Source organism: Exobacillus caeni (assembly GCF_005747095.1).
Classification (GTDB): Bacteria; Bacillota; Bacilli; order Bacillales; family Guptibacillaceae; genus Exobacillus; species Exobacillus caeni.
The window spans coordinates 1-46,409 of sequence record NZ_SWLG01000026.1; the positions used below are offsets into that span (position 1 = coordinate 1).

Below are 46,409 nucleotides of genomic sequence, written 5' to 3' on the forward strand. Positions count from 1 at the left end.
ATGATGGCGAAGAGGCCACACCCGTTCCCATGCCGAACACGGAAGTTAAGCTCTTCAGCGCCGATGGTAATTGGGGGATCTCCCCCTGTAAGAGTAGGACATCGCCGGGCTTAGATAGTGGAGGATTAGCTCAGCTGGGAGAGCATCTGCCTTACAAGCAGAGGGTCGGCGGTTCGAGCCCGTCATCCTCCACCATTTTTATGAAATGCCCGTTATTGATTTAACTTCATAATACTTCGCCGGCTTAGCTCAATTGGTAGAGCAAGGAGCATAACCGCACCGATTAATCTGCGACTTGTCTTGACGCAGATAGCTACAAAGTTAAGCTTGTAGAGGAAGAGACAACAAAAATGATTTAACTTCATAATACTTCGCCGGCCTAGCTCAATTGGTAGAGCAAGGAGCATAACCGCACCGATTAATCTGCGACTTGTCTTGACGCAGATAGCTACAAACTTAAGCTTGTAGAGGAAGAGACAACAAAAATGATTTAACTTCATAATACTTCGCCGGCCTAGCTCAATTGGTAGAGCAACTGACTTGTAATCAGTAGGTTGGGGGTTCAAGTCCTCTGGCCGGCACCAACTTTACACATCTTGCGGGTGTGGCGGAATTGGCAGACGCGCTAGACTTAGGATCTAGTGTCTTTACGACGTGGGGGTTCAAGTCCCTTCACCCGCACCATAAAAAATAAACAAAAAAAGTGCGCCCGTAGCTCAATTGGATAGAGCGTCTGACTACGGATCAGAAGGTTAGGGGTTCGACTCCTCTCGGGCGCGCCATTTCAATAAAATTTGGGGCCTTAGCTCAGCTGGGAGAGCGCCTGCTTTGCACGCAGGAGGTCAGCGGTTCGATCCCGCTAGGCTCCACCAATCAAACGGAGGAATACCCAAGTCCGGCTGAAGGGATCGGTCTTGAAAACCGACAGGGGCTTAACGGCCCGCGGGGGTTCGAATCCCTCTTCCTCCGCCATATCTGGTCCCGTGGTGTAGGGGTCAACATGCCTGCCTGTCACGCAGGAGATCGCCGGTTCAAATCCGGTCGGGACCGCCATTAGTCCACAGTAGCTCAGTGGTAGAGCAATCGGCTGTTAACCGATCGGTCGTAGGTTCGAGTCCTACCTGTGGAGCCATATAAATCTGGCCCGTTGGTCAAGTGGTTAAGACACCGCCCTTTCACGGCGGTAACACGGGTTCGAATCCCGTACGGGTCATACTTAAGAAGAACTCATAAAAAGAGTTCTTTTTTTATTTAAGCTCTTTTAAGATAGTTGTTTTGCATATCTTCTCAAAACTGTGAGGTTGTAGTAACATTGATTTCCTTTCCAGATATTCACTTTCCGGGGTTAATGCCTTTTTCCAGGTTCCTCTGAATAAAAAACGCCACAGTGTGAAAATGAAGGCGCCTGCGGCCCACAATGAGCATTCTTTGCGGCCAAAAGAGGCACAGCGCGAGCATTCGAAACCGAAGCGGCTAGCCTCGATCCCCTCCCCTCATTTTTAAGCGTTAAAAAGCAAAAGAGTTTGCAATCCTCAATTGGTTTCTTTTTTTCTTCCTGAGTAGATTAATTGAACATTCCTGTCTAGAACGGTAATCTTAGACTAGAGAATTAATTTGCTATTGAAGTCCAAGATTGAAAAACTGTGAGGTGTATTGGTTTATGATACAATTTGGCCAGGAAATCGATCGATTTAATACCCATTCCGTAAAGTGGGACCATACCGAAGCGATATTTGAAAAAGAAGGGTTGCTGCCAATGTGGGTAGCAGACATGGATTTTAAGGCTCCTGAACCGGTTATTAATGCACTGAAGAAACGTGTGGAACATGGAATTTTTGGTTATTCGATGCCGACACAGGAAACAAAAGAATCAATTCAGAATTGGCTTCGAAAACGACATGATTGGAATATCGACACCGACTGGATTGTTTTTACACCAGGTGTGGTTCCTGCTTTATCAGCAGCTATTAATACATATACGTCTCCTGAAGATGGAGTACTTATCCAAAGCCCTGTATACTATCCGTTTGGAGATATGATAAAGAAAAATAATAGACAGCTTGTAGACAGTCCGTTAGTTTTTAATGGTATCAGCTATGAAATGGACTTTGACGATCTAAATGAGAAGCTTAGCGATCCGGGTTTAAAAATGATGTTGTTATGCAATCCCCATAATCCTGTAGGAAGGGTTTGGACAAAAAAGGAACTCGAGAGGCTTGCAAATCTTTGTTTAACCCATGATGTACTTCTTATCTCAGATGACATTCATTTTGATCTTATTTATAAAGGAGTCACACATACTGTTATTTCCACTCTATCAAAGGAAGTCGAGCAAAAGGCAATTACGTGTATTGCTCCGAGCAAAACATTTAATCTTGCTGGTATGCAGCTGTCTACAATTATAATTCCAGATGAAGAGAAACGGGAAAAGTTTAATGAATACCTTGGCAAGATCGGTTTTTTTGCCCCAAATCCATTTGGGCTTGTAGCAGTTGAGGCTGCTTATAACGAAGGGGAAGAATGGCTTGATAACCTTATGGATTACCTTCAGGGGAATTTAGATTTTCTAAAATCTTTTATAGAGGAAAAGCTTCCTGATATAAAGGTAATTGAACCCGAGGGTACGTACCTGGTATGGCTGGATTTCCGGAAACTTGGTTTCTCTCACAAAGAATTAGAAACATTTATGCAGGACGAAGCTAAGTTGGCACTTGATGAAGGATACATTTTTGGTAAAGAAGGAGAAGGATTTGAAAGAATCAATATTGCCTGTCCGCGTTCATTATTAAAAGAAGGACTGGAAAGGCTAGAAACAGCATTGAATAACAAGCTTTGATGAACGAATGCAGAAGCGTCCAGTCAATATGTAGATTGGGCGCTTTTTTATTCATTGTTGTTAAACACTCCAAACACAAAAAAAAGGATGGATGTAATAAGAATTCTATCGCCAGTATAGTTAATTTTCATCCCCTGGCTTATAATTGTACATTCCTTGACGGTGATCCGAGGGATTGTTAGTGTCGATTTCCAGGAAACCCTTTTGGTTAAAAGTTCCCAGCGTAACCTGATGTAGCTGATCCCGATCCAAACTATATGATTTCATCTGGTCATATAACCATACTTCGTCTTTTTCAAGGTATTTTAAATTATGGTGAACAATATGGCCATCCATTATTAAAGGGATAGGAATAAAGGCTGGGGAAGGAGACATATACAAATCACTCGGCTGAAGTGGCCGCTTGTCTGATTTTGGTATAGCACTGATGCTTCCGTTTTCCTCCATCACAACGATTTCAAGGTCTGATACATTCGTATATCCTTTATGCCTCAAGATTCCCAGAAGCTGTTCAAGTGATAGATGCACTTTGCGCAATCCTTCTTCGTCTATGTCTCCTCCTCTAACTAAAACCGTAGGACTATCTGTAATAAGAGGCTTTAAACCTTTCACAAGAGTCAGCTTTGAAAGGATCAAGTAAACAACAACTATTACAACCGAGTAATAAGAAGCCACACCTAATCTTTTGGTTAATATATTGTTGAATCAAGACTTTATGAAAAAACTGAGATTAAAAAGGGGTTGAAGTAAAAAAACGAGGAAATAAATCTTGTTGTTTTGTCGTTTTATAGCATTATTAACTCATTTTCAGCAGCAATGCTTAAGAAAAAGCTAATAAATGAAAATTTAAAAGAGATATTTCTCATAACATACCGCTTTTTAACATTTTCTGACTAGTTTTTGGAACCTTTGTCACAAGGCAGGAAAAGGAATAGGTACAGATGGAATATTTTAAAAAAACCATCTGGGAGGAATTTTTTATGAGTAGGGATAAGATCACCATCTCAAGAGCATCTTCAATAACCAGGGTGTCCCCCCACCTTTTAAAGACATGGGAAAAGCAATTCTCAGCTTTTTTTGAAATCCCAAGAGATCGAAATAACTCAAGAAATTATACAAAGGCAGATATTGAAACGGTTAAAAAGATTAAAGAAATGAAAGAAAATAAAGTGGAAGATGAAATGATTATAAAATTATTGGAACTCCAGATGAATCCGCCTGCATCAAATCCGGTTGAGATTAAACCTGAGTTGATAGAAAGTTTGATAACAGATGAAGATATAGAAATCCCGGAAGATACTGGGGAAAGAACATCAGTCGATTCGAGTGAAGAAATCGTTTCATCTCTTTCAAAAATGGTGTCTTTTATCGAGTCTAAGGAGGTTAAAGAACTTTTAAAGGTCGATACTAAACTAAAGGATTTAGAAAAAAATATCGTTCATCAATTGCACGAAATAGTCCATGAAGAAATAGCTACTGCATCAGATGCCCATACAAGCATGAACCATATGGAACTATCATCAATATCTGAAAAAGTAGAAAGACTTGCAAATGTTTCTACAGAAGAAAGAATTTCGTACAGGACAGAAGCAGAACAACAAAGGAAACTAATAGAAGAGAAAATTGCTTTAAGGGAAGAAAGGTTCATCGCGTTAGTTCAGGAACGGTTTAGAAAAGAAGTTGAGGAACCTAAACATAAACCGGGGATGGGGTTTTTAAAAAATATCCTCGGATTTGCTAAATAACTATTCAAAGCATGAAAAATCAAGCTGCTATTTTTAACATATAACTTTAGGAAACATTGCTTATGACAGACAGCGAACCGATAAGTGATAATCACTTATCGGTTCGCTGTTGCTTTTAAACTTATACCTTTTCTTTTCTACTTTTCAAGAAGATATTTTCTAAGTGAGTTGATTAACGTTTCCTTTATTTCTGCTTCATCCATATGCTGAGAGACTTCTTTTCCAGGATCATTCTTTTCAATTTGGAGAATATCGAACTGAAAAGTACAATTTCCACATCTTAATTTATTTTGATGATCGATATAACGATATCTGAATGCGGCGTATCTGTCATTTAACAATGTACCGAGCAATTTTCCCTGGTAAACTGGCCCCCCGGTAAATCCTGCATAAAAGACACAATCCGTTCTGTTAAATTCAAAAGAGAATCGAAGAAAATCTTGCTCATGGAAGAAATCTTTGTTTATATCATCCCGTAGTATTTCTATCATGTCAGGTATTGCCCCTCACCGTAAACTCAATATTTAGCATAACTTTAGGAACTCAGGAGATTTGCCTAAAATGAGCTGGCTTAAATTATCGTATCCATATGGTTTATATTTAATAAACAGTCGTAGTATTTCTGAGGCATCATCTCGATTTTTAAGCTTATTTACCTCCCTAATGTACAGTTCGATCACTGACTGCTTTATATTTTTTGGGGAGTGTTTTCCCGGGTCTTCATCACATAACAGGCAGCCAAGGTAATGATAGCGGAACTGCAATTGTCGAGTCAAGTTAACCACATGCAATAGCGCTTCATACGCTTCTGGATACTTTTCCTGGATTTGTTCACTTGCTTTTTTTGTTTCATAAAGACTGTCCAAACTAGTTAATGCGATCATCGTTGATCTCCTTCCTTTCATTGGTATTTATGATATCTATCGGTCCCATGGCTTTTGAAGCGTAATAGAGTCGGCGAGATCTTTACTCTTTGTTCTTCTGTTCCTGCGAACTTCAGCTCTTTCGGCACCAGTATCAAACAGCTTTTTTTCTTCATCCGTTTCCGGTATAACACCAGGCACCTCAATAGGCTTTTTGTCCGGCCCAAGTGCTACAAAGGTTAAAAAAGCAGTGGCCGCAATTCGACGGTCGCCATAAACCATATCTTCTGCGATAACTTTACAAAAGATTTCCATTGAGCTCTTCCCTGTATAAGAAACAAACGATTCGATGCAAACAGAATCGGATTGATGAATCGGACAAAGGAAATCGATCGAATCAAGAGAGGCCGTCACGCATTCTTTTGCTCTTGAGTGTCTTCTTGCGGATAAAGTAGCACAACCATCGATTTTTTTCATCAAAACTCCGCCGAACAATGTATTATAGTTATTCAAATCACAAGCCAAAACTTGATCAGTGTTTACAATTCTGCTTTCGCGAGCTTTTTTATTTTCCATATTTATACACCTTCCATAAAAGAGTGGACAGTTCATTTTAATAAAACAGGTTAAACGTGTTAAAAGAATGAATGTAAATACGTATTTAGGCGTCCCTTTTGGTGTGATTGTAAACCCGCTAATGATAAGAAGTAAAATAGTTATTTCGATATCTTGTATAGCTTTTATCTATGAAAATGCTTACAGCCATAACTATAAACAATGAAAAACAAAATAAACCAGCCTTGATTAGACTGGTTTTATCGCCTGTATTTTTTATTAAGTTGCTCCTGGGTAAAAGTAAGCCATTCTTTTGCAGCATAAGAAAGATACTTGTTTTTTCGCCAGATGATTGCGAGTTCCCAATAGATTGACGGACTGGTTACATTAAGAACCGAAACATCGCTTGTTAGGTCCTTGCAGATGCTCTCAGGCATCAGTGCAACCCCTAATCTGGAGGAAACCATCTTCCCGATAAAATCCCATTGGGAACTTTCAGAGATAATATTGGGTTGAAAGCCAGCCATCGCACAAGAAGAAATGATACGGTTATGGAGTGCAAAATCTTCATTGAATAAAATAAAATTTTCATCTTTCAGGCTTTCTAAATCTATTGAGCTTAAAGATGCAAACCTGTGGGAAGATGGGATAACGAGTTGAATGTTCTCTTTTTCAAAGGAAAAAGAATGAAAAACACTGTTGTTGACAGGGAGGACAACTACCCCCAGATCCAAGTCCCCTTTATCAATTTCGTCCTCGATTCTCTTGGAGCCATACTCAACAAGCTGGATTGAGATATCAGGATAATGCTCATGGAACCTTCCGATAATGTCAGGGAAATATAATGAACCGATCATGGGGGGTAAACCGATTCTAATGCTCCCTTTCTTTAATTCAAGCAGATTATCGAGTTGAAACCTTAAATCCTTGAAAGCTTTGTCGATTACAGTTGCCTGATCAAAGATTATTCGGCCGGCATCTGTTAATTCTACTGTTTTCTTTGTTCGGTCGAAGAGAGGGACCCCAAGTTCGTCTTCAAGATTTCTAATCATTTTACTAATGGTAGGTTGTGTAATAAATAAATGTTCGGCTGCCTTACTAAAGCTTTTTAACTTCGTAACTTCTATAAAATATTGCAAATGTTTAATATCCATTCTCTCCACCTGCTTATCTTATGTAAAGTTTTAATTATGCTGACGGAATTATAGAACAATTATCCAGTCATGATTCCAAACTAAAAACTGTTATACAAGTTTAGCATAACCTTAAAGAAATTTCTGTTTATGAAATAATTAAATGTCGCACTAAACCCGGCTATCAGTCTTTATCCATACGGCTCAGTCCAATCCATACGTCCCTTGGCGTTCGCCTTCACCTTTCTACACTGCGGGGTTCCAGTTGTCTTAGCTGGCCCTCAGGGTAAAGAAGGCACTGAAAACCTTCAATTGATTGAAGCGAAGGGCAGTCGACTCCTCGAAAATATATTCACATTTTCTTCGTGCGATGTAACGCTGCCGAAGCCTTCCTTGTCCTGCGGGAAAAACAAGAGCTGAAGATCCCGCAGGAAGCGGTTTTTGCTGACGAGAAAGAACCTCTGTTAAAGTAGGAAATAGTTCAATAACGAGGCTGAAACCATTTCCCTTCCAATTCGTATTATTGAAGAGGAGGGATACCGTGTATGCGATTATAGGTTGGGTAGTTTTAGGGATCGTTGGGTTCTTTTTGTTTTCTTATTATAAATTTCCAAATTCAGCAGTGATGAGCGGTTTTAAAACGAAACGTAGCTTTTATTTTTCTGTTTCAATGATTTTGATTGTTTCAATAGGGGCATTCAGTGCTCATTTCTATGCCCGATCACAGGAACCGTGGCGTGCGAGCCAGATTTTTCAGTTGAAAGGTCCGGAAGGGGACATTCACCTTTATACCGGCCAGAAAGAGAAAGCAGCGATCAATTATGATAAGCAAATTCATACAAAGCGCCCTTACAAGACGAACCTATTATTATGGGATGGTTACGATGAAATAACGCTTCACGTTACACAGAGAGGGGATAAAGATAGCAGCTATAAGAAGGTTTATGTTAATAATGCTATTCCTGATTCGGGGGTTTACCGAATACCTGTTACATTAACATTTCCGGAGAAAGGAAAATGGAGAATAGATATCTATAACGAAGGTGAACCAATAAATGCAATTGTAGTGGATGTTCAACATTAATAATTTTTAAAGATGGAAGAATACCTTTTCACTTTTGAAATAAACGTCCAGGTTAGAGTCAAGAAGGTTTTGCAGAACGATGGGAACACAGAATCGGGTTGTTTGATTTTATAAACCGCTCTTACCTTCTCGATTGACTCAGCGGAGATTCCATAATTGCTTTCTAATAGTTTCCGAACAACATTAGTACTTAGATCCACATCTGCCCGCAAAAGTTTCACTTCCTTTTGTTACCGGAGAATAAATAGCGTTCGTAATCGTTTAAGAGCTTGATATACCAGGGCTTTGGTGCTAAGTCAGGTTTGAGTTTCTTAACAAATTGTAATGCTTCTTTTTGTGGCCAACATTGAAGTTTCATAAAATAAGCTGTTAGAATAAATCCTAAACGATTAATACCTGCAACATCATGGACGTATACGACATATCCGTTTGTCAATAACAATTGCAGCGTATTTATAACAGTAATGAGCCAATGAAGATCAGGACTCCGTTGATCTAGAATAGGTGCGTATAATAAGATTCTGTTAATAAAGTTTATCGGTATTTTATACTGTCGATCACTTACGTTTAAAATTGCGTTAATTCTGTGATTAACAAATATCCAGTCACCATCTTCTAATATACTTCCTGCATAAAGCCTATTCGGTATGATTTCTGTAATAGGCATTATAATTCCCCCTACAAACTAACTGTGAATCCTTATTAAGTTATGTGAGTGGAGTATGTCCTGTGATATGTCCACCTCAAGTTGCTAATTGCAAGGGAAAATTTTTTTAATGAAGATATCCCTGATTCTTTAAAAAATGGATGATTTTCTGTGCTGCATCTGTAGTTGATACCTGGTGGGTGTTTATCACTATTTCAGGTTTGTCTGGTTCTTCATAGTAATAAATAGTTGAAGGATAACGCTTATATTTTTCTAAAATGTCTCTTTGAAGCCTTGTTTCCAGGGAATATTTTAAATATACTTCCACAAAATTATTTATTGATTTGCGAGCTATGTCTCGCATTTCTTTCAGGCGTCCAACTGAAGAAATTAAAACGATGACATTATGCTTACATAGAAGCTGTGCAACATATATCAAGTTTGTAGATTTTTTCTGTTGTCTTTTTTTCCAATCAGAGCTTAATTCTTTTGTTAAAGATTTTGGAACTTCATCGCTATCTATCCGTTCAACCAGGGACCCCATTTTTTCTAATTCATTTTCAACGTGCTTACTAATTGTCGTTTTCCCAGCGTTTGGCAGGCCGGTTATCCAAATTACTATTCCTTCTTGCAAATTTTCACCCCCCAATTTTCAGTTATTACAAGATATTCAAGACCAGTTTGTTTTGAATGGACTAGAATCCACTTTTACCTTTCCTATTTACTTGAAAACAAAGTACTACATTCACATGTAAGTTCAATATCTACATGAAAGAAAATGGTAAATAATTTATCGAAAGTTTCCTTTGTGCAAAAAGTGTTGACAATTCCATGAATTATTCATATGATGAAACAAAAGTTGCCTTAAGGAAAAATATTAGACAAAGCCTAAAATTCGTGGGAGTGACAAAAAATGACTTTGTATGAAGGGAAAAAAGGAGATTTTATTAAAATCAATCAAGTCTTGTTAGAAGGGGTTATGAGAAGAAGGCTGTTGGATCTTGGATTTGTACCAGGAGCGGTGGTAGAAGTCTTAAAGAAAAGTCCTTTAGGAGATCCGATCGCTTTTCGGGTTAGCCAAACAACGATCGCGCTAAGGAAGGAAGAAAGTTCAAGAATATTAGGGGAGCGGATAGAAAATGGCTACTAAACAAGCTTATCGGATTGCACTTGCAGGAAATCCTAACACGGGGAAAAGCACCCTGTTTAATGCACTGACAGGATTAAAGCAGCATACAGGAAACTGGGCAGGAAAAACAGTAAGCATGGCAGAAGGAATAGTCCGCCACAAAGATAAAGAGTATCGATTAATTGATTTACCGGGTACTTATTCGTTGTTCTCAAATTCTACAGATGAAGAGGTTGCACGGAATTATATTATTTTTGAGAAACCTGATGTAACGCTAGTAATCCTTGATGCAACTTCCCTGGAACGGAATTTAAATCTGGCTCTTCAGGTATTGGAGATGACACCCAATGTTATTGTGTGCATCAACTTAATCGATGAAGCCAAAAAAAGAGGGATAGTAGTAAATGAAGGGCTGTTAATGAGAGAACTTGGCGTTCCGGTAATTAAGATGTCAGCAAGAAACAAAATCGGGTTTTCGATTCTTCTGGATACAATAGACCGTATGGTTAAAGGAGAAATTTCTGTCAGACCTGTTCCGTTTATTTACAATGAGGAAACAGAAAGAAAGCTAGAACAAATAGAGCCAGAAGTACGTAAATTGGTTGGGGACGAATTTCCTGCACGCTGGATCGCTCTTCGTTTACTTGATGGAGACACTTCCTTGTTGAGAGAAATTGAAAAACGCATGCTGCAAAAGGAGGATAAGGAATGGAACTCAATCGAGGCATCACAAACCAATCGTTTAGAGAACTTTTAACCAGGGCAGAGGGTCTTTCAACTTCTGAATTAAGAGATGAAGTCGTCCACAGCCTTTACCAGAAAAGCCAGCAGCTATGCGAAAGAGCTGTAACATTTTCAAAGAGCAAGGAAGATAAGCGCACGGAAAAACTAGATGCTATATTTACGTCACCGATATGGGGATTTCCGATTATGCTCACAATGCTCGGCATCATTTTCTACTTGACGATCGCAGGGGCAAACGTTCCTTCTTCTATGCTCGCAAGCTTTTTTGGATGGCTTGAAAACTATTTGACGATGGGCTTCCAGGCGATAAATGCACCGGATTGGCTCCATGGTGTCATTGTCCTCGGTTTATACAGGGGAACGACCTGGGTGATCAGCGTTATGCTTCCGCCGATGGCTATTTTCTTCCCGACATTCGCCCTTCTGGAGAATTATGGATATCTCCCGCGTGTAGCATTTAACATGGACCGATTGTTCAAAAAAGTAGGTGCACACGGCAAACAATCCCTTACGATGGCGATGGGCTTTGGCTGTAACGCTGCGGCAGTTCTTTCAACCAGAATTATCGAATCACCTCGTGAACGAATGCTTGCGATCCTAACTAATAATTTTGTGCCATGTAACGGAAGGTGGGGCACATTGATTGTTCTAGCCTCTCTGTTCATGGCAGCAGGGTTAACTGGTGGAATGAAAACATTAGTGTCTTCGGCAGTAATAGTCGGCATAGTGGTCTTTGGTATCTTTGTAACATTTGCTGTTTCCTGGGTGCTTTCCAAAACAGCGTTAAAAGGAGTGCCTACCCACTATACGCTGGAACTGCCACCTTACCGGCGTCCTAAAATTTTTGATACGGTAATAAGGGCATCGTTAAACAAATCATGGGCTGTGCTGGTTAGGGCGGTTAAAATAGCTGCACCTGCCGGAATCTTAACATGGGTATTCGCTAACATTATGGTAGGTGATACCAGCATTCTGATGCATGCCGTAAACTTTCTTGATCCGTTCGCACAAACCCTGGGATTAGATGGATATATTTTATTGGCATTCATCCTGGGACTGCCGGCAAACGAAGTAGTGCTTCCTATCCTCTTAATGGGATACTTGTCGACCGGATCTTTGATAGAAGTGGATAACTTAACTGATTTAAAGCAAATTTTCCTTGACCAGGGTTGGACCTGGCTAACTGCATTAAATGTAATGCTGTTTTCTCTTCTGCACTACCCATGTGGAACAACGCTGGTTAACATATACAAGGAAACCAAAAGCAAAAAATGGACGCTCATGGCATTTCTTATTCCAACACTTATCGCTTTATTGGTGACATTTTCCATCAATCAAATTGTTACTGCTTTTGGGTGGGTATAAAATACTGGTGATCCGGGTTAATTCCGGATCACTTTTTTAATTTAAATCCTAAACGCATCAGATTTTTTGTGTTTTGAATAATAATCTGAATCACGTAAGAAGATATGAATAACAAGTGAATGGAGAAAGGATTCCCGTATATGAAACTTTATCAAGGTGAGTTATATTGGCCATCGATAAGTCCTGAAAAAAGAGTATATAAGCCACTGAAAAAAGATGCGGAATGTGAGGTTTTAATTATAGGTGGCGGTGAATCAGGAGCACTATGTTCTTTTTTATTAGGTGAATATGATATTGATACGATTGTAGTAGAGAAAAACAAAATCGGTAATGGTGTATCGGCCGGGAACTCTGGTTCTTTACAGTTTATGTCCGATAAAATGCTATCAGATATGATTAAGGAAATAGGTCCGGAAAATGCCATTTACTTTTATAAACTCTGTCAAAAAGCACTCGATGAGATTGCTCGGATTACTTCACAGGTCGAATGGAGTACAGGGTTCGAGCGGAAGCATAGCCTTTATTTTGCAAGCAATGTCAAGGACCTGCATAATCTGAAAACAGAATATGAGCTTTTGTCAAAACTGGGTTTTCCGGTAACCTATATGGACAAGGCTGAAATTCAAAGTAAGTTTCCCTTCAGCAAGCCGGGAGCAATCTATTCATTAAGTGCAGCAAGATTTAATCCAGTGAAGTTTTGCCAGGCCATCATTCATGAAGCAGCTAAAAAAAACGTAAGAGTATACGAAGACACAGAAGTACTTAAATACGACCTTACTGGAAAGAAATTATTGTTTGAAACTAGCGGCGGAACAATAAAGGCGAATAAAGTGATCTTTGCCTCCGGATTTGAAACATTGAATTATCTAAATACTAAAAAGATTTCACTGACACGTACCCAGATCGTGGTGACGAACCCGATCGGAGAAGGAGAAAAGTGGTATGAGAATGCTTTGATCTGGGAAACGAAAAGACCTTATCAGTATATCCGCATTAGTGACGATCACAGATTGATACTGGGAGGACTGGATGAAAATGAAACAGAACCAGTAAATGACAATTCGGAATTAAGGAAGAGATCTAAAAAACTTGTTGATTCAGCAAGTGAATTGTTTCCTAACCTGGAATTGAAAATTGATTATGAATATAATGCCGTTTTTGCTACGACGTTTGATGGGCGGCCGTTTATAGGCGAGCACCCTGCTTATAAAAATGCCTATTTTTTATTGGGGTTCGGCGGGAACGGGACCATTTACAGCATGATGGGTGCAACTATTCTTCGCGATCTAATATTATATGGCTACCATCCAGCTGCCGAAATTGTTAAGTTGGGCCGGTCCATGAAGAATAAGTAAACATGGAAATGAGTCTCATGCTGATGAGGCTCTACTTTTGTTTTGGCCCTATTCTAAAAACATAGTTGTTTTTGCATAAAAGCGATTTACTGCGATAGTTACTGCTGACCGCTGCGGAAATACACTACGCTTTCCGCGGACTCGCACTGAACATCCTCGCTCGCAAAGAACGCCTGTCTGGTTACGGCTAACAGTGACTAGTGGATCTCCCTCATCTCCTTGCGATAAGGCAACATCGACTCTCTTTCGTCCGTCGTGTTTTCTTTATCTCCATACAGCTCAGTCAAATCCATACGTCCCCTGGCGTTCGCCTTCACCTTTCTACACTGCGGGGTCTAACGTCTTGCTAAAAACAGGCTGCTATTGGGACCAGCCTGTTTTATGGAATTGCCTGTCATATCAATGATATTTTGTGCTTTTCAATCAGATCTTTTAGGGCGGGCCTTTGATTTCCATCTCTTCCGGTGACTTGATGGGCAGTTATTAATGAATTTAACACCGCTTCTTCAGTTGCTTCGCCTACCGCCCTAAAGGCAAGATCTATATCGTCCTCGTGGATCGTTGGGAAGGAGAGGCAGGAGGATGGTTTTTTATGCGGTATTTTTGTAGCAGTGGAAAAACCAATGGCCACTTCGCCGCTTCCAGTTGTAATGATTGAACCTGTTCTTGATAAACCTGTTACAGAACGCTTGAGAATTCGGTTTAACTGTCTTTCAGATAATGGAAGGTCTGTGCCGATGATCACCATTACGGAACCTTTATCTTTTTCCTCTGTCGTTTGCAAAATAACGTCTTTTAGTTCTTCTCCGACAGCTTTTCCATTTATTTTTAGATCACTTAAGATCCCGAAGTTTGTTAATACAAGAACGCCAATTGTATATCTCCCATGTTCCATTTCAATAATCCGGGACGCAGACCCTATTCCGCCTTTCAGGGAATAACAGAGCATGCCTGTTCCAGCACCAACTGTTCCTTCTTTAAACTCCCGAGAAGCATTTTCTAAAGCTTCTAATATGTGTTTCTTTTCTACAGAACCTGCACGAATATCGTTTAGGATCATATCGTTACATTCGCCAATAACCGGGTTAACAGTTCCGGTTGTTCGGCCGATTTCAGGATTTTTTTCAAGCATGTATTCGATCATCGCTTCTGCTGCAGTGCCGATGCTTAACGTGTTTGTCAATACGATCGGAGTTTCAAGTGTACCTAATTCTTCCATCTGAATCGTTCCCATCGTCTTTCCAAAACCATTTATAACATGGCTGGAAGCGATCAGTTTTTCTTTGAAGATGTTCCCCTGATGCGGCAATATAGCAGTTACGCCTGTCTGTGTTTCTTTATTGCTTAACGTAGCATGACCGACAGTGACTCCTTCTATATCAGTAATAGCGTTATAAAAGCCTGGTTCTAAACGGCCTATCTTTACTCCATAATCCCTCATCCGTTTTTGATTTCGCATCTCATTCATCCTTTAGCTATGTATTGGCTTGCTTTTTTATGCCCTAATTGTAACATCTTGACGGTAAACTGGTTGATATGGAGGAACACTGATCTCGAGAAAGAGTGAAGTGGAGAAACGGTCATACATGAGAAAGAAACAGTTAAAAAATTAGGCCTAAATCCCTGTTTATTCTTTAGATAGCAAATTTTATTTTTAATATTATGTGGTCAAATTGTCATAATAGTAGTAAAATTATGTGTAATATATCCTCTAAAAGGTGGGGGTGAAAATTCATGGATGGAAAACCAATTCATTACGATGGAAGCACGCAAATTGGAGGTAATTTTAAAAATGAATTGAAAACGACTGAACCGTTTAAGTTAACGGATGAAATGAGAGCGAACATTAGCGGTAATCCATACGAAATAGATATTAAAGCATAAATCAGATTTGAATTTGTCTCATAAAGACAGGTTCTTTTTTTTGTGAGCAAAAATTTTGAAACCTGCTGCACAGTTTAATATAATCCTAAAACAGAGGCAATTTAGTTTTGGATTCTAAATAGTAGGCTATATAAATGAAAACTAAACTTGCAGATTACATATAGAAAGGGAGATTTCGATGGCAAAAGTTTTGTATATTACGGCACATCCGCAGGATGATGCATTTTCATATAGTATGGCGGTTGGAAAAGAGTTTATCGAAACATATAAAGAAGCAAATCCAAATGATGAAGTAGTCCATTTAGACCTTTATAAAGAAAACATTCCGCAGATTGATGTTGATGTTTTCAGCGGGTGGGGGAAATTACAAAAAGGAAGCGGGTTTGAAGAACTTTCCTCTGAAGAAAAAGCGAAAGTGGGAAGATTATCTGAGTTATGTGATGAGTTTGTTTCAGGAGATAAATACATTTTCGTTACACCAATGTGGAACTTCTCTTTTCCCCCGGTCATGAAAGCATATATTGACTCCGTAGCTGTTGCAGGTAAAGCTTTTAAATATACGGAGCAGGGACCTGTAGGTTTGCTGACGGATAAGAAAGCACTCCATATCCAGGCGCGTGGTGGAATATATTCGGAAGGCCCTGCCGCGCAAATGGAAATGGGACACCGTTATTTAGATGCAGTTATGCAGTTCTTCGGAGTGCCTTCATTCGAAGGGATTTTTGTAGAAGGACACGCAGCTATGCCAGATAAAGCAGAAGAAATAAAGCAAAATGCTATTGCCCGTGCAAAAGATCTTGCTCAAACATTTTAAAAGTTAGTTCGAACGAAGAGCCAGTTTTAACATTCTGGCTCTTTTTTTATTGGCTTGTCCTAAAGTTCATTATATAGAGTACCGTAATTTTATTATGTAGACTAGAAAATTTATTAGAAGAAAGTTTTATTTAAACTTTAAAAGGAATATTACTATTAAAATGGAAAGTAGATTTAGCGGGTATTTTCCAGTAAACGATGCCACTTTCATGTTGGAATTTAAAAGATGGGAGATGGTTGGATTAAAATTCAGAAAACGTTTTACCCGAATATTAAGTCGATTGAACTGACGATGCTTGCAGTATATATTATAGTGGTTGCTTTTGGAAGCGCTTTAATGTGGGTGAACAGTGACCTTACGTTTAGCAGGTGGAAGACTTTTATGCTTGTAGGACTGATCTATATTGGTGTCTGCTTTGTCTTGTCCGTGTCCATCCGAAATCAACGCATCGAATTAACAGACCAGGAGTTTAGGCTCATATTGTTAGGTTTTGTTCGCAAAGAGATTAAGTATAACAGAATAAGAGAAATAAAAATTGGAAAACTAAATGGATCACCAGTTGTTGAAGTTACATTTGCTGATGGAAGCAGTACGACAAAAGTTCCGTTCATCCCTTTTGAAAAAGACTGGTACTCTATTGCCAGGTTTATTAAGCAAAGAAATAAAAGAATACTGATCAAGTTATAATGGACAACTATATATCTGTTTTTTGAATACCAGAACAGCAAAAAAGTGCTTTCTGGTTTTTTTATTTCATCAATTGTTTTAAAATGGTACCGTTTCGAACAGATATTCGCTAAAATAGAAGGTATATGAAGTTACCGCTTATATCCTTTTTCGAGGTGTGATGATACATGAATATAAAAAAGAAATTGCCTGAGTTACTCGACTTTTTCCAGACTGATTTTTCCTATAAAGAAAATATTGTGACCTGGAAAACAATCGAGGAAAAGGCTGCTAAAACAGCTCATTTTCCAGGAGGGCTGGATGAACGGTTAGTGCAAGCGATGAAAAAGAGAGGGGTCACTTCTTTATATACACATCAGGCTTCTGCATTTAAGGAAGTGCAGGATGGGAACAGCATCGTTGCAGTAACGCCGACCGCTTCAGGAAAAACGATGTGCTATAACTTGCCTGTTTTGAACGAAGTGCTTAATAATCCTTCCAGCAGGGCGCTGTATCTGTTCCCCACAAAAGCACTCGCCCAGGACCAGAAGAGTGAGTTAAATGAATTAATAGACGAGATGGAAGTCGATCTGAAAAGTTATACGTATGATGGAGACACATCACCGACGATCCGCCAGATTATCCGAAAAGCTGGACATGTAGTAATGACGAATCCCGATATGCTCCACTCTGCGATTTTGCCCCATCATACGAAATGGGTATCGCTGTTTGAAAACCTTAAAGTAGTTGTAATCGATGAACTTCATACTTATCGGGGAGTATTCGGGAGCCATGTTGCGAACGTTATTCGCAGGTTGAAGCGAATCTGCCGTTTTTACGGAAGCGATCCGCTCTTTATCTGTACGTCTGCAACGATCGCGAATCCAAAAGAACTAGCAGAAGATTTGACAGGCCAGCCGGTCAAGCTTATCGATAACAACGGGGCACCGTCAGGGAAGAAGCATTTTATCTTTTATAATCCACCGATCGTTAACAGGGCATTAAACATACGCAGGAGTGCAACTCTTGAAGCGAGAAAAATTGCAGAGGAGTTGTTGCGGAACAAAATCCAGACGATCGTGTTTGCGAAAAGCCGTGTACGGGTCGAGATTCTCTTAACATATCTACAGCTTTTAGAACAGCGTGAACTTGGACCAAGGACAATCAGGGGTTACAGGGGCGGCTATTTGCCAAAACAGCGACGGGAAATTGAAAGAGGTTTGCGAAACGGCGAAATTCTGGGAGTTGTAAGTACGAACGCTCTTGAACTCGGTGTTGATATCGGCCAGCTACAGGCTTGCGTATTAACTGGTTATCCAGGCTCTGTCGCGAGCACATGGCAGCAGGCCGGGCGAGCAGGAAGACGCCAGGACGAGTCGGTCGTGTTTGTAGTGGCAAGCTCTAGCCCCCTCGATCAATATATGATTGAACATCCGGAATACTTTTTTGAACGGAATCCAGAAGAGGCGAGAATCAACCCGGACAATTTGATCATTTTGGTTGACCATCTAAAGTGTGCGGCATATGAACTGCCGTTTGAAAAAGATGAAACATTTGATGGCGTGGAAATCGAGGAGGTACTGGAATTTTTGACAGAAGAACAGCTGCTCCATTTTAGAGGAAAAAAATGGTTCTGGATGAACGATTCTTTTCCGGCACATAACATAAGCCTCCGTTCTGCTTCCCAGGAAAATGTTGTAATCATCGACCAGACGAATGCAGCCAATGTAAAAGTAATCGGAGAGATGGATCGTTTTAGTGCGATGACATTGCTTCACGAAGAAGCGATCTATCTTCATCAGGGTGTGCAATATCAAGTAGAAAAGCTTGATTATGAGGAAAAGAAAGCCTGGATCAGGGAAGTAGATGTGGACTATTATACCGATGCTAACCTCGCTGTACAGTTAAAGGTATTGGAGGTCGATAAAGATAACCGCTTTTTGGAGACGGATGCTTCTTATGGAGAAGTGATGGTGAATGCAATGGCAACCATCTTTAAAAAAATTAAGTTTGAAACACACGAAAATATTGGATCAGGTCCGATCCATCTACCTGAAGAAGAACTGCACACAAATGCCTGCTGGTTTGATTTTCCGGAGGAATTTGTAAAAGAAATAGGTGAAAAAAGGCTCGAGGAAGGGTTGGTCGGCCTCGCCAATGTATTGCGAAACGTTGCCCCTTTATTTGTGATGTGTGATGTTTCCGATCTGCATGTGGTTCCACAAATCAAGGCAGTCCATTCCAATAGGCCGACTATCTTTCTGTATGATAGATATCCTGGAGGTATCGGACTCAGTGAACGCGTATATAAAGACCTGGAAATTATATTGAAGGAAGCCCAATCGATCATGACCGGGTGTCCATGTGAACAGGGCTGCCCTTCCTGTATCGGGGCAATGGAAGAAACTGGGGAAAATGGAAAAGATACTTCCCTTTATCTTGTGAAATTTTTACGGGGTGAACAACAACATGTCTCTTAAAGGCAAACTAAGCCGTATGAAAAAACATATGAATCTTGCACCGGATTCAAAAGAGAAAAACGAAACAATACCAGATCAAAATGAAAATAAAGAAGTGGAAGTTCCTTATCTGGATAAGTGGAAAACACTTGGAGCCTATCCGTTTTTCTTTGACGGCGATTATGCCATTATTAAAGAAAAGACATACCCGATTTCCTATCAACATGGGCGAAATCGTTTTGAAGAACTCGAGGACATCGTAAGGCAATGGAACGCTTTCAGTCTTGACCATCCTCTCTCTTCAAAAGATCTCCGACCCGAAGATTTGTTGTTTTTTGATACCGAAACGACAGGGCTGGGCGGTGGTGTCGGAAACACGATCTTCCTGCTTGGGTATAGCCAGTATACAGAAGAAGGAGTCAGGCTCAAGCAATATTTTCTTCCCGGACCCGGGGCCGAGGTGCCGTTCTATCAAAAGTTTTTACGAGATGTTAAAGAATTAAAGAACCTGGTAACATATAACGGGAAAGCATTCGATTGGCCACAGGTTAAGACAAGACATACCTTAATCCGTGACAGGCTTCCTGAACTTCCTGCCTTTGGTCATTACGACCTTTTGCATGGAGCAAGGAGAATGTGGAAGAATAGGCTGGAATCTGTCAAACTCTCTCTTGTTGAACAAGAAATTTTACAGTTTGTAAGAGAGGAAGATACTCCTGGTTATCTCGCCCCCATGCTCTATTTTGAATATATTAAGGATCAGGACCCGGAGCTTATATCGGATGTACTTCTTCACAACGAAAAGGATATACTATCCTTGATCACGTTGTATGTTCACCTGTCAAAAATACTGTTGCAGATGAAGGATACGGTGGTAAATACAGAAGAACAATATGAAGTGGCCAGATGGTACGAAACGATTGGCCATGCAGATCATGCAGCAGTTATTTATGAAGGGCTGTTGAAATCTTCTTATGGCTTTAAAGCAAAAGAAAAGCTTTCTTACCTTTATAAAAAAAAGAAACAGTGGAAAAACGCAGAATTATTGTGGAAAGAACTATCGGAATCTTCGAGGAAGCCGGAATTTGATGTGGAACTTTCAAAGCTCTATGAGCATACGTTAAAAGATTTTGAACAGGCTTTTTACTATGCGGAGAAAGCCTATCAAAAGTGGAAGGAAACGAACCGGATATTGAAAAATAAAGAAGAGCAGGAAAGAATGGAATTCGAGAAGCGGCTTTTACGAATCGAAAAAAAGCTTTAGGCCGAAAATAACCTCTCTTAAAGGAGGAACAGCATGCAGGATTTTTATAATCTCATCGATAAAAAAGAACCGTTTCATTATCTAACATCAGACCAGAAAAAACGATTGCTGGCTGATGCAGAGCTCCAGGAGTATAACAAGGGTGAATTTCTTTTTCATGAAAAAGATGAGGAGGTGGACCTTTTCCTCGTCGTGTCGGGAATCGCTAAAAATATCGTCCATAAGGCCAACGGGCATCAGACGACGATGCGCTTTTATTATCCGGGGGATCTGATCGGCTTGATGATTATGCTGACTAGCGGCACGATGACTTTTTCTGTTCAAGCGATTGAGAATTGCAAGGTCATTAAGCTCCGAAAAGAAGTTGTGTTAAATGCCATGAATGAAAATCCTAGGTTTTCTTCCGTTATGCTTGAAAGCATCGGAGATCGGATGAGAACCTTATATGACGAGATTAAACTGGATCGCCAGCGGGAGGAAGATTCGGAGAACATCGTTTTATTCCGGACAAGGATCAACAGCATTATGGAGGAAGATATAAAGGTTCCTCCTGCTTACACTGTAATGGAAACGGCAGAGCTATTTAAACAGGACAAGCCTGCGGGTGTCATCGTAAGTGAAGATGAAGAGAGTATACTCGGAGTTGTGACAACGCACAGCATTTTAAAGGCTGTTACGGAAGGGAGCCTATCCGATCCTATCCACAGATGGATGGAACAGGAACCGTTTACAGTGGAGGCTGATGCGTTCAGCTATGAAGCACTTGCTCACATAAAATATCATCCTGATTCGTTAATCCCAGTGATTCACCGGAAGCTGCTTGTCGGCATGGTCTCTGCCCAATCATTCTTGAGGTTGCAAGACTCTGCATATCTGGATTTACTGCATAGAATAAAAGGAGCACGAGATTACGAAGAAGTTGAAAAGCTCTCTCCACTTTATAATAATGAGTTTCACACATTTGTTTCCGATATGCTGGTGCAGGATACCCTTGCATACGACATCTGTGAAATGATCTCGAATTACAATGATGAGATTCATAAACAAATCATCATATTGGCAGAAGAGGAAATGAAACAAGAAGGACATGGCCTTCCGCCGGTGAATTATTGTTTTATCGTGATGGGAAGCGAGGGAAGGAAGGAACAGGCATTTAGCACTGACCAGGATAACGGGTTTATTCTAGATGAATACGAACATCTTCCTTACCGAAACGACATCCAGGCCTATTTTCGTAAGTTTGCCGAAAAGATTAACACAAAACTGGTTGAATGCGGATTCCCTGAATGTGAAGGAGGCATCATGGCAAAGGAAGAAAAGTGGTGCCGATCTATCTCATCATGGAAAAAGGAAGTAAACCGCTGGATTCAAGAAACAGATGCCGAAGAGATCCGTAACTTTACTATTTTCCTTGATTTTAGGCCGATTTACGGAGACCTTGATTTAGCCATTTCCCTGCGAAGAGAAATGACAAAACGTGTCCAAAAAGCCCAATCGCTGCACATGTTGCTTATGAAGGATACGATCCGATTCCGCGTTCCACTTAATCCCCTGGGACAACTCCATCTTAAGGGAAAGAGCAAAAAGTTAAACTTAAAAAAATCGGCGATCATGCAAATCGTGAACGGAGTTCGTATTTTTGCAATGAAGTATGGTATCGAAGAAACCAATACACTAAAAAGGCTCTATCGTTTAAAAGAGAAAGAGATTTTCCATCCGCGGGATGTGAAGAACATCGAAACAGCCCTTCATTATTTATACTGGTTCCGAATTAACGGGAACTTAAAACAAATAGCGGCAACGGATCCGATTAACAACGAGTTATCTCCAGTCCAGTTAAGTCGAGAAGATAGAAAAAAACTAAAAGAAGCTCTTGTTGTTGCTAAACGGATGCAGCAAGTAAGTGAATTGAGCTTCAGGAAAAACAGGAGCCTTTAAATATGGAGACGCTCGGGTTTAGGTTCCTGAAGTACTTCCTTTTTGACTGGTTTCGTGTTCGAAAAGAAGCAAGTGAGGCTAAACAACATCCCGCGTTTAACAGGATATGCCGTCTTCTGGATAAAGAGGATAACTTTCAAGCGAGCGGTGATGCGTTTACTGTGTTTGATCTTGAAACAACCGGCTTTTTCCCAACGCTTGGTGATGAGATCATTTCAATCGGGGCAATAAAAATCAACCGCACGAATGAAGAGGTTTCCGAAAGTTTTTATAGGATAATAAGGCCAGTGAGAAAAGTGCCGAAAACGGTTCTGGAAATTACAGGCCTCAGTATTTCTGAAATTAAAAATGGCGCCCCTTTTTTGGAAGTATTCGAGGACTTTCTAGAATATTGCAACGGTTCCACGCTAGTCGCACATCCTGCAGGCTTCGACATCTCTTTTTTGCAAACGATGGCGAAAAGGATGGGATTGCCGGGATTTAACCCGCCGTACATGGACTGCGAAGAATTGGTCAAACAGTTATTTCCTGGAATTAACCCTCAATTGGATTATTTAATCAGGAAATTCCATCTTACAGAGCTTGAAAGGCACCATGCGCTTAATGATGCCCATATGACTGGACAGCTATTTGTTAAGCTTCTGGAAATATTAGAGAAGGGACAGCTAGATGAAGTAAAAGTAATTGAAGACCTAACTCAGCAAAACGAGGAAATAATCGATTGATTATTCCCCGGGTAAGCGCAGGATACGCAAGTTTTCGACGTTCATTTCTATCATTCTCAAAATTTGTGTTTACTTTTGGAAAAAAATGTTGTATTTTAAAATCTGATTGTCGTTATTTTCCAGTAGCTTTTCTAAAAAATTTTTAAAATAAAATTGAATTTGTTTAAAAAGCCAATGAATCGGTAATACGAGTGTTAAAGATTCTTTGTTAAAGAATCTTTATTTTGGGTAATGGAGAGATGGAAGTTGAAAAACGTGATTGTGGTTATGTTTTTTCTTGTCATTGTGCTTACTTTGTTTATTATGAGTGAGATCAGTGATTCAACACTGGCAATTCCAACCGTTTTTTAAGTTTTAGAAAGCAGTCCGGGAATCTCCGGGCTGTTTTATTGTTAATCTACACGCCCATATGTTCTAAAATAGGTATTTACCCCCTCTAAAATAGGTATCTATCTTAGTACATGTACCATCGTCTAATCATAGGCTATTAGTGAATAAACACATAAGGGGGAAATATTCATGAGAAACAGTAACATGGGACCTAATTCAAATATGGGTCCAAATGCAAACATGGGTCCTCAGGTAAGCCCTGCCATGGCAGGGAAAGATATGATGCCGACTGCTGTAAGTCCGGCGAGCATGGGGCCTGGACCCGGAACGATCGGACCGATCATGCACCCGGTCAAAGAGTGTGTAAAACACCATTTTTGTAAAACAAACGTTCAACACGTTCATCCGACGCATATCAAAAACGTTTATCATCACCTGTATGAGCATTATCATAACTATCCTTTGACACAATCAAATGTGGTTGAATCGGCAAACGTGCATCATTATCCGCCGCCAAGACCAACAGGGGCTATGCCGATGGGACCATCTGCTGTTAGTCCTGCATCAATGGGCCCCGGCGGAATGGGTCCCGGCGGGATGGGGCCAGGACCAGGTCCGATGGGTCCAACAGGAGTAAGCCCGTATGGCAATATGGGACCGATGGAATCACCGATGGGACCAGTCGGCGGAGCGATGAAATAGGGTAGTAAGAGCGAACTGATGCAAGCCGTCAGTTCGTTTTTTATTATGAAGAACAGTTGCCAGGCACCTTTCATTTTTGCGAATGGAGTGAAACAGCGTTATGCTAGAAATAGAACAAGTTGAAGAATAGGAGTGTATGTATTGGGAAAAGTCTTGCTTGTCACAGGGTACAAGGCCCATGAACTTGGAATCTTCAACGATTCTCATCCAGGGCTTCCAATTATCAAATGGGTACTGAAAAACCAGATGCAGCAGCTGATCGATGAAAAAGACATCGAATGGATATTGATCAGCGGACAGACTGGCGTCGAACTGTGGGCCGGGGAAATCGTCGGTGAGCTTCGTCTCGATTATCCTGAACTAAAGCTAGCGGTACTTACCCCATTTCTCGAGCAGGAGGAAAATTGGAAAGAAGAGACACAGGAATATTATCAGATGATTTTAGGAGAAGCGGATTTTGTAGAGAGTATTACAAATCGAAAATATGAAAATCCGGGACAGTTGAAGGCGAAAAATCAGTTTTTAGTTCAAAAGAGCGATAGCATGCTCGTGTTATTTGATGAGGATACTCCCGGGTCACCGTTATTTTATATAAATGAAGCAAAGAAAAGGGAACAGAACGACACAAACTATGATATCATCATGATTACACCGACAGATTTGGACATGGCGGCACAAGAAATCAGGGAATCAAATCCTGATTACTGGACACAGTGACAGAAAAAATGAAAAGTTTCGAAGCGTGTCAGAAGATTTAAATTGACAATACAGGGGTCTTTTGGAAAAATAAGAACAAAGGATTTCCGTACATATTGAGGTGAAAACATGGTGACAGATCAATCGATGCAATTGACGGCAAAAGAAATACTTGAAAAGGATTTTAAATCAGGATTCCGTGGTTATGATCAGGATGAAGTGGATAAGTTTTTAGACATGATCATTAAGGATTACGAGCGTTTTGAAAAAGAACTTGAAAAAATGAAACAGGAAAACGGCCGTTTACGAAGAGAAATCGAAAGGCTATCTGAACAGCAAAAGAAACAACAAACACAGCCAGGAAATACGAATTACGATATTTTAAAAAGATTATCCAATCTTGAAAAGCATGTGTTTGGAAGCAAGTTATACGAATAAAAGTGGAAAAATCACCCTCAAGCGGTGGTTTTTTCTGCGCACTTGAAAAATTTCACGTACTGTATTATAATTAGTAATGAAGTTGATATCATTATTTTCTACAAAAGTGATTTGATTTATATCACATAGCATAGTATAATAAACCTTGCTGTCCTTTAAAAAGGTGAATAGCGCTCGGGTAATCGCTGCATCGTTTGATGTAGAGGAAAGTCCATGCTCGCACGGTCTGAGATGATCGTAGTGTTCGTGCCTGGCCAAAAAATAAGCCAGGGTAGTCCGGTTTCGACTGGATTAACGGCGAGGAAAATACCTACGTCTTCGGATATGGTATGACTACTCTGAAAAGTGCCACAGTGACGGAGTCCTGTTGGAAACAGCAGGAGTGGAACGAGGTAAACCCCGCGAGCGAGAAACCCAAACAATGGTAGGGGAGCTTTCTCGAAGGAACTGAACGGAGAGAAGGGCAGATGTTTGGACACATCTGGAGATAGATGATTACCGCCGGAGTACGAGGATAATAACCGTTTGCAGTACGATGGAACAGAACATGGCTTATAGAGCGCTTTGACCGAATTAATAAGAAAAGCCCATTAAAGGGCTTTTTTTGTTTATACTAAAGATGGGAAACAAGTGAGAAGATACATAAATGGAAAGTAATAGGAGCGATATTATGGGAAAGTATACGTTGATCGCAACAGCGGCAATGGGGTTGGAATCTCTTGTTGCACGTGAGGTTAGAGAGCTTGGATTTGAAAACGTTACAGTTGAAAACGGGAAAGTTACATATGAAAGTGACGAACTTGGGATTTGCCGTTCAAATTATTGGCTTAGAACTGCAGACAGAGTGAAGCTGAAAGTCGCGGAGTTTAAAGCAACTAGCTTTGAACAATTATTTGAACAAACGAAAGCATTGCCATGGGCAGACTTTCTGCCGGAAAATGCAGAATTCCCGGTTATCGGAAAATCAGTTAAGTCTCAGCTTTACAGTGTCCCGGACTGCCAGGCGATTGTAAAGAAAGCGGTAGTGGAGAGCCTAAAGGAAAAATATAATGTGTCATGGTTCGATGAAGATGGCCCGTTATACCGGATTGAAATAGCTATCCATAAAGATAATGCAGTTATTTCGATTGATACAAGTGGATCCGGTCTGCATAAACGCGGCTACAGGTATCTGCATTCGGCAGCACCGCTTAAAGAAACGATGGCCGCTGCTATGATAATGCTTACAAACTGGAATGCAAACAAACCGTTCATCGATCCATTTTGCGGGTCAGGTACATTGCCGATAGAAGCTGCTATGATCGGACAAAATATTGCTCCTGGCTTTAACAGGAATTTTGTTTCTGAAGACTGGGAGTGGATCGGGAAGAAAAAATGGGAAGAAGCGATGATCGAGACAGAAGATCTCGCGAAATACGACCAGCCACTTGAAATAATGGGATCGGATATAGACCATAAAATGGTAGAGCTTTCAAAAAATAACTCGATGGAAGCTGGATTCGGTGATATGCTTTCTTTCAAACAGATGCAGGTAACCGATCTGAATCCAAAACAAAAGTACGGCGTTTTAATCGGAAATCCGCCATACGGTGAGCGTCTCGGGGAAAAGGCAGAAGTAGAAGAAATGTACCGAAAGATGGGAGAAGCATTCAGGCACCGCCTTGATACATGGTCTGTATATATCCTAACCTCCCACCCGAAATTCCAGGAACTATACGGCAAAAAAGCAACGAAAAACCGTAAGCTATACAACGGCGACATCAAAACACACTTTTACCAGTATTTTGGTCCGAGGCCGCCAAAGCATCAATAAAGATAGTCTACATGGACAGGGGTTTGCAAAGAATCCCCTGTCTTTTTTATGGCTTTTATTTATATTAAAGTACGTTCTATACCAAAATAGAGACAACGTTCATCTTTATTCACCATATAAAATGAAATTCATTTCTGTTCGAGAAAAGCGATTCGGCAATTATTGGCCAAATTATGAAATTCTTCATTTGCTCACAGATATCGTTCTACACCAGGTATGATTAATTGAAAAATAAAACACTTAAAACTCACTTAGAATTAGCACCTTAACCATGAGTTCATTTTTGCAAAAATAACCCTTACAAACTCTGCACACTGAAACCCCTTACAAAACTGATAAAAAGCCGTTATACTAAGGACATACGGTGATCATCGAATTTACAACAGTATAAATTTGCAAAAAATACCAGGTGATAAAACTGAATAAGGGGGATCCCCATGGTATTGGATAAAAGACGTGCACACTTATTATCCATCATTCAACAATCTTCTAATCCTATTCCAACTAAAGATCTGGTTGCAAAAATGAATGTGTCACAACGCACAATTTATTATGATCTCGATCAGATTAATAGTTGGTTAAAGGAACAGAATTTAGAGCCGATTGAAAACAAGCATGGCGAAGGGCTTTATCTGCCCGATACATCAAAGTCCGAATTGATCCTGCAAAAGGATGAGGGTTTTGATGATTGGCAGTACCAGTTATCTAAGCAAGAACGAGAAGTGCTCATTAAAGCAAAAATATTATTAGAAGAGCAGGATGCCTCGATGCAAAACTTCATGGATCTTACGGATATGAGTCGAGGAACGGTCGCAAAGGTTCTAAAGATAGTTAAAGACGAGTTCAGGCAAGCAGGTTTAAAGTTGTACTATCAGAAAGGATCGGGTTACCGATTAAGTGGTCCAGAGGAAGCAAAAAGAAAGGTGCTTTCAAATATCCTTGCAACCATTTTCTCCCATCCTGAGTGGCAGAACGTCCGGAATAAGGTACACCAAATGATCGAGCCAGGAACCGAATCCTCGTCACAGGAGACGGATCAACGGCTGATAGTGAGAAATCTGATTTTTGAGGCTGAACAAAAATTAGGACTGACTTTGACTGATGAAATGGTGGAAATACTTTCTTTACAGATTTTAATGATCATGAAGCGAATACAGTTACAGAAATATATCGTGGTTGAATCCGAAGAAAAGAAGGTACTCCAGCAAACAGACGCTTATCAGGCAACTCTGCTTATTACAAATAAACTTAAGGATTTATGGGAGGTTTCCTTTCCGGACGATGAGATTTGCTTCATCACTATGAAACTCCTGGGTTCCAAAGTCCAGCACGATGACTTTAGCCGTTATACAGAACGTGAACTTTCCGGACTCCGGGATGTCGTTCATAGGATGATTTCTGACTTTCAATTGTATTCTTGTGTAGTGTTTGATGATAAGAAGGGGCTTGAAGAAAATCTTATATCTCACATTAAGCCTACTTTTTACCGCCTTAAATATGGAGTGAAAATTGCTAATGATTTAGCTTCAAGTATTCAAGAGAATTATCAGGATATTTTTCATTTAACGAAACGGGTGATGGAGCACTTAGAGCATTATATTGGAGAATCGATTCCCGATGAAGAGGTTGCCTATATCACCCTGCACTTTGGTGGATGGCTTACAAAAGAGAAAAAACAGGTCGAAACAAAATACAGAGCAATCATAGTTTGTGAAAATGGGATCGGAACTTCCTACATGTTACGCACCCAACTTGAAAACCTGATCGCTGGTTTGAATGTTATCAACACAATGTCCATCAGGGAGTACCAATCCATCGAACCAAACGCTGATGTTGTCTTTTCAACCAACTATATTAAGGCAAAAGACATCCCTGTTATCCATGTTCCAGCGATTTTGACTAATGTTGAAAAGGAACAGATAATACGGCGGATGAATGAGCTTTTTAAAACGAAGCAAATAGAGAAGGATTCGATCGACATGGTGATGGATGTAATTGAACAATATGCGACAATCCATCAAAAAGACGAATTGAAAAGAGAATTAGTTCATCTTTTAGAAAAAAATACTTCGATGTTAAAGGAGTTACGAAAACCTATGCTCAATGAATTATTAACGGAACAAACGATACAATTCAAAGATTATGTATCCAGTTGGGAAACGGCCATCGAAACGGCTGCCCAGCCCCTGATCGAACAGCAATCGATTCAGCCCCAGTATATTCAAGCGATGATCGATAATGTCAATGAACTGGGACCTTATATTGTTATTGCTCCAGGAATCGCGATTCCCCATGCGCGTCCTGAAGCTGGAGTCGAAAAACTGGGAATGAGCTTCTTACGATTAAAAGAACCTGTTTATTTTTCAGACAAGGACAAACATAGGGTCCAATTAGTCATCATACTGGCGGCAATTGATAATCAAACCCATCTAAAAGCATTAGCTCAGCTCACTGAAATGTTATCAGTGGAAGAAAATGTCGAGCGTTTAATTTCAGCGAGTGACCCTGAGAGTGTGATTGAATTGGTCAACAAAACAGTAGAAGTTTAAAAAATGAGGAGGAATTGGAAATGAAGAAAATATTAGTTGTATGTGGAAATGGTTTGGGAAGCAGCATGATTGTCGAAATGAACGTGAAAGCCGCATTGAAAGAAATGGGTAAAGAGGGCGATGTCTCCCACACAGACTTAACCACTGCAAAGACAGAACAAGCAGATATCTTCTTAGGTTCGGAGGACATTGTAGGAAGCCTTGAAGATGGAAATAAAAATGTAGTAAAACTGAAAAATTTGATGGATAAAAATGAGCTGCGTGAAGCGTTAGAAAAGAATATGTAACCCAACTAAAATACAAAGGAGAGTTACACATGATTGATTTAATAATGAAGGATATATTAGGAACCCCTGCTATACTCGTTGGTTTATTCGCCCTAATCGGGCTCCTTGTGCAACGTAAAAATTCCGGGGATGTTATTTCAGGAACACTTAAAACAGTAATGGGATTCGTGATTCTTGGGGCCGGAGCGAATGTACTCGTCCAGTCCCTGGGCCAGTTCAGCAGCATGTTCAATGAAGCCTTTGCCGTTGACGGGGTAATCCCAAACAATGAAGCCATCGTTGCCCTTGCCCAGGAGAGCTTCGGTACAGAGACGGCAATGATTATGCTGTTCGGTATGGTTGTCAATATTCTCCTCGCCCGCTTCACCCCTTTTAAATATATCTTTCTAACTGGTCACCATACGATGTTCATGGCCTGTTTAATCGCTGTTATTTTAACCACAGGCGGATTTTCCGGGTTGCAACTGGTGATTCTAGGATCGATTATTCTTGGTGCTTTGATGGTGTTATCTCCTGCAATGTTACAGCCATTTACTCGTAAAATAACTGGTTCTGACGAATTTGCTATCGGGCACTTCGGTTCTTTCGGCTATTTCGTTTCTGCTTTAGTAGGAAGAGCAGTAGGAAAAGGTTCTAAATCAACCGAAGAAATTAAAGTTCCTAAATCCCTCAGCTTTCTTAGAGACACTTCTGTTTCGGTGTCCTTAACGATGGCGCTCCTCTTCTTTGTTGTTGCGGGCGCTGCAGGACCTGCCTTCGTTGAAGGAGAACTAAGCGGCGGCCAAAACTTTCTCGTTTTCGCCTTTATGCAAGGGCTTACATTCGCTGCTGGTGTCTACATTATTTTAGCCGGAGTACGAATGTTGCTTGGTGAAATCGTACCTGCCTTTAAAGGGATTGCAGATAAAATTGTTCCAAATGCGAAACCGGCACTTGACTGCCCTGCTATATTCCCGTTCGCAGGAAACGCTGTGATCATCGGATTCTTTTTCAGCTTCATCGCCGGGCTGGTCAGTATGCTATTCCTGCCTTTATTGGGATTAAAAGTGATTGTTCCAGGCCTGGTCCCTCACTTCTTCACGGGTGCAGCCGCCGGAGTCTTCGGGAACGCAACAGGAGGGAGAAAAGGAGCGATAATCGGTTCTATGGCGAATGGGGTAATCATCAGCTTCTTGCCAGCCCTGCTGCTTCCTGTTCTAGGTTCACTCGGATTCCAGGGGACCACATTCGGAGATGCCGACTTCGGAGTTGTGGGCATCCTACTCGGTAACATGATCCGATTTGTTGAATCGAATAGTGTTGTTTTTGCAGCCGTTTTAATCATCCTGGCTATCCTGTTCTTCCTTGGCTCTAGTCCAAAAAAAGATGATGACAATGAAAAACCAGATGTAGCTTAATGATATTTGACGAAATCCCTTCCTGGTACCAGGAAGGGATTTTGTGACTGAAAAGCCCGTATTTCTTTTTAGAATCTAAATGAACCGGCACTTACCCTTTCCCAATAAAATACAAGGACATCATAAATTAGAGGTTTAATTTGGATGAAATTGTTGAATACATTACTAAAAGAGTAAAATAGTAGCAGGAAGGAGTTATGTTTGTGAGCTGGGATCACGGAGATTTTTCAAAACAGCACAATGCATCAGCAGCTTCGTATACCATTCATCGGAACGGAGCAATCGATATTAATCAAGGGAAAGGGCCAGAAACTAAAATAGGTGTCCAGCCCTGGGGAATGTATAAATTGATAAAAGAATGGTTGGACAGCGGTCATCCATTAACGAGAGCACAAAAAGATGAACTGATCGAATTGCTTCATAAAGAACCGGCTGACTTTCTAGTCGAATAAAACAAACTGCAGGCATCCAAACGGGTGCTTTTTAACTTTACTTTAATAAAAGCAAGATAATTTTATAACAGATGCAAAGAATAAGAGTAGGACATTTAAAGGGAGATTTTTATGCATACTGTTTTTTTTGTCTTATATATTCTTGCATCGATCATATGGGGAGACTGGAAAAACTGGAAGGAATATTATTCCACCTTTTTATTCTTTGTTATCGGAGACCTTCTTTACCAATTTCTCCTTTATAACCATACTATGTGGTTCTTTCACATTTCTTTTGACGAAGAATATTTGAAGAACCATACAATGATCGCACTTGCTAAGATGGTTGTACAGTATTCCACTACAACCGTTATTTTCCTTGGAAATTATCCTAAAAGTATTATCAAGCAATTTTTATGGATTTCACTGTGGGTGGCTGTTTTTGCCAGTTCTGAATATTTATCGCTCACGTTTTGGGGAGGGATCTCCCATCACCATGGCTGGACTATGGGATGGTCTATCCTTTTTGACTATGTAATGTTTACGTTGATCCGTATCCATTTTTCTCATCCCCTCGTTGCCTGGGGTCTATCGCTGATATTTATCATAGTGTTGTGGCATGCATTTGACCTAAACCTGGATCTTTTAAAATAAGGAAGGAGAAAGCGCGGAAACGCACAAAAACCTGGAAGAAAAACGAAAGGTATGAGTGAAATATTTTTAAAATGGGGAAGTGCTTTTCATACAAAATGCTCATTGTCCTTTTGGAAGGAATCCATATAATTAAAAGGGTTATGAACAATTGCACGTCGAGAGGAGAGAGAAGCATGTTAGCTTCTTTGAAGAATTATTTAAATACACTTGATCAGCCGATGGCATCAACATCTACAAAGGGTAAAGTGAAAGTGGGCTTCGGTCTTGTTGGCATTATGGCTCTTATCATTTTAATTGCTTTTTCTGCATTTATTTTTCGTTTATTTATCACCTGTTTTGTTCTTGGTACCGCGCTTGTGCTATATAAAAAGATATCGGAAATAGAAAGAAAGCTTTCGCATATTAATACGCATTCTGAACAAACTTTACAAAAAGAAGATGAGGTTAAAGAAATTGCATTTTCCCGGGAAGGTGATTTGGAAGAAAATCAACAAACTGCAGAAAAGGAAAAAGCGCTTGAGAAAATAAATATGGATAAAACGTTAATCTACCAGGAGCTTTTTACAAAAGCAAAATTAAATGAGATGGAGAAAACGGAATACCTTAAGAAAATCGAACAAAAAGACTCAGAGATGACAAAAATAAAGCAGGATTTACTGCTATTAAAAGAAAAAATACAGCAGGCAGTTATCGATAAGAAGAGCCTCTTTATGAAAGAGACACCTAATATGAAAAAACTGGTTGACCTGCTTGGGCCAGACTTTGTAGAGAAAAGCTCTTTTGCTAAATTAAATGAAAAAATGGAGACCGTTCGTCCCAAACTTAAGGAAGAAAAAATAGAGGCGCTTAAAGAAACAGGATATGTTGATGAACAGTTTCACTTAACGAGACTGGGATATAAAGAGTTGACCAGGGCTGTGAAAAAACAACAATCGAAGAAATGGCAAGAAGCAAAATAAGGCATCCGTTCAGGGTGCCTTATTTCTTATCCTCAGCAAAGAGTTTTTCAAAATTGACAAATTTATGACTGGCGGGAGAACGCCAATTGAATTATAATAAAATAAAATTTTATCGATAAAAAATTTTTTATCAAAGGAGGGAATATGGAGTTCAAACAGCTTGATACGTATGAAGTGAATTCTTTTGAAGAAATGAAAGTGATGTCCAATCCTGTTCGTTTAACTATTTTAAATTTATTTAGTGACCGCCAGCCGAGAACCAATAAACAAATTGCAGTCGAACTCGAAAGCCATCCTGCTAATATGCACTATCATGTAAAGGAACTTGCAAGAGTGGGTTTATTAAAGCTTGTTGATAAAAAGGAAGTGAAAGGAATAACGGAAAAATACTATTTGCCTGTTGCAAAAAACATCAAGCTAAGTTGGAATAAGGAAAATGACAACAAAAAAACCAGAATAGCCAAGAAACAATTAAGAAATGCCATTTCCGAACTTTACTTAAATGATTATTGGAAAGCTAACCAGCGATTTGCTGGCACTAACTCTAAAAACCTTAAGGATATAAAAGAAAAGATTGTGGACGGAGCAATGACCCTACACTTGACCGACGAGGAATCTGAAGAGCTTGTGAAGGAGCTGGTAGCTCTGCAAAAAAAATGGATGGAGAGAGGAAAGGAAAGGGACGGAACAAAAGAGTGGAAAGTATTTTGGACACGGTTTCCATCAGAAAAAGGGGAGAATTAAAATGGAGAAATGGGATCAGCAAATAGTTAAGACAGACCGCGGGTGTTTTGAAATTTTCACAAAGGGGAAAGGCGATCCGGTTTGCGTCAGCCACCATTATTCCCAATTTAACGCGAGTGGAGACCATTTTGCAGGGCAGTTCTTACCAGGCTATAAAGTTTATCTTGTGAATTTGAAAGGTGCAGGAAACAGTGATGCCGAGGAGGATGAACATGAACTAAGCATGGTTGAAGCGGTTAAAGATCTAGAAGCAGTCCGTGAATCGCTAAAAATAAGGAAGTGGACATTCGCTGGTCACTCTACAGGTGGAATGATCGGTATTCTTTACGGGATCATGGCCTCAAGCTCATTGAACGCCCTTATTATTGTTAGTGCCGCATCCTCTCAGTACGCCGAATCTCCGAGGTGTATTTATAATCCGGACCATCCTAATTTTCAAAAAATGCAGGACCTGTTCGAAGAATTAAAGCAGCCCGGACTGGCAGTGGAAAAGAAAAAGGAGATTGCATCCGGAAGAATGAAGCTGCAGCTATATAAACCCGAGAACTATCAGCAATACATTTCGCCTTCAGTGAATAAAAACCTATCCTCAAAACGCTTAAATTACTTTTCTATATATGAGTATGGGGAATTTGACCTGACTGACAGGCTTTCAGAAATAAAAGTTCCTACACTGGTTATTTGCGGAAAACATGATGTAGCATGCCCTGCTCCTTATTCGGAAGAAATAAATCAGGGAGTTCAAGGGTCTGTTCTAAAACTGTTTAAAGAGAGCAACCATTATCCGTTTCTAGAAGAAAAGGAGCTTTTTAAAGAAACTGTCGAAGAATTTTTGGAAACAACCCTGCTCTAAGCGAAGAATCATAATACGACATAAAGAAACTTCCTCTGGGAAATAATGATGATAGGCTTATTCATCAAGTTGATTTGTAAACCTTTACAATTTACAGAATTTAAGATAAGCTAAACTGTGATAGTATAAATTTCGGTAAAAGGAGTGAAAGGATAGAGATGTCTACTTCCGCTGTTTTTCAATTGGTGCAAGCTTGAGAAGGGTGAAGTATGCCCATTTTTAGCAACCAATCGTAAAACATCGGATAAAACACCTACCTTTTTATACCTGTAATGGACTGTAAAAATTCCATTTATTTAGAGGCAGGGCGTTTTACGTCCTGTTTTTTTGTGTCTTTTTCTTTGACTTGAAGAAGTAAAAGGCGGTGCTCTCCTTGTTTTGCGGTTGGAAAATGTATTCTATTTTCATAATAAGGAGAATTTACAATGAGTATTTTAAACGTGAACAATTTAAGCCAGATGTTTGGAGATAAAACCGTATTTCGCTCAATCGATTTCAGGTTGTTAAAAGGGGAGCATGTTGGCCTCGTAGGTCCTAACGGAGCAGGGAAATCCACTTTATTAAAAGTGCTTACAGGTGAGGTAATTCCCGGTCAAGGTACAGTGGAATGGTTTCCGCACATCCAAAAAGGATATCTTGAACAGCATATAGATTTGAATGAAGGAACAACCGTAAGGGATTATTTACGGAGTGCTTTTGTCGAATTGTTTGAAAGTGAAAAAGAAATGATCAGTATTTCTTCTAAGATGGGTTCAGCCGGGGGAGAGATCCTTGAGTCCATGCTGGCCCGTTATGCAGATCTCCAGGAAATGCTTGAGGCCAATGATTTTTATTCAACCGATGCAAAGATCGAAGAGGTTGCGTCGGGGCTCGGGATTAATCAGCTTGGATATGAAACAGACGTAAGCAAGCTCAGCGGGGGCCAGCGCACCAAGCTGCTGCTGGCAAAACTATTATTGGAAAAGCCGGATCTTCTTCTGTTGGATGAACCGACAAATTATCTTGACCATCTGCATATCGAATGGTTAAAAGGATATTTACAAAGTTATCCGAATGCCTTCATCCTCATTTCACATGACACCTCTTTCCTTGATCGAGTGGTTAATATTGTCTATCATCTAGAACACCAGACATTAACCCGGTATGTTGGAAACTATCGGCAATTTGAGGAGGCATATAAGCTAAGAAGGCAACAAATCTACCAGGCCTATGCCAAACAACAGGAAGAAATTAAGAAGCTTGAGACATATATTCAAAAAAACAAAGCCAGGGCATCTACAGCAAAACAGGCAAAGAGCCGGGAAAAGAAACTTGAAAAAATCGATCGGATCGATAAACCAGTTTCATCCCCAAGACCCCATTTAGCATTTAACGTTTCGGTTGAGCCGACGAGTGTCATTTTTGAAGCGGAAAATCTTTCCATTGGTTATGAAGAACCTTTATTTCCTCCGGTGGACTTCAAATTGAGAAGAGGAGAGAAAGTCGCGATAACCGGCTATAACGGAATTGGAAAATCGACAACATTAAAAACATTGCTTGGAAAGATAAATGCGCTTGGAGGAAGGATTCACTATGGGCAGAGAGTGCTTCCGGCTTACTTTGAACAGGAGTGGGCAGCAGGGGAGCGGACAGCGATCGAAGAAATTTGGAGTGTATATCCTTTGATGTCACAAAAAGAAATACGCCAGGCATTAGCAAGGTGCGGTTTAAGAAGCGAGCATATTTTCCAGCCGTTAAATGCTTTAAGCGGAGGAGAGCAATCTAAAGTTCGTTTATGCCACCTGATGCTTGCAAAAAGCAATTGGCTCGTTCTTGATGAACCAACGAACCATCTCGACGGAAAATCAAAGGAAGCGTTAAAAGAAGCCCTTGAAACCTATAGAGGTACTGTGATCGTTGTTTCCCATGAGAGTGAGTTTTATGAAAGCTGGATTACCAGCGCATGGGATGTAGAGGAATGGCGGTAAGATACGTTGAGGCTGGGACAAAAGGATTTTAGCCAAAGAAAAATCCGAACTATAAATTCTATTCAGAGTTTAAATCAGTTCGGATTTTTCTTTTGTACCGTTTTCGGAAGTTTTGTTGTCCATTATATCCCGGCTAGTATTATCTTTTAAAGAGATACTGGGGTGCCTCAACCCGCAACGAAAATATACTTCACTTTCCACATGCGGCTGGTGAGCCTCCTCATGCTAACGCACACTGGGTCAAAGTAAATAGATATTGCAACGGAGTTTAGATAAAGGATGATTCGGGAAATAGAAACCTATACGAAACACAGAAATGAATATGGAAGGAATGAGAAACAATGACTTATTGTATACACTGCTGTACGTTGCACTCCAAAGAAAGTAAACAGTGCGAAAATTGTAAAGGAAATGATCTTAAAAGAATTCAAATTTCCATTCAAAACTAACGGTCAATAAAAACCTGAATAAACCAAAGACATGGCGTTCATGTCTTTTTTATATGTCTTTTTTTAGAGGTTTTAATACAGTCCGTTGCAGCGGCGCTCCTCCCATACTTACGTTTCGGTCCATAAAAATATAGGTTTTTCCATCGATTAAAAAGCGGCGGTTACCCATATAAGATACTGTTCTTCCCTGCTTTTCCAATTCAGTTTTAATTGCCGCCACATAATTGCTGTTGAAGTCTACAAAGCGGTTTTCCAAATCAAGTGTTATATTTCCTTTTTGAAAGCCAAGCAGCCAATTGAGCCCCGCCAATCCCACAAGGAAACCTATGATGGTGAAAAGAAAGTTCATCTTCCATTCCTCTCTTTCAATAAAAAGTTGTTTAGTTCATTTACGGAATTTCCTTTTAATGGTTTCGTTTTTTTGAAAATAAAGACGCAATTTCAGCATTGATTTCCACTCCGGGCAGTTCGCTTTCCGCAGCGGTCATCCATCCGTTATGTCGCAGTTCATCTCTAATGTGTATTAAGCAACAAAGTATGCGTAGAGAGCCAAAATAAAAAAAGAGGGAATATCCCTCTCATATGTTAAGCTTTCATCGTTTCTGTTTTTGTTTCATCATTAAAATAATCCGGTTTTTTTGCTCCGCGATCTTGCAATACTCGGAAAAGCGATTGATATTGGGATAGTGTTACTTGACCCGTAAGATAGCTTCTTTGAAGAAAATCGAGCAACTCGTCCGCATTTTCGGGCTGCCTGTTTTTGGTTTCAATAAACTGGCTGATAAGCTTTTCCAGATTCACTAAGAACCCCTCCTGATTATGATGTTTTGCGCTTAACAACAGAATAACATGCATGCTTCGATATTCTTGCTTTTTGAATTTTTTAACTTCCGACAGAAATTTACATAAACCAATAATTTGTCGAATCTTATATCCATGTAATAAAGTATTTAAATTTCACATACCGTATTGATTTAAGAATCCTAAATCAATAAAAAAACCAAGAAACAAGGAAAAGAAAGGTAATAATAGAATAATTAAATGTGCAAGGAATTTTTGTTATTTGAGCAGGCAAACTTTGTAAAGTATGCTGTTATTTGTGTTACATTTAGAAACGGGCAGTATAAAAACAAGTGAAGTATTCTATCGTGTTGAACATCGATCTTTTTGCGATGTTAACTTATGCATAATAAAAACGATTGAAAGGATGAAATTGATGGTAACAAAAACAAACCACGATATTGAAGAAGCATTTTTAAACTATGTAAAAAAAATGACTAGCTTTGAAGAAGCAATTGGATTAATGTTCTGGGACCTTCGGACAGGAGCCCCTAAGAAAGGTGTTGAGCAGCGTTCTGAAGTAATCGGCATGCTTTCCTCGGAAGTGTTCGATATGTCAGTTTCCGGCCAGATGAAAGAATACCTTGATCAGTTATCCAAACCGGGTACCTTTGAAAGCCTGTCGGAGATTACAAAGAAGACCGTAAAAGAATGCAAAAAAGAATACGAACGTAACATTAAGATTCCTGCAGATGAATACAGGGAATACGTGATTCTTAGATCCAAAGCAGAAAGCGTATGGGAAGAAGCAAAAGAAAAATCCGATTTCCAGATGTTCCAGCCATACCTTGAAAAACTAGTAGACTTCAACAAAAAGTTTGTCGAGTACTGGGGATATAAGGATAATAAGTATAATACTTTATTAGACATGTTCGAGCCGGGGGTCACGGTTGAACAAATTGATAAAGTCTTTGCACAGCTCCGCGAGCGAATCGTTCCTCTTGTACAAATGGTTGTTAATGCAGATGACAAGCCGGAGACTGGCTTTTTATTTAAAAACTTCCCTGCTGATAAACAGAGGGATTTCAGCATGTATGTGCTTGGCCAGATGGGCTATGACTTTAATGCGGGGCGATTGGACAAAACCGTACATCCATTTGCTATAGGTCTTAATCCCGGCGATGTTAGGGTTACCACCAAATACGACGAGAAAGATTTCCGTACAGCTGTTTTCGGTACTATCCATGAAGGCGGCCATGCATTGTATGAGCAAAATATTTCAACAGACCTGGTAGGTACACCTCTTGCAACAGGAACTTCAATGGGAATTCACGAGTCCCAGTCATTATTCTGGGAAAACTTTGTTGGCCGTAATGAATCCTTCTGGAAGAAAAACTACGAGGCATTAAAAGAATATGCGGACGGACAGTTTGACGACGTGAACATGGAAGATTTCTACCGTTCTATAAATGTAGCAGGTCCTTCCCTGATTCGAATTGAGGCAGATGAAATGACGTATCCGCTTCATATCATGGTTCGTTATGAAATAGAAAAGGGTCTTATAAATGGTGAAATAGAAGTGAAAGACTTGCCAGACATTTGGAATGAAAAGATGGAAGAGTATCTTGGAATAAGACCTGAGAATGATGCAGAGGGTGTACTTCAGGATGTTCATTGGTCTGGTGGGAGCTTTGGTTACTTCCCTTCTTATGCACTTGGTTACATTTATGCGGCTCAAATTAAAAATGCGATGGATAAAGACATTCCTAACTTTGATGAATTGCTTGAAGAAGGAGACCTGAAACCGGTTAAAAACTGGCTGAACGATAAAATCCATCAATACGGAAAACTAAAAGAACCGATTGAAATTTTAAAGGATGTTACAGGAGAAGGCCTGAATGCTCAATATTTAATCGACTATTTAGAAGAAAAATATAAAAGAGTGTACCGTTTAGAGACTGAGTAAGAGAATTTGAAATCTGGGTGAGAAAGAAAATCCTGTATCAAGAAAGGATGCAGGATTTTCTTTATGGTATATCCTAAATGAATTTCTTTCTGCAAGTTGACTCACTGGATGATCCCACTTCCCAAAATATTAACGTGTATTTTAGGTATTATTGTGATTGTTGGGTAGTCTTTTTCCCAGTCAAGTTGTTTCCAGGTTTCGTTGTGGAAAGCGATAAGGTTTCGTCCGATTCCTAAAGCATCACAGTTCGCTTCCTGTAGTTTAGAAACCACTTCTTTCGCTTCGTTGGTAAATTTTTCTGATAGTTTCTTATCTAGATCTTTAATGGTTGTTTTTTTGGCAAGTGTGTCTAACGGATACTCATTAACAGTTAGGTTGAGCTGTAGACCAATGCTGACTTTTACATTTCTACCTTTTGCTTGAACGTCCAGCTTTCTTTTTGAATTCATTACATTTACAGTGACATAGTTGTTGATATCAGGTTTTTGGCCTTTATTTACTTTTTTTACGAATCGAGCTGTTTTGCCATAGTTATCATCCAAAAGAAGGAAGAGACCTGCTTGTTCATTTGATAATTTGTGTCCGGTATACTTTCTTCCGTGGATTAAGCCTACACCATCTACAGCCACCTCGTTGTCTCTTTTATCCAGTAGTGGGAGAACGAAGTCCCTTCCAGGATCGAACATTAAGGTACAGATTGATTGTATGTTTTCGTGAGGAACTGTGGTATGCTGAACAGCGCTCTCGATTAATTCATACGTATATTCAGAGATCAAGGTTTCCCCTTTTTTACTCATTTTCAGGATATCAGATGCTTTTCCGTTAACTATACCGACCGACGCACTTAAATTGCTCTCTGGTGTCCTGTAAAGAATATCAAATACCGAATAAATATCTTGCTTTGCCAAGTCCTCGCCCAGTAGAAAAATTCGATTCTTTTCTGCTGAAAAAGTTCCAGAAACTTTTTCGTCCATTTTCATTCTTGTTTCCCGAACGGTATCTCCTTCGGCAGTAACAAGTTCATTAACTGGTTTTCCTCCTCCAGAAGGTCCGATCCTTTGAAGTGTGCGGATAGCTGCAGTGGTATGGATCCTTCCATCTTCAGCAAGATCAAATGCAGATCCGTAAACAAGACGTGCATCTTTTAGCAGTTTTTGATCCCAGCATCCAGTCAGAAGAACAATAGATATGGTCAAGAAAATAAGCATTAGTTTTTTCATGCCTGTCCTTCTCCTTCTTTACGTTTTGATAGAAGTGAAACAATTAAAAGCAATAGCGGGAAACCACAGAAAAAGAGGTACGAGAGATTGGTTAAAAAAGATGAAAAACGCTGTAGTTTAAACGGATCTTCTGGAAAAAACGTTAAGATGATATAGCCCAAAATACTAAGCATGTATATAGGGATATTGCTTCGTTTCTTCCTGAACGATTCCATTCCTTTTACTGTTAAATAAAAATAGGTAATCAAAGAGGTTAACACAGAAACGATCCAAATAGATAAAAAAAGCAGGTCATATCTTTCAAGAACCCTGAAATGGAAGGATTTAAGCATATACAACAGTGGTTCAGGCACGATATTCAATTCAGTAGGTGTGAAAAAGATTAAAGTGGTGAAAATCAAAAAGACATAAAGAACTGTTACAAAAACGTTTGCAAGTGTAGCGGTCTTCAAAATCGATTTTTCATCTCCTTCAATAAAAGGATATAAAAATAAAAGAAATTCAAATCCCAGCATGGAGAGTAGTACCTGTTTTGAGCCTTTTAATATGTTACTAATCCCAGCCTCACCGATTGGAAATATGTATCGGAAGTCGACGAGTGAATAAGCGGTTAGCGAAATGGCAATTAACAATACGATGAAAAGAGATACAAACACATAAAATCTTGCGATCACCCGTAACGTTTCGATACAAATGTAGGTGATCAAAAATGTGAAAATTAAATAAAAGACCCATGAAGGAGTATGAGGAAACGCCCACGTTTTAATTATTCTTGTTGCTAAAAGGTTGATTAATAAGAAAATGCCAAAGTAGTAGACCAGGTAAAAAAGTGAGGTTACGGACCCAACCCATTTTCCTAAAACCTTCTGATTGATTTCAAAAATATGCAAACTCGGAAACCTTTTGTTCAAGAACCAGATAAGAAAAATGGAAAGTTGGACGCCAATCCCTGCAATGAATGCAGATATCCAGCCATCTTTTTGGGCCACTTTATGAACGTCAAAAGGAAGGGACAGAACGCCAACTCCTATCTGGGTTTGTACAATAAGAAAGAAAGCCTGTAGCTTTGTAATCGTTTTATTCCGTTTCTTTGTCATTTTTCTTCCACTTCCTAGAAAAACGTTCTCGATTCAGATGCTGCGGCCTGGAATCCAACGGCCTTTTATTCATTTTCCAAATCGGTAGCCTGATGAAGGTGTCTTTTATCCCTTCAGGATTAAACGGTGCAAAGGGAGCGAAGTATGGTGTGCCAAACGATTTTAGTTTACATAAATGCATCAAAATCAAAGTTAAAAAAAATATGATGCCAAAGAACCCCAGCGTAGCAGCCCCTATCATAAGCGGGAAGCTGAGCAATCGGATGGTTGTGCTCATTTCGTTTGAAGGAACGACAAAGGATGATATCGCAGTCAATGCAATGACGATAATCATCGTGTTTGAAACAAGACTCGCCTCGACCACTGCAGTACCGATTACCAAACCTCCAACAACACCTATCGTTTGGGCAATAGAAGGTGGAAGCCTGATCGATGCTTCTCTTAGCAACTCTAATATAATAACCATCATGATCGCCTCAAATAATGGAGGGAAGGGAACATTTTCCAATGAGTTTTTAATTTGAAAAATCAAATCGATCGGAATTACTTCAAAATGAAAGGAAACGATTGAGATATAAATAGCCGGAAGGCCCATAGATATTAAAAAACTTGCCAAACGCACAGTTCGAAAGAATGAACCGATGTACCAGCGGCTGTTATAGTCATCAGGTGACTGGTAAAACGCAAATAAAGTGATAGGTGCAATCAAAACAGTAGGAGAACCCTCCATCACGATTGCGAAGCGGCCTTCTAAAAGGTGACCTCCAGTTCGGTCGGGCCTTTCTGTATTAAGCAGTTGCGGAAAAGGAGAGTAAGGGCTGTCTTCAATATATTCTTCAATGAAGCCTGGAGATTGAATAGAATCAGTGTCGATTGCATTGAGTCTTTTTTCAACTTCTTTGATAATTTCAGGGTTTGCTAAATTGTTTACATACACAAGTGCGACCTTGGTTTGTGTAGCTTTACCGAGTGTAAAGTATTTTATCGTTAGGTTCCGGTTTTCTACCCGTTTCCGAATGAGATAAAGATTTACGAGCATGCTTTCAATAAACCCTTCATGGGAACCACGAATTATTTGCTCACTAACCGGCTGATCAATATTTCGATACTTATTTGCAATGACGGATACTATATAGATGGTTTCGCTGTTTTCACTAATAAGAATACAGTGGCCTTTCATTAATCCAACGATCGCTTCGTTTAAATCGGAAGTATTGATGACTTCAGATGAATTTATGGTTTCAGAAAGTTCACCTGCTTTTGTTCTGTTAATAGGCCTAATAACAAAATTTTGAAGCTTCTCCTGATCAACCAGTGTTCTAAGATATAACAATAAAATTTTTTTCCCATTAAAGGTCAATTCCTTATGGAAAAGATCAGAAGTATGAAAAAGCTGTTCTTCGACAAATCTTTTGTTCTCTTCCATGTTTGTAGATACAGGTTCATGGTTTTCTGGATGAGAAAAATAAGGTCTTGACTTTGTTGTTTTTTTCGATTTTCTTTTTAGTAATTTTCGCATAGGACCACCATCTCCGCCGACCGTTATTTACTTATTATCTTTTGGGATAAACCCTATTTTTATACATTGTTGTAAAAGGCTTAATGGATGACAAAAAGGACCTGAAAAAATACTGCTTTATCAACCTCCCGATTTAATCATGGTAACCTGCTTAAAGATAAGTGCCCGGGGTAAAGATGGTTATAGTGATAAAATCGAGTCAGGAGGATGACTTACAGTGAGCAGTGAGAAACCGCAAAAAACGTTTGGTTTTATTTTGTTATCCGGTGCTTTTCTTACAGTCCTATCAACCGTCATGCATCCGCGAACCACCAATCCGTGGGATGGCAGTCATGCACTGCATGAAATAAACTCCTCTTATACCGCCTGGATGTGGGATCACGTCATCATGATGCTGGCGATGATCCTCTGGCTGATCGGATTATCCAGTTCAGAAATGGAAAGAGGAGAAAAATCAGAGTATGGGCAAAATGCCGGAAGATTGTTTGTAGTGTCACTGGCGATATGGATGATTGTATTATGTGCGGAATTAACCGCTCTTCCTTATTTAGCAAAAGAGGCGGAAGGGAAAGGAGCATCGATTGCATATGCTACCTGGGAAGGTCATTTTGCGTTTGGACTTTTTAGCGGATATATTGCATTAGCATTAACGTGGATCGGAGTATCTTTTTTAAGCAAGCATTTGAAAAGGGATGGAATTTCCAGGAGGTTTTATCTTTTTGGCTGGTATGGAGGATGGGTTGGATTGATCGGTATAATCCTATCGCTTTTATTTCCCGAGCATGCAATCGTAATTTTGCCTGTTACGTCAGGCGTACCGTTTGTATGGACTGGTTTGCTTGGATGGAAGATGATAAAAAAAGAAGGGAAAAAGCAGATAAAGGTTAAGAATTAAATCATATACCCAGTAATAGTGTGAGGGGTGGCACATAGCCATCCCTATTTTATTGCACGATTTAATTCTCTATTCATGTCATCTACAAGGTAGGAGTAATGCTGATTATTTCCGCCTGCAGATGTTATTACGTCTACCTCCCATTTAGCAAGGTTAGGGTTATATTCTATTCTTCGAAAAGAAATGATTCTCTGGTTAAGGTCATTAAGGAAAAGCCTTATCACTGCATCCCGGCTTAACCTGGACCGACCGTCTTTTTCTTTGACCCTTTCGATCTTCTCTGCGTGTGTCCGGGCAGGATATGTCTGTTCGACAGAACCATCATACCAGACCTTAACATGTTCGCCGAGTTGCAATCTGGTCATAAAAGGAAGGTTTACTAGTGTTGCGTCAAACACGTTTGAATCTCTTTCCTCTGAAACAATAAGTGCGCGATTCCCTGTTACTTCAGTCACATATCCCTTAATATCTGGCTCCTTATATACCTCGTTTTTCAAAAATAATATCCCGCTTAGAAATAAAAGCCAGGCGATAAGAAGAAGCGATAAAAATAGATTTTTCATATAAATCACCACCTTGAAAATTCGCTAAAAAAAAATGAAACCCTTTTCTCGTTTTTATCTTCTAATAAGTAACCGTTAAAAATAAAAAAAGCAAAAAGAAGCAAAAAAAGTGGAAATAAAGCATATAAAAGCTTATAAAAGCTTATAATGTAGCTATTATATTGTGAGATAGGAAAGAGGAGTTGATTTCCATGAAAAGATGGATCGAAATACAACCGACTAAAAAGCTTCAAGGAAGCGTGCAAATACCGGGTTCCAAAAATAGTGCGTTAGGATTAATTGCAGCAACGTGTTTGTCGAATGACACTGTTACATTAAAGGGTGTGCCTGATTTACTAGATGTAAGGACGATACAAAGCATCGCGGAAGAAATAGGTTTGCAAATGCGATGGGTTTCAGATAGCAATTTATTTCTAGATCCAACCGAAATAATAAATGCTCAACTGGACCCGATAAAAACTTCAGCTTTTCGGGCTTCCTATTATTTTGTCGGAGCTTTGCTTGCGAAGTATAAAAGAGTTTCGATCGGTTACCCGGGTGGGGATGATTTCGGTTCGCGTCCGATTGATCAGCACATCAAGGGGCTTAAAGCCCTTGGAGCAAAAGTTGAGACGCATAGGGACTACTATGTAGTAAAGGCCGCAGAGCTAAAAGGAACTGAAATTTTTTTTGACGTCATCACTTCCGGAGCAACTATAAATCTTATGCTTGCTGGGACACTAGCGAAAGGCAGAACAATACTTGGAAATGCAGCACGGGATCCTGAAGTTGTGGATGTAGCAAATTTACTGAATAAAATGGGAGCGAAGCATTCCTGTGGGGAAGTAATTTGAGAATTGAACAAAAAAGTGTCCTCTTGGTATAGTACAGGGTGTCAATGCGCGTTGACCCCGAA

General features: G+C 39.8%; 44 protein-coding genes, 9 tRNA genes, 1 rRNA gene and 1 other RNA gene. 41 read left to right on the forward strand and 14 right to left on the reverse strand.

Annotated elements, in window-relative coordinates; translation table 11 throughout:
• From rrf to FCL54_RS21595, 11 genes are all read left to right on the forward strand, one after another.
• A 5S ribosomal RNA gene (gene rrf, locus FCL54_RS21545) occupies positions 1-110 on the forward strand; the annotation flags it as partial.
• A 9-nt stretch (positions 111-119) separates the two neighbouring features.
• Positions 120-195 (forward strand) — tRNA-Val (locus FCL54_RS21550).
• A gap of 313 nt (positions 196-508) precedes the next feature.
• Positions 509-584, forward strand: a tRNA-Thr gene (locus FCL54_RS21555).
• Between the two features lie 14 nt (positions 585-598).
• A tRNA-Leu gene (locus tag FCL54_RS21560) sits at positions 599-684 on the forward strand.
• A gap of 21 nt (positions 685-705) precedes the next feature.
• Positions 706-782 (forward strand) — tRNA-Arg (locus FCL54_RS21565).
• A gap of 14 nt (positions 783-796) precedes the next feature.
• Positions 797-872, forward strand: a tRNA-Ala gene (locus tag FCL54_RS21570).
• Between the two features lie 7 nt (positions 873-879).
• Positions 880-972, forward strand: a tRNA-Ser gene (locus FCL54_RS21575).
• A gap of 5 nt (positions 973-977) precedes the next feature.
• Positions 978-1,053, forward strand: a tRNA-Asp gene (locus tag FCL54_RS21580).
• A gap of 4 nt (positions 1,054-1,057) precedes the next feature.
• Positions 1,058-1,132 (forward strand) — tRNA-Asn (locus FCL54_RS21585).
• Between the two features lie 9 nt (positions 1,133-1,141).
• Positions 1,142-1,213: transfer RNA gene (locus tag FCL54_RS21590), tRNA-Glu, on the forward strand.
• A gap of 447 nt (positions 1,214-1,660) precedes the next feature.
• Positions 1,661-2,836: a MalY/PatB family protein gene (locus FCL54_RS21595; protein WP_138129256.1), complete on the forward strand. Its 1,176-nt coding sequence runs from the start codon at positions 1,661-1,663 to the stop codon at positions 2,834-2,836.
• A 120-nt stretch (positions 2,837-2,956) separates the two neighbouring features.
• Here FCL54_RS21595 and FCL54_RS21600 read toward each other — a convergent pair whose 3' ends face one another.
• Positions 2,957-3,511 (reverse strand): DUF421 domain-containing protein, encoded by a 555-nt coding sequence (locus FCL54_RS21600; protein ID WP_171016962.1) that lies wholly within the window; start codon positions 3,509-3,511, stop codon positions 2,957-2,959.
• Between the two features lie 305 nt (positions 3,512-3,816).
• On the opposite strand from FCL54_RS21600, the gene FCL54_RS21605 reads away from it, so the two are divergent.
• Entirely contained in the window at positions 3,817-4,581 is a 765-nt protein-coding gene (locus tag FCL54_RS21605) for a MerR family transcriptional regulator (RefSeq protein ID WP_171016963.1), read from the forward strand.
• Between the two features lie 137 nt (positions 4,582-4,718).
• Here the strand turns inward: FCL54_RS21605 and FCL54_RS21610 are convergent, their stop codons facing one another.
• From FCL54_RS21610 to cidR, 4 genes are all read right to left on the reverse strand, one after another.
• Positions 4,719-5,072 carry an avidin-fold protein gene (locus tag FCL54_RS21610; protein WP_138129259.1) on the reverse strand — a complete coding sequence of 118 codons (354 nt, stop codon included), beginning with the start codon at positions 5,070-5,072 and terminating at the stop codon, positions 4,719-4,721.
• A gap of 33 nt (positions 5,073-5,105) precedes the next feature.
• Positions 5,106-5,465 carry a hypothetical protein gene (locus FCL54_RS21615; RefSeq protein WP_138129260.1) on the reverse strand — a complete coding sequence of 120 codons (360 nt, stop codon included), beginning with the start codon at positions 5,463-5,465 and terminating at the stop codon, positions 5,106-5,108.
• A gap of 36 nt (positions 5,466-5,501) precedes the next feature.
• Positions 5,502-6,020, reverse strand: coding sequence for an acyl-CoA thioesterase (locus FCL54_RS21620; protein WP_138129261.1), 519 nt, complete (start codon positions 6,018-6,020; stop codon positions 5,502-5,504).
• 239 nt (positions 6,021-6,259) lie between these two features.
• Positions 6,260-7,153 (reverse strand): cidABC operon transcriptional activator CidR, encoded by an 894-nt coding sequence (cidR, locus tag FCL54_RS21625; protein ID WP_138129262.1) that lies wholly within the window; start codon positions 7,151-7,153, stop codon positions 6,260-6,262.
• A 520-nt stretch (positions 7,154-7,673) separates the two neighbouring features.
• Between cidR and FCL54_RS21630 the strand changes: the two genes are divergently transcribed.
• The gene (locus tag FCL54_RS21630; protein WP_138129263.1) at positions 7,674-8,216 is read left to right on the forward strand and encodes a hypothetical protein; all 543 of its coding nucleotides are present in this window, start codon (positions 7,674-7,676) and stop codon (positions 8,214-8,216) included.
• A gap of 217 nt (positions 8,217-8,433) precedes the next feature.
• Here the strand turns inward: FCL54_RS21630 and FCL54_RS21635 are convergent, their stop codons facing one another.
• Positions 8,434-8,883: a protein-tyrosine phosphatase family protein gene (locus tag FCL54_RS21635; protein WP_138129264.1), complete on the reverse strand. Its 450-nt coding sequence runs from the start codon at positions 8,881-8,883 to the stop codon at positions 8,434-8,436.
• Positions 8,884-8,989: 106 nt separating this feature from the next.
• Positions 8,990-9,496: an adenylyl-sulfate kinase gene (locus tag FCL54_RS21640; protein WP_171016964.1), complete on the reverse strand. Its 507-nt coding sequence runs from the start codon at positions 9,494-9,496 to the stop codon at positions 8,990-8,992.
• A gap of 279 nt (positions 9,497-9,775) precedes the next feature.
• Between FCL54_RS21640 and FCL54_RS21645 the strand changes: the two genes are divergently transcribed.
• The 4 genes from FCL54_RS21645 (at position 9,776) to FCL54_RS21660 (ending at position 13,455) form a co-directional block, all read left to right on the forward strand.
• Positions 9,776-10,012: a FeoA family protein gene (locus FCL54_RS21645; RefSeq protein ID WP_138129266.1), complete on the forward strand. Its 237-nt coding sequence runs from the start codon at positions 9,776-9,778 to the stop codon at positions 10,010-10,012.
• Entirely contained in the window at positions 10,002-10,748 is a 747-nt protein-coding gene (locus tag FCL54_RS21650) for a FeoB small GTPase domain-containing protein (protein ID WP_138129267.1), read from the forward strand. Before FCL54_RS21645 ends, FCL54_RS21650 begins: the two co-directional genes overlap by 11 nt.
• The gene (locus FCL54_RS21655; protein WP_138129268.1) at positions 10,700-12,100 is read left to right on the forward strand and encodes a nucleoside recognition domain-containing protein; all 1,401 of its coding nucleotides are present in this window, start codon (positions 10,700-10,702) and stop codon (positions 12,098-12,100) included. The genes FCL54_RS21650 and FCL54_RS21655 overlap by 49 nt, the downstream gene beginning before the upstream one ends.
• 140 nt (positions 12,101-12,240) lie before the next feature.
• The gene (locus tag FCL54_RS21660) at positions 12,241-13,455 is read left to right on the forward strand and encodes an NAD(P)/FAD-dependent oxidoreductase (protein WP_171016965.1); all 1,215 of its coding nucleotides are present in this window, start codon (positions 12,241-12,243) and stop codon (positions 13,453-13,455) included.
• A gap of 394 nt (positions 13,456-13,849) precedes the next feature.
• On the opposite strand, the gene FCL54_RS21665 is transcribed toward FCL54_RS21660, so the two are convergent.
• Positions 13,850-14,914 (reverse strand): DmpA family aminopeptidase, encoded by a 1,065-nt coding sequence (locus tag FCL54_RS21665; RefSeq protein ID WP_138129270.1) that lies wholly within the window; start codon positions 14,912-14,914, stop codon positions 13,850-13,852.
• A 275-nt stretch (positions 14,915-15,189) separates the two neighbouring features.
• On the opposite strand from FCL54_RS21665, the gene FCL54_RS24175 reads away from it, so the two are divergent.
• From FCL54_RS24175 to FCL54_RS21765, 21 genes are all read left to right on the forward strand, one after another.
• Positions 15,190-15,339, forward strand: a complete 150-nt coding sequence (locus tag FCL54_RS24175) for a hypothetical protein (protein ID WP_171016966.1) — start codon at positions 15,190-15,192, stop codon at positions 15,337-15,339.
• A 178-nt stretch (positions 15,340-15,517) separates the two neighbouring features.
• Positions 15,518-16,153, forward strand: coding sequence for an FMN-dependent NADH-azoreductase (locus FCL54_RS21670; RefSeq protein ID WP_138129271.1), 636 nt, complete (start codon positions 15,518-15,520; stop codon positions 16,151-16,153).
• A gap of 225 nt (positions 16,154-16,378) precedes the next feature.
• The gene (locus FCL54_RS21675; protein WP_138129272.1) at positions 16,379-16,840 is read left to right on the forward strand and encodes a hypothetical protein; all 462 of its coding nucleotides are present in this window, start codon (positions 16,379-16,381) and stop codon (positions 16,838-16,840) included.
• Positions 16,841-17,007: 167 nt separating this feature from the next.
• Positions 17,008-19,299 carry a DEAD/DEAH box helicase gene (locus FCL54_RS21680; RefSeq protein ID WP_138129273.1) on the forward strand — a complete coding sequence of 764 codons (2,292 nt, stop codon included), beginning with the start codon at positions 17,008-17,010 and terminating at the stop codon, positions 19,297-19,299.
• The gene (locus FCL54_RS21685; RefSeq protein ID WP_138129274.1) at positions 19,289-20,542 is read left to right on the forward strand and encodes a ribonuclease H-like domain-containing protein; all 1,254 of its coding nucleotides are present in this window, start codon (positions 19,289-19,291) and stop codon (positions 20,540-20,542) included. The genes FCL54_RS21680 and FCL54_RS21685 overlap by 11 nt, the downstream gene beginning before the upstream one ends.
• Before the next feature lie 33 nt (positions 20,543-20,575).
• Complete coding sequence (locus tag FCL54_RS21690) at positions 20,576-22,480, forward strand: DUF294 nucleotidyltransferase-like domain-containing protein (protein WP_138129275.1); 1,905 nt, start codon at positions 20,576-20,578, stop codon at positions 22,478-22,480.
• Positions 22,481-22,482: 2 nt separating this feature from the next.
• Positions 22,483-23,205 (forward strand): 3'-5' exonuclease, encoded by a 723-nt coding sequence (locus FCL54_RS21695; RefSeq protein ID WP_138129276.1) that lies wholly within the window; start codon positions 22,483-22,485, stop codon positions 23,203-23,205.
• Between the two features lie 519 nt (positions 23,206-23,724).
• On the forward strand, positions 23,725-24,237 hold the full coding sequence (locus tag FCL54_RS21700) for a CotD family spore coat protein (protein WP_246055406.1): 513 nt from the start codon (positions 23,725-23,727) through the stop codon (positions 24,235-24,237).
• Positions 24,238-24,378: 141 nt separating this feature from the next.
• Complete coding sequence (locus FCL54_RS21705; RefSeq protein ID WP_246055408.1) at positions 24,379-24,954, forward strand: SLOG family protein; 576 nt, start codon at positions 24,379-24,381, stop codon at positions 24,952-24,954.
• A gap of 108 nt (positions 24,955-25,062) precedes the next feature.
• A complete protein-coding gene (gpsB, locus tag FCL54_RS21710) occupies positions 25,063-25,371 on the forward strand; it encodes a cell division regulator GpsB (RefSeq protein WP_138129278.1) in 309 nt (102 codons plus the stop codon).
• 170 nt (positions 25,372-25,541) lie between these two features.
• Positions 25,542-25,931: RNase P RNA component class B (gene rnpB / locus FCL54_RS21715), an RNA gene on the forward strand.
• A 110-nt stretch (positions 25,932-26,041) separates the two neighbouring features.
• A complete protein-coding gene (locus tag FCL54_RS21720) occupies positions 26,042-27,184 on the forward strand; it encodes a THUMP domain-containing class I SAM-dependent RNA methyltransferase (RefSeq protein ID WP_138129279.1) in 1,143 nt (380 codons plus the stop codon).
• A 437-nt stretch (positions 27,185-27,621) separates the two neighbouring features.
• Entirely contained in the window at positions 27,622-29,733 is a 2,112-nt protein-coding gene (locus FCL54_RS21725) for a BglG family transcription antiterminator (protein ID WP_138129280.1), read from the forward strand.
• Positions 29,734-29,753: 20 nt separating this feature from the next.
• The gene (locus FCL54_RS21730) at positions 29,754-30,020 is read left to right on the forward strand and encodes a PTS sugar transporter subunit IIB (RefSeq protein WP_138129281.1); all 267 of its coding nucleotides are present in this window, start codon (positions 29,754-29,756) and stop codon (positions 30,018-30,020) included.
• 29 nt (positions 30,021-30,049) lie between these two features.
• On the forward strand, positions 30,050-31,417 hold the full coding sequence (locus tag FCL54_RS21735; RefSeq protein ID WP_138129282.1) for a PTS ascorbate transporter subunit IIC: 1,368 nt from the start codon (positions 30,050-30,052) through the stop codon (positions 31,415-31,417).
• 203 nt (positions 31,418-31,620) lie between these two features.
• Complete coding sequence (locus FCL54_RS21740) at positions 31,621-31,869, forward strand: hypothetical protein (protein WP_138129284.1); 249 nt, start codon at positions 31,621-31,623, stop codon at positions 31,867-31,869.
• A gap of 111 nt (positions 31,870-31,980) precedes the next feature.
• On the forward strand, positions 31,981-32,502 hold the full coding sequence (locus tag FCL54_RS21745; RefSeq protein ID WP_138129286.1) for a CBO0543 family protein: 522 nt from the start codon (positions 31,981-31,983) through the stop codon (positions 32,500-32,502).
• A 173-nt stretch (positions 32,503-32,675) separates the two neighbouring features.
• Positions 32,676-33,461 (forward strand): hypothetical protein, encoded by a 786-nt coding sequence (locus FCL54_RS21750; protein WP_138129288.1) that lies wholly within the window; start codon positions 32,676-32,678, stop codon positions 33,459-33,461.
• 144 nt (positions 33,462-33,605) lie between these two features.
• The gene (locus FCL54_RS21755; RefSeq protein WP_138129290.1) at positions 33,606-34,205 is read left to right on the forward strand and encodes a winged helix-turn-helix domain-containing protein; all 600 of its coding nucleotides are present in this window, start codon (positions 33,606-33,608) and stop codon (positions 34,203-34,205) included.
• A 1-nt stretch (position 34,206) separates the two neighbouring features.
• Positions 34,207-35,058 carry an alpha/beta fold hydrolase gene (locus FCL54_RS21760; RefSeq protein WP_138129292.1) on the forward strand — a complete coding sequence of 284 codons (852 nt, stop codon included), beginning with the start codon at positions 34,207-34,209 and terminating at the stop codon, positions 35,056-35,058.
• Positions 35,059-35,483: 425 nt separating this feature from the next.
• A complete protein-coding gene (locus FCL54_RS21765) occupies positions 35,484-37,025 on the forward strand; it encodes an ABC-F family ATP-binding cassette domain-containing protein (RefSeq protein ID WP_138129294.1) in 1,542 nt (513 codons plus the stop codon).
• Positions 37,026-37,523: 498 nt separating this feature from the next.
• Here FCL54_RS21765 and FCL54_RS21770 read toward each other — a convergent pair whose 3' ends face one another.
• Positions 37,524-37,823, reverse strand: coding sequence for a hypothetical protein (locus FCL54_RS21770; protein WP_138129296.1), 300 nt, complete (start codon positions 37,821-37,823; stop codon positions 37,524-37,526).
• Between the two features lie 236 nt (positions 37,824-38,059).
• A complete protein-coding gene (gene yppF / locus FCL54_RS21775) occupies positions 38,060-38,275 on the reverse strand; it encodes a YppF family protein (RefSeq protein ID WP_171016967.1) in 216 nt (71 codons plus the stop codon).
• A gap of 415 nt (positions 38,276-38,690) precedes the next feature.
• Here yppF and FCL54_RS21780 point away from each other — a divergent pair, with 415 nt between their 5' ends.
• Positions 38,691-40,220, forward strand: coding sequence for a carboxypeptidase M32 (locus tag FCL54_RS21780; protein ID WP_138129315.1), 1,530 nt, complete (start codon positions 38,691-38,693; stop codon positions 40,218-40,220).
• A 101-nt stretch (positions 40,221-40,321) separates the two neighbouring features.
• On the opposite strand, the gene FCL54_RS21785 is transcribed toward FCL54_RS21780, so the two are convergent.
• Genes FCL54_RS21785 through FCL54_RS21795 form a run of 3 tightly spaced genes read right to left on the reverse strand, consistent with a single transcriptional unit; the run spans position 40,322 to position 44,056 of the window.
• Positions 40,322-41,440, reverse strand: coding sequence for a Ger(x)C family spore germination protein (locus FCL54_RS21785; RefSeq protein ID WP_138129300.1), 1,119 nt, complete (start codon positions 41,438-41,440; stop codon positions 40,322-40,324).
• The gene (locus FCL54_RS21790) at positions 41,437-42,537 is read right to left on the reverse strand and encodes a GerAB/ArcD/ProY family transporter (RefSeq protein WP_138129302.1); all 1,101 of its coding nucleotides are present in this window, start codon (positions 42,535-42,537) and stop codon (positions 41,437-41,439) included. Before FCL54_RS21790 ends, FCL54_RS21785 begins: the two co-directional genes overlap by 4 nt.
• Complete coding sequence (locus FCL54_RS21795) at positions 42,518-44,056, reverse strand: spore germination protein (protein WP_138129304.1); 1,539 nt, start codon at positions 44,054-44,056, stop codon at positions 42,518-42,520. Before FCL54_RS21795 ends, FCL54_RS21790 begins: the two co-directional genes overlap by 20 nt.
• Positions 44,057-44,273: 217 nt before the next feature.
• On the opposite strand from FCL54_RS21795, the gene FCL54_RS21800 reads away from it, so the two are divergent.
• Positions 44,274-44,951 (forward strand): hypothetical protein, encoded by a 678-nt coding sequence (locus tag FCL54_RS21800; protein ID WP_138129306.1) that lies wholly within the window; start codon positions 44,274-44,276, stop codon positions 44,949-44,951.
• Between the two features lie 44 nt (positions 44,952-44,995).
• Here FCL54_RS21800 and FCL54_RS21805 read toward each other — a convergent pair whose 3' ends face one another.
• Complete coding sequence (locus tag FCL54_RS21805; RefSeq protein ID WP_138129308.1) at positions 44,996-45,514, reverse strand: DUF3221 domain-containing protein; 519 nt, start codon at positions 45,512-45,514, stop codon at positions 44,996-44,998.
• Between the two features lie 191 nt (positions 45,515-45,705).
• Between FCL54_RS21805 and FCL54_RS21810 the strand changes: the two genes are divergently transcribed.
• Entirely contained in the window at positions 45,706-46,347 is a 642-nt protein-coding gene (locus FCL54_RS21810; RefSeq protein ID WP_138129310.1) for a UDP-N-acetylglucosamine 1-carboxyvinyltransferase, read from the forward strand.
• The last annotated feature ends 62 nt before the right edge of the window (positions 46,348-46,409 follow it).

Excerpts from the sequence above, each read along its gene's own strand:
- FCL54_RS21595 (WP_138129256.1), top strand. The coding sequence starts at position 1,661 with ATGATACAATTTGGCCAGGAAATCGATCGATTTAATACCCATTCCGTA.
- FCL54_RS21605 (WP_171016963.1), top strand. The coding sequence starts at position 3,817 with ATGAGTAGGGATAAGATCACCATCTCAAGAGCATCTTCAATAACCAGG.
- FCL54_RS21610 (WP_138129259.1), bottom strand. The coding sequence starts at position 5,072 with ATGATAGAAATACTACGGGATGATATAAACAAAGATTTCTTCCATGAG.
- FCL54_RS21615 (WP_138129260.1), bottom strand. The coding sequence starts at position 5,465 with ATGATCGCATTAACTAGTTTGGACAGTCTTTATGAAACAAAAAAAGCA.
- FCL54_RS21620 (WP_138129261.1), bottom strand. The coding sequence starts at position 6,020 with ATGGAAAATAAAAAAGCTCGCGAAAGCAGAATTGTAAACACTGATCAA.
- cidR (WP_138129262.1), bottom strand. The coding sequence starts at position 7,153 with ATGGATATTAAACATTTGCAATATTTTATAGAAGTTACGAAGTTAAAA.
- FCL54_RS21635 (WP_138129264.1), bottom strand. The coding sequence starts at position 8,883 with ATGCCTATTACAGAAATCATACCGAATAGGCTTTATGCAGGAAGTATA.
- FCL54_RS21645 (WP_138129266.1), top strand. The coding sequence starts at position 9,776 with ATGACTTTGTATGAAGGGAAAAAAGGAGATTTTATTAAAATCAATCAA.
- FCL54_RS21650 (WP_138129267.1), top strand. The coding sequence starts at position 10,002 with ATGGCTACTAAACAAGCTTATCGGATTGCACTTGCAGGAAATCCTAAC.
- FCL54_RS21655 (WP_138129268.1), top strand. The coding sequence starts at position 10,700 with ATGGAACTCAATCGAGGCATCACAAACCAATCGTTTAGAGAACTTTTA.
- FCL54_RS21660 (WP_171016965.1), top strand. The coding sequence starts at position 12,241 with ATGAAACTTTATCAAGGTGAGTTATATTGGCCATCGATAAGTCCTGAA.
- FCL54_RS21665 (WP_138129270.1), bottom strand. The coding sequence starts at position 14,914 with ATGCGAAATCAAAAACGGATGAGGGATTATGGAGTAAAGATAGGCCGT.
- FCL54_RS24175 (WP_171016966.1), top strand. The coding sequence starts at position 15,190 with ATGGATGGAAAACCAATTCATTACGATGGAAGCACGCAAATTGGAGGT.
- FCL54_RS21670 (WP_138129271.1), top strand. The coding sequence starts at position 15,518 with ATGGCAAAAGTTTTGTATATTACGGCACATCCGCAGGATGATGCATTT.
- FCL54_RS21675 (WP_138129272.1), top strand. The coding sequence starts at position 16,379 with ATGGGAGATGGTTGGATTAAAATTCAGAAAACGTTTTACCCGAATATT.
- FCL54_RS21680 (WP_138129273.1), top strand. The coding sequence starts at position 17,008 with ATGAATATAAAAAAGAAATTGCCTGAGTTACTCGACTTTTTCCAGACT.
- FCL54_RS21685 (WP_138129274.1), top strand. The coding sequence starts at position 19,289 with ATGTCTCTTAAAGGCAAACTAAGCCGTATGAAAAAACATATGAATCTT.
- FCL54_RS21690 (WP_138129275.1), top strand. The coding sequence starts at position 20,576 with ATGCAGGATTTTTATAATCTCATCGATAAAAAAGAACCGTTTCATTAT.
- FCL54_RS21695 (WP_138129276.1), top strand. The coding sequence starts at position 22,483 with ATGGAGACGCTCGGGTTTAGGTTCCTGAAGTACTTCCTTTTTGACTGG.
- FCL54_RS21700 (WP_246055406.1), top strand. The coding sequence starts at position 23,725 with ATGAGAAACAGTAACATGGGACCTAATTCAAATATGGGTCCAAATGCA.
- gpsB (WP_138129278.1), top strand. The coding sequence starts at position 25,063 with ATGGTGACAGATCAATCGATGCAATTGACGGCAAAAGAAATACTTGAA.
- FCL54_RS21720 (WP_138129279.1), top strand. The coding sequence starts at position 26,042 with ATGGGAAAGTATACGTTGATCGCAACAGCGGCAATGGGGTTGGAATCT.
- FCL54_RS21725 (WP_138129280.1), top strand. The coding sequence starts at position 27,622 with ATGGTATTGGATAAAAGACGTGCACACTTATTATCCATCATTCAACAA.
- FCL54_RS21730 (WP_138129281.1), top strand. The coding sequence starts at position 29,754 with ATGAAGAAAATATTAGTTGTATGTGGAAATGGTTTGGGAAGCAGCATG.
- FCL54_RS21735 (WP_138129282.1), top strand. The coding sequence starts at position 30,050 with ATGATTGATTTAATAATGAAGGATATATTAGGAACCCCTGCTATACTC.
- FCL54_RS21745 (WP_138129286.1), top strand. The coding sequence starts at position 31,981 with ATGCATACTGTTTTTTTTGTCTTATATATTCTTGCATCGATCATATGG.
- FCL54_RS21750 (WP_138129288.1), top strand. The coding sequence starts at position 32,676 with ATGTTAGCTTCTTTGAAGAATTATTTAAATACACTTGATCAGCCGATG.
- FCL54_RS21755 (WP_138129290.1), top strand. The coding sequence starts at position 33,606 with ATGGAGTTCAAACAGCTTGATACGTATGAAGTGAATTCTTTTGAAGAA.
- FCL54_RS21760 (WP_138129292.1), top strand. The coding sequence starts at position 34,207 with ATGGAGAAATGGGATCAGCAAATAGTTAAGACAGACCGCGGGTGTTTT.
- FCL54_RS21765 (WP_138129294.1), top strand. The coding sequence starts at position 35,484 with ATGAGTATTTTAAACGTGAACAATTTAAGCCAGATGTTTGGAGATAAA.
- FCL54_RS21770 (WP_138129296.1), bottom strand. The coding sequence starts at position 37,823 with ATGAACTTTCTTTTCACCATCATAGGTTTCCTTGTGGGATTGGCGGGG.
- FCL54_RS21780 (WP_138129315.1), top strand. The coding sequence starts at position 38,691 with ATGGTAACAAAAACAAACCACGATATTGAAGAAGCATTTTTAAACTAT.
- FCL54_RS21785 (WP_138129300.1), bottom strand. The coding sequence starts at position 41,440 with ATGAAAAAACTAATGCTTATTTTCTTGACCATATCTATTGTTCTTCTG.
- FCL54_RS21790 (WP_138129302.1), bottom strand. The coding sequence starts at position 42,537 with ATGACAAAGAAACGGAATAAAACGATTACAAAGCTACAGGCTTTCTTT.
- FCL54_RS21795 (WP_138129304.1), bottom strand. The coding sequence starts at position 44,056 with ATGCGAAAATTACTAAAAAGAAAATCGAAAAAAACAACAAAGTCAAGA.
- FCL54_RS21805 (WP_138129308.1), bottom strand. The coding sequence starts at position 45,514 with ATGAAAAATCTATTTTTATCGCTTCTTCTTATCGCCTGGCTTTTATTT.
- FCL54_RS21810 (WP_138129310.1), top strand. The coding sequence starts at position 45,706 with ATGAAAAGATGGATCGAAATACAACCGACTAAAAAGCTTCAAGGAAGC.